The organism is Sphaerotilus microaerophilus (assembly GCF_023734135.1).
GTDB classification, from domain to species: domain Bacteria; phylum Pseudomonadota; class Gammaproteobacteria; order Burkholderiales; family Burkholderiaceae_C; genus Sphaerotilus; species Sphaerotilus microaerophilus.
In genome coordinates this window covers 4838119-4893923 of record NZ_AP025730.1, presented here as the reverse complement: position 1 = coordinate 4893923, position 55805 = coordinate 4838119, and the positions used below count along the sequence as shown (strand labels likewise).

Below are 55805 nucleotides of genomic sequence, written 5' to 3'. Positions count from 1 at the left end.
GCAGGTGGAGAAGATCCCCGGGCCGGAAGGGGAGGACCCGATCACCCTCTGGAACGCCAAGAGCATGTTCGACGTGGCTCGCGTGCTCGGCGCGGCGGTGAGGCGCGTTTACGCCCAGGACGGTCCGGCGCTCAAGCAGAACGGCATCGACTTCATCGCCAGCTTCATCCTCGGCGGGCAGATCGGTGGCGAGGGCATGCGCATGTTCCTGGTCTACTCGGCCGGCAACTTCATCGAGGCCACGCGCGAGACCTGCTTCTTCCAGGTGGGCGAGAGCAAGTACGGCAAGCCCATCCTGGACCGCATGCTCACGCCGACCACGCCGCTGGACGTGGCGGCCAAGGCGGCGCTGGTGTCGATGGACTCGACGCTCAAGTCCAACCTCTCGGTGGGCCTGCCGCTGGACCTGCTGGTCTACCGGGCCGGCGAACTGGCGGCCGACCAGGTGGTCTGCATCGACGAGCAGAACCCCTACTTCCAGATGATCCACAGCACCTGGGGGCAGCGCCTGCGCGAGGTGTTCGATGGCATCGACGACCCGCGCTGGGACGGCGGCGACGCCACCCACCCGCTGATCTCGCGCTCCGAGCGCTACGAGCCGATGAAGAAGATCGCCTCGCCCGGCGACCGGGTGATCTGAGCGCCACGGCGCCCGGGTTTCTCCCTCGGTTGTCACCACGTCGACAGGCAGCGGACAGGGCTGGCACCTAAGCTCCCGGCCAACTCTGCCTCGTGCGCCTGCGATGTCCCAGCCCACCCTCGTCTTCAGCCACGCCAACGGCTTCCCGGCCGGCACCTACCGCCTGCTGTTCGAGCAGTGGCGCGCCGCCGGCTGGCGCGTCGAGGCGGTGGAGAAGTTCGGCCACGACCCGCGCTGGCCGGTCAGCAGCAACTGGCCCAAGCTGCGCGAGCAGCTGATCCACTTCATCGAGGGCCTGCAGGCCGGCGGCCCGGTGGGCCCTGTGGTTTTGGTGGGCCACTCGCTGGGCGGCTTCCTGAGCCTGCTGGCGGCCAGCCACCGGCCCGAGCTGGTGCGCGCCATCGTGCTGCTGGACTCCCCGCTGATCACCGGCTGGCGGGCCCAGGGGCTGCGCTTCGCCAAGGCGAACCCGCTGCTGATGCGCCGCTTCTCGCCCGGGCGGGTGGCCGAGCGCCGCCGCCAGCACTGGCCCTCGCTGGAAGCCTGCCGCGCGCACTACGCGGCCAAGGCGGTGTTCGCCGCCTGGGACCCCCGCGTGCTGGACGACTACGTGGCCGCCGGCACCGAGCCCGATTTGGGTGATCCGCAGGGCGGTGTGCGCCTGGCCTTCGACCGCACGACCGAGAGCCACATCTACGACACCCTGCCGCACCACCTGGGCGAGGTGCTGCGGCTGCACCCGCTGCGCTGCCCGGTGGGCTTCATCGGCGGCAACCACTCGCGCGAACTGCGTGCAGTGGGCGTGGAGGCGACGCGTCGGCTCACCCACGGGCGCATCCGCATCCTGCAGGGGGGACACCTCTTCCCGATGGAGCGGCCCGAGGTGGCGGCGGGCGAGGTGCTGTCTCTGATCGCCGAACTGACGGGCTGAGCCCGGCCGGCCAGCCCTCCTATAATCCCGGTTTACCACCACGGCCCTCCTGTCCGCCTCGCCCGCATCCGTGTGGCGGCGCCCCAAGGGAGGGCCGCTGCACATGACCAAGTTCGTTTTCGTCACCGGCGGCGTGGTGTCCTCCCTCGGCAAGGGCATCGCTGCGGCCTCGCTGGCCGCGATCCTGGAATCGAGGGGCCTGAAGGTCACCCTGATCAAGCTCGACCCGTACCTGAATGTGGATCCGGGCACGATGTCGCCCTTCCAGCACGGCGAGGTCTTCGTCACCGACGACGGCGCCGAGACCGACCTGGACCTGGGCCACTACGAGCGCTTCATCACGACCAGGATGAAGCGTTCGAACAACTTCACCAGCGGCCAGATCTACAAGACGGTGCTGGAGAAGGAGCGCCGCGGCGACTACCTCGGCAAGACGGTGCAGGTGATCCCGCACGTCACCAACGAGATCCAGGCCTTCGTCAAGCGCGGCGCCGGCCTGCTGCCTGACAGCGTTCAGGAGCCGGTGGACGTGGCGATCTGCGAGATCGGCGGCACCGTGGGCGACATCGAGTCGCTGCCCTTCCTGGAGGCGGTGCGCCAGATGGCGCTCAAGCTGGGCCCCAACAACGCCGCCTTCGTGCACCTGACCTACGTGCCCTGGATCGCGGCGGCCGGCGAGCTCAAGACCAAGCCGACCCAGCACACGGTGCAGAAGATGCGCGAGATCGGCATCCAGCCCGACGCGCTGCTGTGCCGCGCCGACCGGCCGATCCCCGACGAGGAGCGCGACAAGATCAGCCTGTTCACCAACGTGGCGCGCCACGGCGTGATCTCGGTGTGGGACGCCGACTCGATCTACAAGGTGCCGCGCATGCTGCATGAGCAGGGCCTGGACGAGCTGATCTGCATGAAGCTGCAGCTGTTCACCAAGCCGGCCAACCTCAAGCGCTGGGACCGCCTGGTCAGCGAGGTGGAGCACCCGTTGGGCGAGGTGACGATTGCGATGGCCGGCAAGTACACCGAGCTGTCGGATTCGTACAAGTCGCTCAACGAGGCGCTGCGCCACGCCGGTATCCACCACCACGTCAAGGTCAACATTGAGTACGTCGATTCCGAGACGCTCACGCCCGAGACGGTTGGGCAGCTCGCGAAGTTCGACGCCATCCTGGTGCCCGGCGGTTTCGGCAAGCGCGGCATCGAGGGCAAGATCCTGGCGGCGCAGTACGCCCGCGAACAGCGCATCCCCTACCTCGGCATCTGCTTGGGCATGCAGGTGGCCACCATCGAGTACGCCCGCCACATGGCCGGGCTGGAAGGCGCCAATTCCACCGAGTTCGAGCCCCATGGCCCGCACCCGGTGATCGCCCTGATCGACGAGTGGCAGGATGCCGACGGCTCGATCCAGAAGCGCGACGCCAACTCCGACCTCGGCGGCACGATGCGCCTGGGCGCGCAGAGCTCGGACGTCAAGCCCGGCACGATTGCGCACACCATCTATGGCGACGTGGTCACCGAGCGCCACCGCCACCGCTACGAGGCCAACGAGAAGTACCTCGACCGCCTGCAGCGTGCCGGCCTGGTGATCTCGGCGATCACCCAGCGCGAGAAGCTCACCGAGATGATCGAGCTGCCACGCGAGGTGCACCCCTGGTTCGTCGGTGTGCAGTTCCACCCCGAGTTCAAGTCCACCCCCTGGGACGGCCACCCGCTGTTCATCGGGTACATCGACGCGGCGCTGAAGCATCAAGCCGAGGCCCAGGCCGCCGCCAAGGACAAGGGCGCCCAGCAGGGCCATCAGGAGAAGGCATGAAACTCTGCGGCTTCGAGGTCGGCCTGGACCGGCCCTTCTTCCTGATCGCCGGCACCTGCTCGATCGAGGGGCTGCAGATGTCCCTCGACGTGGCCGGGCAGCTCCAGGAAGCCTGCATGGCGCTGGGCATCCCGCTGATCTACAAGGGCTCCTTCGACAAGGCCAACCGCTCGTCGGGCAGCAGCCAGCGCGGCGTGGGCATCGACGCGGGCCTGAAGATCCTCGACGAGGTGCGCCGCCAGACCGGCCTGCCGGTGATCACCGACGTGCACGACGAGGCCCAGGTGGCCGAGGTCGCCAGCGTGGTGGACGTGCTGCAGACGCCGGCCTTCCTGTGCCGCCAGACCGATTTCATCCGCGCGGTGGCGATGTCCGGCCGTCCGGTGAACATCAAGAAGGGCCAGTTCCTCGCGCCCTGGGACATGAAGAACGTCATCGACAAGGCCCGCGCCGCCGCGCGAGAGGCCGGCCTGTCGGAAGACCGCTTCCTGGCCTGCGAGCGCGGCGTGAGCTTTGGCTACAACAACCTCGTGGCCGACATGACCAGCCTGGCCGAGATGCGCCAATCCGGCGCGCCGGTGGTGTTCGACGTCACCCACTCGGTGCAGAAGCCCGGCGGGCTGGGCAACGTGAGCGGCGGTGCGCGCGAGATGGTGCCGGTGCTGGCCCGCGCGGGTGTCGCCGCCGGCGTGGCGGGGCTGTTCATGGAAACGCACCCGGAGCCGGCCGAGGCCTGGTCCGATGGGCCGAACGCGGTGCCGCTCAAGCACATGCGCGCGCTGCTGGAGCAGCTGGTCGCGCTGGACCGTGTCGTCAAGCAGCAACCGCTGCTGGAGAATCACTTTTCATGCTGATCAAGCCGGCTGCAACTTTGCACGGCTGATCGGCACGCCGACGCAGCGGTCACGCGCACCCCGGCGTCTTTGCGGCACCATGCGCGCAGTGAATTTTTGACACAACAGGAGTCCCCCAAGATGAGCGCCATCGTCGACATCGTCGGCCGCGAAGTTCTCGACAGCCGCGGCAACCCCACCGTTGAATGCGACGTGCTGCTGGAAAGCGGCACCATGGGCCGCGCGGCCGTGCCCAGCGGCGCCTCCACCGGCAGCCGCGAGGCCATCGAGCTGCGCGACGGCGACAAGAGCCGCTACCTGGGCAAGGGCGTGCTCAAGGCGGTGCAGAACATCAACACCGAGATCAGCGAAGCCGTGCTGGGCCTGGACGCCAGCGAGCAGAGCTTCCTGGACAAGACCCTGATCGACCTGGACGGCACCGACAACAAGGGCCGCCTGGGCGCCAACGCGATGCTGGCCGTCTCGATGGCCGTGGCGCGCGCCGCCGCGGAAGAGTCCGGCCTGCCGCTGTACCGCTACTTCGGCGGCATGGGCGCGGTGCAGCTGCCCGTGCCGATGATGAACGTCATCAACGGCGGCGCGCACGCCAACAACAGCCTGGACCTGCAGGAGATGATGATCATCCCCGTGGGCGCGCCGAGCCTGCGCGAGGCCCTGCGCTGGGGTGCCGAGACCTTCCACGCGCTCAAGAAGATCCTGCACGACAAGCACATCAGCACCGCGGTCGGTGACGAAGGCGGCTTTGCCCCCAGCGTCGAGAGCCACGAAGCGGCGATCCAGATGATCCTGCAGGCCATCGACATGGCCGGCTACCGTGCCGGTGACCAGATCGCCCTGGGCCTGGACTGCGCGGCCAGCGAGTTCTACCACGGCGGCAAGTACGTGCTGGCCGGCGAAGGCAACCTGTCGCTGACCGCCGAGGCCTGGACCGACATGCTGGCCACCTGGGTGGACAAGTACCCCATCATCAGCATCGAAGATGGCATGCACGAGGGCGACTGGGCTGGCTGGGCGCACCTGACGCAGCGCCTGGGCAAGAAGGTCCAGCTGGTGGGGGACGACCTGTTCGTGACCAACACCCGCATCCTGAAGGAAGGCATCGAGAAGGGCATCGCCAACTCGATCCTCATCAAGATCAACCAGATCGGTACGCTCAGCGAGACCTTCGCCGCCGTCGAGATGGCCAAGCGCGCCAACTACACGGCCGTGATCAGCCACCGCTCGGGCGAGACGGAAGACAGCACCATCGCCGACATCGCTGTGGGCACCAACGCCGGCCAGATCAAGACCGGCTCGATGAGCCGCAGCGACCGCATGGCCAAGTACAACCAGCTGCTGCGCATCGAGGAAGACCTGGGCGACGTGGCGGTGTACCCGGGCCGCGCGGCCTTCTACAACCTGCGCTGATCGGGCGCTGCTGACCCATGCGCGGCGTCACCCTCGTCCTGGTTGCCCTGCTCGGCTACGTGCATGCCGAGCTGTGGTTCGGCCGCTCTGGGGTGCCGCGCGTGCTGGAGCTGCGCGCGCAGGTGGCCGAGCAGCAGGCGCTCAACGAGCAGGCCCGGGTGCGCAACGACCGCCTGCAGGCGGAAGTGACCGATCTGCAGACCGGGCGCGAGATCATCGAGGAAAAGGCCCGTGCCGAGCTCGGCATGGTCCGGCCGAACGAGCTGCTGGTGCAGTACACGCCCGCGCGCTGAGGTGCGGCCGCTGGCGGGTTCGGCTGGCGATGCAAAAAGGGGCCCGAGAGCCCCTTTTGTCTTTTGCTGAAACGCTTGCGTGGTTGCTCTGCCGGTCAGGCCGGCTCGTGCGACCTGTGCGCCAGCAGCGCGTCGAACTGTGTGGCCGGCACCGGGCGTGAGAAGAGGTAGCCCTGGCCGTAGTCGCAGCCCGCCGCCTGCAGCAGGGCGCGTTGCTCTTCGGTCTCGACGCCTTCGGCCACCACCTTCAGGCCGAGCTTGTGCGCCATCATCGCGATGCCCTCGCACAGCGCCAGGTCCGGCGATGCGGGCTTCAGGTTGCTCACGAAGGAGCGGTCGATCTTGATGTAGTCGATGTCCAGCCGGTTCAGGTACGCCAGTGACGAGTAGCCGGTGCCGAAATCGTCCAGTGCCACCTGCACCCCCGCATCCCGGAAGCGCAGCAGCTGCCGCGTCACCTCGGGGCCGGCCTCCATCAGCAGGCCCTCGGTGATCTCCACGACGACGCAGGAGCCGTCCACGTCCAGCGAGCGCAGGTGGTGCAGCCAGGCCGAGAGGGCCAGCCGGCCGTTCTCGAACTGCAGCGGCGAGACGTTCACGCTGACCTGAAAGTCCGGGCGCTCCCTGCGCCAGCGTGCCGCCTGGCGGGCCGCCTCGTGAAAGACCCAGTCGCCGATTTCGTGGATCATCCCGGTCGATTCGGCCACCGGGATGAACTCGGCCGGGCTGATGAACCCGCGTTCCGGGTGTTTCCAGCGCAGCAGGGCCTCGGCCTTGTGCACCTCGCCGCTGGCCAGGTCGACGATCGGCTGGTAGTGCAGCTGCAGCTGCTGGTGGGACAGGGCGGCCCGCAGGTCGGTGATCAGGCGCATGCGCTCCTGGGCCGCCACCTGCATGACCGGGGCGAAGTACTGACCGCAGTTGCGACCCTCGCGCTTGGCAGCGTACATCGCCTGGTCGACGTTGCGCAGCAGCTCCTCGGTCGACGAGGCGTCGTTTGGGTAGAAGGTGACGCCCACGCTGCCCGTCACGTAGACCAGGTCCGAGCCGAGGCGGAAGGGCTGCGACACGGTCTTGAGGATGTCGTGCACCACCCGGGTGACCGAGGTGGGGTCGGCCACGTCGCCCAGCAGGACCATGAACTCGTCGCCGCCCAGGCGCGCCACCGTGTCCACTTCACGCACGCACAGGCGCAGCCGCTGGGCCGCCTCCTGCAGCAGCACGTCGCCCCAGGCGTGGCCGAGCGAATCGTTGACCTCCTTGAACTGGTCGAGGTCGAGCATCAGCAGGGCGCAGGGGTGGCCGCTGCGGTCGCTGACCTGCATCTCGCGCTGCAGCCGGTCGAGGAACATGTGCCGGTTCGGCAGCCCGGTGAGGGCGTCGTAGTTGGCCTGCTGCCAGATCAGGTCCTGGGCGCTCTTCTTGTCGGTCACGTCGGCGACGCTGCCCACCATCCGGACCGGCCGGCCGTCGGCGTCACGCTCGACCACCCGGCCCCGGTCGAGCACCCAGATCACGCTGCCGTCCCTGCGGCGCATGCGGTGCTCGTGCTGGTAGTCGCCGCGACCCTCCAGGCATTCGCCCAGGGCCCGGTTGATGTCGTCGGCCTCTTCCTCCACCAGGCACTGCAGGAAGTCGGTGAGCGTGCCGCTCAGGTCTTCGGCCCGGTAGCCAAGGATCTCCTGCCAGCGCTGGCTGAGCGTGAGCCGGCCGCTGCCCAGGTGCCAGTCCCAGACGGCATCGCCGGTCGCCTCCAGCGCATGCCGAAGGCGTCGCTCACTCTCCTCCACACGCAGCTGCGCCTCGCGCAGGTCGGTGATGTCGTGGGCGATCACGAGGATGCGCGGGCGGCCGTCCGGTCCGGCGAAGGGCTTCTTGATCGACTTGAAGTAGCTCGTTCGCCCGGTCCTGGCGTCGCGCGACTCCTCATAGACGATCTCCGTCTCGCCGCGGGCCATGATGTCCTGCACGTTCTGGCGGAAGGCCTCGGCCATCTCGGGCGGGCAGCCGAAGTCGCCGTCGTGCTTGCCGACCATCGCCTCGGGCGTCGTGTTGTAGAAGCGGGCCACCGGCGCGTTGGTCAGCAGGAAGTTGCCTTCATGGTCCTTCAGGATGATGAAATCCGGGCTTTCGTCGAGCACGGTGCGCAGCAGCGAGGACTGCTCATGCAGGTCGGACTCCACCTGCAGCAGCCGCTCGGCGATGGCGTGCGCCATCGCGAGGGCCGATGCATCCGCGCCTCCGGACGATGCGGCTGCAGTGTCGATGCACTGGCGCAGGGCCTTCAGGCTGGGAGCGGTGACGGACGGATTCATGGTGGTGTTCATCGCTGGGAAAGGCAACCGCCCTTGCACTATCGGAGTGCATGGGTCGGAATCGAGAGCCTGGTGCGCGGCCGATGTGTGACCGAATCCCGGAGCCGTTGACAGCCTGAGGACACATGCGGTGCCGCCACGGATCGAACAGGTCCGAGCCAGGGAAGTTCTTCGGCGTTTTGAATTTCAGTCTGACAATAGGGCTGATGGGCTGAGATGAGACTCTTGTCTTCCCTATGCCCTGCCGCCCCCGCCGCCTGCCCTTGCTCCACCTGTCCCAGCAAGCCATCGTCAGCGCCCTGTTCGTGATGCTCTTCACCGGGCTGGCCTTCGCGCTGGTCGCGGCGGCAAGCACTTGGCCTGGATGCGCCGTGGTGCTGGTCACCGGGCGGGCGACTCGGCCGACGCAGCGCCTGGACGTGATGCCTGACCGCGCCGTGCTGGCGCGCGAGAGTGGGGACGGCGGCGCAGAAAACGTCTACCGCCTCCTGCTCATGAATGCCAGCACCCGCTCGCGTGAGATCCGGCTGAGCGGGGCTGGTGGTCCCGCCACCTTCCGCCTGGAGGGGGTTTCACACATCCGGCTGGAGCCCGGGCAGCCCGGCCATCAAACATCCCGCCGCGCCATCTTCAGCCGGAACGCCTGGTCGATGCGCACCTCGCGCGGCCCCGGCTGCAGCGTGAAGGCTTGGCCGGCCTCCAGCGTGCCTGGGCGGGCCACGCGCAGATAGAAGCCGCAGAAGCCGGATTCGGCCATGGCCTTGGCGGCGCGGGCGAAGCCCATCACGGCGACGAACTTGTAGCAGGGCTGGCGCGGTTCGCTGACGACCAGCTCGCAGTCGGGCAGCAGCAGCCTGTCGCCGACCCACACCTCGGATTCGCGCAGGCCCTCGAGGGTCAGGTTCTCGCCGAGTGCACCGCTCGGCAGGGCCGCCGCCAGCAGGCCGGCGTCGGCTTCAGCCGTCACCCCAGCATCACGGCGGGCCTGTTCCCAGAAGGGGTAGTGCTCCGCCGGGTAGGCGTAGAGCGCCTTGGCCAGGCCGCCGTGCACGGTCAGGTCGGCCTGCTCGTCACCCGCCAGGCCCAGCGGCCCGACGGCGATCGGGCCGGCCACGGCGCGTTTGCCGTAGGCGGACATGACCGTGCGACCGGCCACCGGCAGGCGGCGCACGGTGCCGAGGTTGACAGCGCACAGGCGGCCGGTGGGGGCCGCCGTGGATGCCGATGAAGTGGACGAGGCCATGTGTGGTGGCCCGGTCGGTGAGGGCGCTTACTCGCCCACGCCCAGCAGCGGGATGCCGCTGTCGCCGGAGACGCCCAGCAGGCCGGCCTTGCTGTAGATGCCCAGCTTCTCGCGCGTGTCGGCGATGTCCAGGTTGCGCATGGTCAGCTGGCCGATGCGGTCCAGCGGGGTGAACGCCGCGTCCTCGACCTTTTCCATCGACAGCCGCTCGGGCTTGTAGGTCAGGTTGGGGCTCTCGGTGTTCATGATCGAGTAGTCGTTGCCGCGGCGCAGCTCCAGCGTCACCTCGCCGGTGACGGCGCGGGCCACCCAGCGCTGGGCGGTCTCGCGCAGCATCATGGCCTGGGAGTCGAACCAGCGGCCGTGGTACAGCAGCTTGCCCAGCACGCGGCCGTTGGCGCGGTACTGGCCGAGGGTGTCCTCGTTGTGGATGCCGGTGACCAGGCGCTCGTAGGCGATGTGCAGCAGCGCCATCGCCGGGGCCTCGTAGATGCCGCGGCTCTTGGCCTCGATGATGCGGTTCTCGATCTGGTCGCACATGCCCAGGCCGTGGCGCCCGCCAATGCGGTTGGCCTCCTCGAACAGTGCCAGCAGGGTCGGGAAGGTCTGGCCGTTCAGCGCCACGGGCACGCCTTCCTCGAAGCGCACGCTCACCGTCTCGCGCTTGACGTCCACATCGTCGCGCCAGAAGGCCACGCCCATGATGGGCTTGACGATGCTGATGCCGGCGTTCAGGAACTCCAGGTCCTTGGCCTCGTGGGTGGCGCCCAGCAGGTTGCTGTCGGTCGAGTAGGCCTTCTCGACGCTCATCTTGTAGTCGAAGCCGTTGGCGATGAGGTACTCGCTCATCTCCTTGCGACCGCCCAGTTCGTCGATGAAGGTCTGGTCCAGCCAGGGCTTGTAGATCTTCAGCTGCGGGTTGACGAGCAGGCCGTAGCGGTAGAAACGCTCGATGTCGTTGCCCTTGTAGGTCGAGCCGTCGCCCCAGATGTTGACGCCGTCGTCCTTCATCGCCGCCACGAGCATCGTGCCGGTCACCGCGCGGCCCAGCGGCGTGGTGTTGAAGTAGGTGGCCCCGGCGGTGGTGATGTGGAAGGCGCCGGCCTGGATGGCGGCGATGCCCTCGGCCACCAGCGCGGCGCGGCAGTCGATCAGGCGGGCGATGTCCGCACCGTAGGCCAGCGCCTTGCGGGGGATGTCGTCGTAATCGCTCTCGTCGGGCTGGCCCAGGTTGGCGGTGTAGGCGCAGGGCGTGGCGCCCTTGGCGCGCATCCAGTGCACCGCGGCGCTGGTGTCCAGGCCACCGGAAAACGCGATGCCGACGCGCTGGCCGACGGGCAGATGCTGAAGGATGTTGGCGCTCAAGGGGTGTTCTCCGGAAAACCCGGCATTTTAGGCGAGCGGGCCCACCGCGGCGGTGACAATCCGGGCCATCGTCCCAGCCGGCGCGCGATTCACCATGGCCAAGAAGTTCCCCGTCAACCCCAGCCACCCGGAGCGGCTGTGCTGGGGCTGTGACCAGTACTGCGCCGCCGAGGACATGCGCTGCGGCAACGGCTCGGACCGCACCCAGCACCCGGTGGAGCTGTTCGGCGAGGACTGGGCTGAATGGGACCTCGGGCCGCCGGAGACGATGCAAGCCGCGGCAGCCGATGACCCTGCAGCGTCGAATCCGCCCGCCTGCCCGGTGGACGTGGCCGCCGGGCAGCGCCCCTGAGCGGTTGTCGTCGACCGCTGCGGGTCACCGGCACCTTCACTACACTGCGGCGCGTTCCGGGTGGCCTTCCGTCGCCCGACGCCTGCCGTTCCTCACCGTGTCCGATCCGACTGCCGTCTCGCACCCCGTCGCTCAGGCCCTGGCCCTGGCGCTCACTCCCGCCTTCACCGCCGGGGGCAGTCCCTTCACCTGGCTGGAGCTGGTCGCCTGCGTGATCTCGCTGACCATGGTGCTGGCCAACCTGCGTGTCTGGGCGGTGGCCTGGCCGCTGGCGATCGTGGCCTCGCTGCTGTACTTCCTGCTGTTCTGGGACGCGAAGCTCTATGGCGACGGCGCGCTGCAGATCGTCTTCGTCGTCGTCGCGTTCTGGGGCTGGTGGCAGTGGCTGCGTGGGCGGGGCGATGCCGGAACTGCGCTGCAGGTGCGCGAGCTGGGGGCGGCTGCGCGCTGGCGGGTCCTGCTCGTGGGTTTGGCGCTGTGGCCGCTGGTGGGGCTGTTCCTCTGGCGCTTCACGGACACCGACGTCCCTTGGTGGGACGCCTTCCCGACCGCCTTCAGCCTGGTCGGGCAGTGGCTGCTGGGGCGCAAGTACGTCGAGAACTGGCCCGTGTGGCTGGCGGTGAACGTGGTGGGCACGGCCCTGTTCGCCTACAAGGGCCTGTGGCTGACAGTGGGGCTGTACACGCTCTTTGGCCTGCTGTCGGTGGCCGGCTGGCGCGCCTGGCGGCGAGAGGCGGCCGCTGCGGTGGCGTCGTCCGGTCCGGCGGCATGACCGCCCGCGTGCTGGCCCTGCTGGGCGCGGAGAGCACCGGCAAATCGACCCTCGCCGGGCAGATAACCGCGGCGCTGGCGGAGCGCGGCCAGCGCGTCGCGCGGGTGGACGAGTACCTGCGCGAGTTCTGTGACCGCGCCGGCCGCACGCCGACCCAGGCCGAGCAGGCCGGCATCGCCGCCGAGCAGGCGCGCCGCATCGCCGCCGCCGCCCGGGCCGCGCCGGGCGGGCTGGCGCCGCATTGGGTGGTGGCCGACACCACGCCGCTGCTCACCGCGGTGTACAGCGAGATGGTCTTCGGCGACCGTTCACTCTATGCGGAGGCCGCAGCCGTGCACGCCCGCCAGGTCGACCTGACGCTACTGACCGCGCTGGACCTGCCCTGGCTGGCCGACGGCCTGCAGCGCGACGGCCCGCAGGTGCGCGTGCCGGTGGATGCGCTGCTGCGCGGCGCGTTGCAGGCCGGTGGCATCGGCTTCTCGGTGGTGGCGGGCCAGGGCGCGGCCCGGCTCGACGCCGCGCTGGCGGCCTGGGAGGCCGCGCAGCGCCCCGCGCCCGCGGCATCCGGCGGGGCCGGGCGCTGGAGGCACTGGTGCGCACGCTGCGGCGATCCGGACTGCGAGCGCCACCTCTTCGCCGCGCTGTCGACGGCAGACGCGGGCGCGCCCACGCCATCGCCCGGCTGAGGCTGAGGCCCCCCGGCTCAGGCCTCCAGCCCGCCCAGCCAGGCCATCTCCTCGGCGGTGAAGCCGGCCCGGCGACGCGCCTCGTGGTTGAAGGGCGGCCTCAGCTTCGGCGCGGCGTAGCGCGCGGCCAGCTGCGGGTAGGTGGCCAGCGGCGCCAGGCCGTCGCGCTCGCAGGCCCAGCGGTACCAGTGGTTGCCGATGGCCACGTGCCCCACCTCGTCGCGCAGGATCACGTCGAGGATGGCCACCGCGCGCGCATCGCCGGCCTTTTGCAGCTTGGCCTGGATGCCGGGTGTGACGTCCAGCCCGCGTGCCTCCAGCGTGCGCGGCACCAGCGCCATGCGGGCAAGGAAATCCCCGCGCGTCTTCACCGCCATGGCCCAGAGGCCGTCGTGCGCGTCGAAGTCGCCGTAGGCATGGCCCAGAGTGGCCAGGTGCTCGGCCACCAGCGCGTGGTGCGTGGCCTCCTCGTCGGCCACGCGCAGCCAGTCCAGGTAGAAATCCGCCGGCAGGCCGGCAAAACGCCAGACGGCGTCGAGCGCCAGGTTGATGGCATTGAACTCGATGTGGGCGATCGCGTGCAGCAGCGCGGCCCGCCCGGCGGGCGTGAAGGGCGAGCGCTGCGGCACCGTGCCCGGCGCCACCAGGCGGGGCAGGGCGGGGCGCCCGGGCACCCCCGGCGGCTCGGCCAGCAGGGCGGAGGGGTCCAGCGGGATCTGCTCCCGTTCGGCCCAGAGCCTATGCACCGCGGCGCACTTGGCGGATGGGTCGCTGATGCACAAAGCCTGCAGGGCCGCCGATCTGAGTTCCATCCCTACAATTCTGCCCCTCAGTGTTCGCCTCGCCTGCAGGGAGCCGCCGCGCCGGTCGCCGGAATCTGCACCAACTTGAGGCACGTCAGGAGTCGCCGTCATGGCCATCTACCAACTCGGCGACGACGTCCCCGAGATCCATCCCGAGGCCTTCGTGGCCGACAACGCCACCGTGATCGGCAAGGTGCAGCTGGCCGAGCGCGCCAGCGTCTGGTTCGGCACCGTCGTGCGGGGCGATACCGATCACATCCGCATCGGCCGCGGCAGCAACGTCCAGGACAACTCGGTGCTGCACACCGACGCGGGCATCGAGCTGGTGATCGGCGAGGACGTCACCGTGGGCCACCAGTGCGTGCTGCACGGCTGCACGATCGGCGACGGCTCGCTGATCGGCATCGGCGCGATCGTGCTCAACAACGCGAAGATCGGTCGCTATTGCCTGGTCGGTGCCGGCTCGCTGGTGACCGAGGGCAAGGAGTTCCCGGACTATTCGATGATCGTCGGCAGCCCAGCCAAGGTGCTCAAGACGCTCACGCCCGAGCAGGCCGAGCGCATGGCGCGTGGCTCGACGATCTATGCCGAACGTGGCGCGACCTACGCGCGCGACTTGAAGAAGGTGGGTTGAGATGGGCAGCGCCAATCCCAGTGCCAATGCCAATGGCAACGCCAACGAGGGCGATGAGTCGCTGGCCGATGGCGGCGAGCTGCACAAGTTCATCTTCGAGGGCCTGCCGGTGCGCGGCATGCTGGTGCGCCTGACCGGTGCCTGGACGCAGATCCTGCAGCGCCGCGAGGCGGCCGGCGGCTACCCGGAGCCGGTGCGCCGCCTGCTGGGCGAGATGAGCGCGGCGGCGGTGCTGATGCAGTCGAACATCAAGTTCAACGGTGCGCTGATCCTGCAGATGCAGGGCGACGGGCCGGTGAAGCTGGCCGTGGCCGAGGTGCAGCCCGACCTGAGCCTGCGCGCCACCGCCAAGGTGGTCGGCGAGGTGGCGGACGATGCCCGCATCGAGGCGCTGCTGAACGTGCATGGCCAGGGCCGCTGCGCGATCACGCTCGACCCCACGGACCGCCAGCCCGGCCAGCAGCCCTACCAGGGCGTGGTGCCGCTCAATGGGGAGGGCCATGAGCCGCTGCAGGACCTCGGCCGGGTGCTGGAGCACTACATGCTGCAGTCCGAGCAGCTCGACACCACGCTGGTGCTGGCTGCCAACGACCAGGTGGCGGCCGGCCTGCTGATCCAGCGCCTGCCGATGCAGGGCGAGTCCAACCTGGCCGGGCGCTCGCTGGCGCTCGACGAGGACGAGATCGGCCGCAACGAGGCCTACCTGCGCATCGCGATGCTGGCGGCCACGCTCAAGCGCGAGGAGCTGCTCAGCCTGGGGGCCGATGTCATCCTGCACCGCCTGTTCTGGGAGGAGGACCTGCGCCGCTTCCCGGCCCAGACCGGCATCACCGGCCCGCGCTTTGCCTGCACCTGCTCGCCCGAGCGGGTGGGGCGCATGCTGGTCGGCCTGGGCCGCGAGGAGGTCGATGGCATCGTCGCCGAACGCGGCGAGGTGGAGGTGGGCTGCGACTTCTGCGGCGCCCAGTACCGCTTCGACGCGGTGGACGTGGGCAAGCTGTTCGTGCCGCCGGCCGACCAGGGGCCGGGGTCGGGCACGGTGCAGTGAGCCGCGCTGCGTCTGGACGGCGCAGGCCCGGCGCCGCAGAATGACCGCATGGGCGCCATCGACACTCCGCTGCAGCTCGCTCGCCACCGGGTCACGGTGGACGAGTACTACCGCATGGCCGAGGCAGGCATCTTCTCGCCCGATGAGCGGGTGGAGCTCATCGAGGGGGAGGTGATCGACATGGCGCCACAGAAGAGCCGGCATGCGTCGGTGCTGACGGAGTTGCTGAACCGTCTGGCGCAGGCGGTCGGTCCAGCGGCTCGGGTGGCCTGCCAGGTGCCGCTGAATCTGTCCGATCGCAGCGAGCCCGAGCCGGATCTGATGCTGCTGCGGCCGCGCGAAGACCGCTATCGTGGCTCCCATCCCACGCCGGCCGACGTGCTGCTGCTGGTCGAGGTGGCTGACAGCAGCCTGCGCTACGACCGTGAGGTCAAGGTGCCGCTGTACGCGCGGCATGGCGTGGCGGAGGTCTGGCTGGTCGACCTGGAGTCGAACCGCCTGCGCTTCTTCCGCCAGCTGCAGGCGGCCGAATACGCCGAGATCAGCTCCACCGACACGCCGGGCCCGACGCCACTGCCGGGCCTGCCCGGGCTGCAGGTGGACCTCGGCGGTCTGCTCGGTTGAGCGGGCCCGGGCTCTTCAGCCCAAGTTGATCAGCCCAGCAGGGCGCGGCGCACGGCCCGCGCGCAGAGGTCCACCGCGGTGTTGGCCTCGTCGAGCAGGCGGCCCATCGTGATGAAGCCGTGGATCTGGCGCTCGAAGCAGACGAACTGCACCGCGTTGCCGGCGGCGCTGAGCAGGTCGGCGTACTCGCGGCCCTCGTCGCGCAGCGGGTCAAAGCCGGCGGTGAGCACGAAGGCCGGCGGCAGGTCCTGCAGGTCCTCGCGCAGCACCGGCGAGGCGCGCCAGTCGCTGTCCTGCGCGCGGTCCGGCACGTAGTGGCTGCGGAAGTACTCGATCGATTCGCGGGTCAGCAGGTAGCCCTGGCCGTTGCTGGTGTGCGAGGGCGCGACGGCACGCATGTCGGTGGCCGGGTAGATGAGCAACTGCAGGCGCAGCGGCAGGGGGACGCCACCGCGGGCGGCGTCGCGCAGCGTCAGCGCCACCACCGCGGCCAGGTTGCCGCCCGCGCTGTCGCCGCCCACGCCGATGCGCCGGGCGTCCAGCCCCAGGCTGGCGGCGTGCTGGTGCACCCAGCGGGTGGCGGCCACGGCGTCGTCCACGGCCGCCGGGAAGGCGTGCTCGGGCGCGAGCCGGTAGTCCACCGAGACGACGGCGCAGCCACTGCCGTTGGCCAACTGGCGGCACAGCGTGTCGTGGGTGTCGAGGTCGCCGATGGTCCAGCCGCCGCCATGGAAGTAGACCAGCACCGGCAGCTCGCCGGGCTGCTGGGCGGCCTGCAGCGGGCGGTACAGGCGTGCGGGGATCGGGCTGGCCGGCCCGGTCGGGCCCGGGATCAGCAGCTCGCGCAGCTCACCCACCGCGGGTGGATCGGGCTGGGAGAAGAAGCGGCGCTCGCGGTAGAACTTGCGGGCCTCGGCTGGCGTCAGCGTGTGCGTGGGCGGCACGCCGCGGGCTTCCATCAGGTCGAGCAGGGCACGGGCTTGGGGGTCGAGCATGGGCACCTCGGGCGGTGGGGAGTGCGTGACATTGTGCCGAGTCACCCCCATCCTGGTAATCCTCCTCGGTGCTCGCCCCTGCCCCGAATCGGGGGAGGGGAAACCGGGAGCGGCGCCAAATCAACCGCGCGGGTGGTGCCTGGCGTGCAGCAGCTTGAGCCGTTCGCGTGCCACGTGGGTGTAGATCTGGGTGGTGGAGATGTCGGCGTGGCCGAGCAGCAGCTGCACCACGCGCAGGTCGGCGCCGTGGTTGAGCAGGTGGGTCGCAAAGGCATGCCGCAGCGTGTGCGGCGACAGCGGCACGGTAATGGCCGCACTCCGGGCGTGCTGCTTGACGAGGTGCCAGGCCATCTGCCGCGTCATGGCGGCCCCGCGCACGGTGACGAAGAGCTCGTCGCAGACCCGCCCGGCCAGCAGCACGGGGCGGCCCTCGGCGAGGTAGCGTTCGATCCAGTCGCGCGCCACGTCGCCGAAGGGCAGCAGGCGCTCCTTGCTGCCCTTGCCGGTGACGCGCAGCACGCCATCGTTCAGGCTCAGGTGCAGCAGCTTGAGCGTGGTCAGCTCGCTCACGCGCAGGCCGGCGGCGTACATCAGTTCGAACATCGTGCGGTCGCGCAGGCCCAGCGGGGTGGATACGTCCGGTGCGGCCAGCAGCGCCTCGACCTGCGCTTCGCTCAGGCTGTGCGGCAGGCGCAGCGGGGTGCGTGCCGGGCTCAGGCGCAGGGTGGGGTCGGCGCTGCAGAGGTGCTCGCGCAGCGCCCAGCGGTAGAAGCGCTTGAAGACGGTGAGCCGGCGGTTGGCGCTGGTCGCCCGGGTGGCGGCGTGGCGCGCGGCGATGTAGCCCAGCAGGTGGTGCTCGCGCAGCTCATTGAGCCGCGGTGCAGCCTCACCCGGCAGGCCCGGGTCGGCCTGTGGTAGCCAGGCGGCCAGGCCGGTGAGGTCACGCCGGTAGGCGGCCAGGCTGTTGGGCGCCAAGCCGTCCTCCAGCCACAGGGCATCGAGGAAGCGGTCGATCAGCGCCTGGTCGGCCGCCCGGGCCACCAGCGCCTGCGCTCGCCCGCGCCGCTGGGTCGGCTGGGGGACGTCGCTCAATCCAGCTTGAGCTTCTGCTGCTCGACAACCTTCTTGTAGACCTCGAACTCGGCCCGGATCTGGGCGGCGAACTGCTCGGGCGTGTTGGCGACGATCACCGAGCCGGTGTCCTCAATGCGCTTCTTCACCGCCGGGTCTTCCAGGGTCTTCTTCACCGCCGCGCCGATCTTGTCGACCACGTCTTTCGGCAGGCCCTTGGGTCCGACGATGCCGTAGTAAGCCATGCGGTTGACGGGCTCCAGGCCGATCTCCTTGAAGGTCGGCACGTTGGGCAGCACGCTCAGCCGGGCGGGCGCGGCCACCACGATGGGCACCAGCCGGCCGTCCTTGATGAAGGGCAGGGCGGAGGGCAGGTTGTCGAAGATGATCGGCACCTGGCCGGCCACGGTGTCGTTGAGCGCCGGGCCCGCGCCACGGTAGGGGATGTGGGTGATGAAGGTGCCCGACAGGTTCTTGTACAGCTCCATCTGCAGGTGGCCGATGCCGCCGGTGCCGGAGCTGGAGAAGCTGTACTTGCCCGGGTTCTTCTTCACCTCGGCCAGGAAGCCCTTGTAGTCCTTGGCCGGGAAGCTCGGGTGCACCGCGATCACGTTGGGCGTCGCGGCGATGTTGATGATCGGCGTGAAGTCGGTCAGCGGGTTGTACGGCGTCTTGGGGTTGATCGCCGGGTTGGCTGCGGTGGTGGACACGGTGGCCATGCCCAGCACATGGCCGTCGGGCGGCGCCTTGGTGAGCTCGGCCGCGCCGACGATGCCGCCGCCGCCCGCCTTGTTCTCCACGACCAGGGTCTGCCCCAGCGCCGGGCCGATCTTCTCGGCCACGGTGCGCGCGACGATGTCGGTGGTGCCTCCAGGCGCGAAGGGCACGATCAGGCGCACCGGCTTGTTCGGGTAGCCCTGCGCCAGGGCGCTGCCTGGCAGGGCAGTCATTGCCGCGCCGAGCGCGGCCAGCGTGCTGGCGGCGGTCAACAGATCACGTCTTTGCATGGTTCGGTCTCCTGGATTGGGGCGGGGGTATGGCGCGCATCCTAGCCTGCGCACTCGGTGAGCGGGAGCGGGGGACCTCGGGTAGGCTCGCGGCCGATGTTGCTGACCCACGCCCTGCTGCTGCTGCCGGACTTCCTGCTGATCGTCTGCGGCTTCCTCGTCTGCCGTTTCACCGCGCTGGACCGCACGGTCTGGAACGCCACCGAGCGGCTGGTCTACTGGCTGCTGTTCCCGGTGCTGCTGTTCACCGCCATCGTGCGCACGCCGCTGGACCTGGGCGCGTCCCTCGGGCTGAGTCTGGCCGGCTGGGCGGTGGTGGGTGGCGGCTTCGTGCTGACGGTCGCGCTGCGTCACTGGCCCGGCGTGGATGCCCGGCTGCTGTCCAGCGGGGCGCAGGTGGCCTTCCGCTTCAACTCCTACGTGGCGCTGGCGCTCGCCGAGCGCATTGGCGGCTCGGCCGGGGTGGCCTGGATCGCGCTGCTGGTGGCGCTGTGCGTGCCGCTGTGCAACCTGGGCGCGGTGTGGTCACTGGCGCGCCACGGCGGGCAGAACACGCTGCGCGAGCTGGCGCACAACCCGCTGATCATCGCCACCGTGGCCGGCCTGCTGGCCAACCTGGCCGGGCTGCGCCTGCCGGCGACGGTGGACATGGTGCTGGGCCGCATCGGCGCGGCGGCGCTGCCGCTGGGCCTGATGGCGGTGGGCGCCGGGCTGGAGCTGGGCGGGCTGCAGAAGGCCCCGCGTCTGGCCGCGGCGCTGCTGTCGATCCGCCACGCGCTGCTGCCGGCGCTGGCGCTGGGGCTGGGTGCGCTGCTGGCGCTGCCCACCGGGCAGGCGCAGATCCTGCTGGCCTTCGCGGCGCTGCCCACGGCGTCGAGCTGCTACGTGCTGGCCGCGCGCATGGGCGGCGACGGGCCCTACGTGGCCGGGCTGGTCACCGCCTCGACCCTGCTGGGCATGCTCAGCGTGCCGGTGGCGCTGGCGGTGTTCAGCGCGCTGCACTAACGGGCGCGGCGGCGTCGCGCTGCGCCAGCGCCCAGGCGATGTGCTCGGCCAGCAGCGCCTGCGCGCCGGGCAGGCGCTGCTGCAGGGCGGTGGCGATGGCCGCATCGCCCGTCTCCCGCCAGGCGTTGCCCAGGGCCACGGCGAGGTTGCGCAGCCAGCGCGCATGGCCGATGCGGCGGATCGGCCCGCCCTCGGTGTGGCGCAGGAAGGCGGCCTCGTCCCAGGCCCAGAGTTCGAGCAGCGTGGCGTGGCCGAGCGGCGCACGCACGTCGAAGTCCGGCAACGCGCTGCGGCGGGCGAACTTGTTCCAGGGGCACACCAGCTGGCAGTCGTCGCAGCCGTAGATGCGGTTGCCCAGCGCGGCGCGCAGATCGAGGGGGATCGGCCCGTCGTGCTCGATGGTCAGGTAGCTGATGCAGCGCCGCGCGTCGAGCCGGTAGGGCGCCACGATCGCGCCGGTGGGGCAGGCGTCGATGCAGCGTGTGCAGGTGCCACAGTGGCCGCCCTGACTCGGTGCGGCCGCATCGTCGGTGGGCGGCAGCGGCAGGTCGATGTAGATCTCGCCGAGGAAGCTCATCGAGCCGCCCGTGCGGTCCAGCAGCAGGGTGTGCTTGCCGCGCCAGCCCAGCGTGCTGCGCGAGGCCAGCTCCACCTCCAGCACCGGGGCGGAGTCGCAGAACACGCGGTGTCCGTGCGGGCCGATCTCCGCCTGCAGTTGCTCGGCCAGGCGCTGCAGCCGCTGGCGCAGCACCTTGTGGTAGTCCCGGCCGCGGGCGTAGACCGACACCACCGCCGCGTGCGGATCGGCACTGCGCGCCAGTTCCTGCGCGCGCCAGTCCGGCGGCGGGCCCGCATCCCTGTGACGCGGCAGGTAGTCCATGCGTGCGGTGATCACCCGCACCGTGCCGGGTAGCAGCTCGGCCGGGCGGGCGCGCTTGAGCCCGTGGGCGGCCATGTAGGCCATGCTGCCGTGGAAGCCCGCCTCCAGCCAGCGCAGCAAGCCCGGCTCGGCATCGGCCAGGTTCACGTCGGCGATACCGATCTGGGAGAATCCCAGTGCTTCGGCCCATGTCCGCAACCGAGCCAGCAGGGCCTCCCCCCCCGCCGCGTCGAGCGGGGTGGTCTGTTCCTGCGAGCGGAGATCTGTCATCCGGTGATTCTAGAAACCCGCCTCCTGCATTGGCCCGACGAAGCGGCCTGCATCGCCTGCGCCCAGGCCCTGGCTGCCTGCCCGGCCGTGCGGCGCGCCTGCATCGAACTGGAAGGCACGCTGGGTGCCGGCAAGACCACCTTCGTGCGCCACCTGCTGCGCGCCCTGGGCGTGACCGGGCGCATCAAGAGCCCCAGCTACGCCATCGTCGAGCCCTACGAGCTGCCGCTGCCGCCCGGGCAGGAGGCGGATCCGGCGCCGCTGCCCCTGCTGCACTTCGACTTCTACCGATTCAGCGATCCGCAGGAGTGGGAGGACGCGGGCTTTCGCGAGCTCTTCGCCGCGCCGGGGCTCAAGCTGGTCGAGTGGCCCCGCCAGGCCGGCGGCCTGCTGCCCGAGCCCGACCTGCACTTGCTGATCGACCCGGCGGCCGACGAGAGCCGCCAGGTCACCCTGGCCGCCCGCAGCGAGCCGGGCCGCGTGCTGCTGCAGGCCGCCGCTGCGGCCCTGCCCGCGGATGACACCAGGACGCCGACATGAGCCGACGCCCCCTTCTCCCGACCTCGGACGTGCCCGCCGAGGCGCCTCGCCGCCGCTGGCTGCGCGAGGCCGGCGGCCTGACGCTGTTGCTGGCCGGTGCGGACCTGGCCCGCGGCGCCACCCTGGTGGCTGTGCGCGTGTGGCCGGCGGCCGACTACACCCGTGTGACGCTGGAGTCCGACGTCGCGCTGCAGGTCCGGCACTTCGCCGTGGCCGACCCGCCGCGGCTGGTGATCGACATCGACGGGCTGGAGCTGAATGCCGCGCTGCGCGAGCTGGTCGCCAAGGTGGGCAGCAACGACCCCAACATCGCCAGCGTGCGACTGGGTCAGGGACAGGGCCAAGGTCAAGGACAGGCCCAGGGGCAGGGCACCGGCACCGGCCAGTCGGCGACACCGCGCGTGCGCATGGTGCTGGACCTGAAGCGGCCGAGCACGCCGCAGGTCTTCGCGCTGGCGCCGATCGCGCCCTACCGGCACCGGCTGGTGTTCGACCTGCGCCCGGCGGTGGCGCCGGACCCGCTGATCGCCCTGGTCAAGGAGCGCGAGGTGGCGATCCAGGCTGCCGGCCCGGCCGCACAGCAGTGGCCCCGCTCCAGCCAGGAGGCCGCGCGCCAGGCGGCGGCGGACCTGAATGACGCGCTGGGCGACTTCATCGGCCAGCTCGACACCAGCGACGGCGAACCCGGCGAGGCCAACCGGCCGCGCCACCGCCGTGAGCTGAGCGGTGGGGGCGGTGGCGAGCATTCGGAGGCATCCCAGCGGCCGGCCACGTCAGCGGAGGCGCCAGCGGCATCGTCGCCGCCCGCCGCTCCGGGTGCGCTGCCATCATCGCCGCCGGTTGCCGCGCCCGCATCGTCGCGGCCGTCGGAGGCGCCTCCGGCGTCTGCGCCGGTGGCTCCGCCCCGCCCGCAACCCGCGGCGCAGGCCGAGGGTGAGCCGACCCGTGGGTCGAGCACGGCGCGCGCCAGTGTCAATCGGCTGCTGATCGTCGCGATCGACCCTGGTCACGGCGGTGAGGACCCCGGCGCCATCGGCCCCACCGGCCTGCGCGAGAAGGACGTGGTGCTGAAGGTCGGCCTGAAGCTGGCGGAGAAGATCAACGCCCGCCCCGGCATGCGCGCGGTGCTGACCCGCGACGCGGACTTCTTCGTGCCCCTGCAGGAGCGCGTGGCCAAGGCGCGGCGGGTGCAGGCGGACCTGTTCATGTCGATCCACGCGGATGCCTTCATCACCCCCGCGGCCCGTGGCGCCTCGGTGTTCGCGCTGTCGCCCTCCGGGGCCAGCAGCGCCGCGGCGCGCTGGATGGCCAAGCGCGAGAATGCCTCGGACGCCATCGGTGGCATCAACATCAAGGCGGCGGTGCGCGATGCGCAGATCCTGCGCACGCTGCTGGACATGAGCACCACCGCTCAGATCAAGGACAGCCTGCGTGTGGGCCGCGAGGTGCTGGGCCACATCGGGCGCGTCGGCAAGCTGCACAAGGCGCAGGTCGAGCAAGCCGGTTTCGCGGTGCTGAAGGCGCCGGACATCCCGTCCATCCTGGTCGAGACGGCCTTCATCTCCAACCCGGAAGAAGAAGACCGCCTGCGCAGCGAGCGCTACCAGGCGCAGCTGGTGCAGGCGCTGTATGCCGGCATCGTGCGCTACTTCGCGCGCAACCCACCGCTGGCGCGCAATCGCCTGGCCTGAGCCCCACCTGAACCACCCACCACACCTGGGAGATCCGCTTTGCCCCCCGCTGCCCGTGTTCTCCGCCGCAGCGCCGCGCTGCTCTCCTTGGGTCTGACGCTGGCGCTGCCCGCCACGGCCCAGTCGATCCAGCTGAAGCTCTCGGGCGAACTGCCCAGCGTGACGCCCTGCCCGGAGGGCCTGCCCGCGGACGCCGAGTGCCGGCGCGGGCGCGACCACCTCGGCGCCTGGATCTGGATGGCCCGTCCGACCGGGTGGAACGGCAAGCTCGTCGTGCATGCCCATGGTGGGCCGGAACTGGGCGACCCCTCGGCCGAGCGCACCGCCCGCGACCTGCAACGCTGGAGCGTCTGGCTGCGTGCCGGCTGGGGCTGGGTGGGATCGAGCTTCCGCCAGGGCGGGGTCGAGCTGCGCGCCGCGGCCGACGACACCGAGCGCGCCCGCCAGGCCTTTGTCGGCGAATACGGCGAGCCGGCCTTCACCCTGCTGCACGGGCAGAGCTGGGGCGCAGGCGTCGCCGCCTCGGTGGCCGAGCGCTTCACCACGCCGGACTTCCACCCCCGCCGCGCGATGAGTGGCCGCCCGCCCTACAGCGCCGTGCTGCTGAGTAGTGGCGTGCTCGGCGGCGGCACGCGCGCCTACGACGTGCGACTGGACCTGCGCGTGGTCTACCAGGCGCTGTGCAACAACCACCCCCGCCCGGATGAACCCGGCTACCCGCTGTGGATGGGCTACCCGCTGATCGCCGGCAAGGTGCAGCCGATGACGCGCGCCCAGCTGGCCGAGCGCGTGGACGAGTGCACCGGCCTGAGCCGCCCGGCGGCGCAGCGCAGTCCGGCGCAGCAGCGCGCGCTGGAGACGATCACCCGCATCACGACGATCCCCGAATCCGCCCTGCTCGGCCACCTGGCCTGGGCGACCTGGCACTTCCACGACATCGTCTGGCGCAAGCTCAAGGGCGCCAACCCTTTCGGCAACGAGGGCGTGGTCTACCGCGGCAGCGGCGATGCCCGCATCGACCAGGCGCTCAATGCCCGCGTCGACCGCTACCGGGCCGATCCGGCCGCGCTGGAGGCGCTGGCGGCGGACACCAACCCCGGCGGGCGCATCCACCGCCCGGTGCTGACCGTGCATGCGGTGCGCGACACCGTGGCCTTCGTGGAGCTGGAATCGCAATGGCGCCAGACGATGGAGGAGGCCGGCACCGCCGCCAACCTGCTGCAGGTCTACTCCGACCACGGCGAGCACAGCTACCTCAGCGACGCCACCTACCTGGCCGCCGCTGCGGCGCTGGAGGGCTGGGTCAAGAGCAACACCCGGCCCAGCGCTGCCGACGTGGCTGTAGCCTGCCGCGCGCTGGACACGCCGTGGCAGCCACGCACGGGCTGCCGCTTCCTGCCCGACTACCAGCCCAAGCGGCTGGATGAGCGCGTGCCGCCACGCCGGCGCGGCCAGTTGGCGGACCTGCCCGCGCCGGCTGCTGCACCCAGGCCCGCGGTGCCGTCGGCCGCGCCGAACGCCGACCCGCAGGAGCCGCGCCTGCCACCGGCGCCGCAGCCGATCTCGCCGCTCACCCAGCCGCCCGCGGCGTTGACGCCTGGGCGTTAGACGGATCTAGATGGTCAGCGCGGGCCGCCGCGGCCACCGCCGCTGCTGCCACCACCACCGCCGCTGCGCTTGGCGGGCGGCTTGCCTCCGCCAAAACCGCCGCGTGGGCCGCTGCCACCACCGCCGCCCGCGGAGGGGCGCTTGGCCGCGAAGCCGCCGCTGCTCTTGCCAGCCGGGCCGCGCGGGCCATCGCTGCGGAAACCATCGCCCCGCGGCGGGCGATCGCCTCGGTCACCCCGATCACCGCGGTCTGCGCCCCGCTCCGGGCGCGGGCCGCGGTCGCCAAAGCCACCGGCTCCCGCGGGGCCGCGTGCCGGCCGAGCCGGGCGGTCATCGCGGGGGCGCTCGTCGCGCGGCGCGCGTGCGGCGGCGGCCGGTTCGGCCTCCTCGGCGGGCGGCAGGTCCGCCTTGCGGATGCGCACCGTCTTGCGCACCACCACCACGGGAGCGGGCGCTTCCTCGGGGGGCGGCGTCGGATCGAAGGCCGCTGCCAGCGCCTGGGCCGGGCTGAGCGGGATCTCGCGGGCCGCCCAGGGCGCCGGGTCACCTTCATCGCTGGCGGCCGCCGCAGCGGGGGCTGGGGCGGGGCTCGCCACGGGGGCGGCCACCGCTTCGGCATCGGCACGGCGGATGCGCACGGCCTTCTTGGCCGCCGGGGCCGGGGCTGTGGCTGTGGCTGCTGCGTCGTCGGCCAGGGCGCCGGCCAGCGCCGCCACGGCATCGGCCGGGGCACCTGCGGCCTGGGCACCCGCAGCCTTGGCGCCGGCAGCGCCGGCTTCCAGCTCGTCCGGGTCGATCACGCGGCTGTATGGCGACAGCATCTGCACCAGCTGGGCGTAGATCTTCGGGTTGCCGGCCAGCACCTCGCGCTGGTGCAGGAAGTCGGCCTCGCCGGTGAAGTTGCCCACCAGGCCGCCCGCCTCGGTGACGATCAGCGAGCCGGCGGCGACGTCCCAGGGGGCCAGGCCGGTCTCGAAGAAGCCGTCGTACCAGCCGGCCGCCACGTAGCACAGGTCCAGCGCGGCGGAGCCCGGGCGGCGCAGGCCGGCGCAGGCCTGCATGACCTCCTCGAACATCTTCATGTAGCGCTTGAAGTTGTCGCCCTTGCGGAACGGGAAGCCCGTGCCGATGAGGGCCTCCAGCATGCGGGTGCGCTTGGACACGCGCAGGCGGCGGTCGTTCAGGAAGGCGCCCTTGCCCTTGGTGGCGTAGAACAGGTCGTTGTGTGCCGGGTCGTACACCACCGCCTGCTCGACCCGGCCCTTGTGGGCCAGCGCGATGGACACCGCGTACTGCGGCAGCCCGTGGATGAAGTTGGTGGTGCCGTCCAGCGGATCGATGATCCAGACGTAGTCGCTGTGCTGCGCGCCATGCTCGCGGCCCGACTCCTCGGCCAGGATGCCGTGGCCCGGGTAGGCCTGGAGAAGCGTCTCGATGATGATCTGCTCGGCGGCCTGGTCGACCTCGGTGACAAAGTCGTTGCTGCCCTTGCTGGTGACCGTGAGCCGGTCCACGTCCATGCTGGCCCGGCTGATGATGGACCCCGCTGCACGAGCCGCCTTGACGGCAATGTTGAGCATGGGATGCAGGTTGGTTTGCGACATGACGAAGGCTCGGTCGGCGTGGGGTGGGTGCAGGCCGACTCGACGGAGGAGCGCGGTGGCCTGGGGCAGCTGGCAGGAAGAAAGAGCGGCAGGAGATGCGACTTCGGGCACGAATTGGTCACGTCAGCCCGGGCAAACCCCTAAGATCCGGCGATTCTAGCCTGCGACCCGGGCGCCGTGCAGTGGGAGCGAGCGCGTTTTCAGCGGCTCTGCACCGAACTGAAAAACACCTCGAAGAGACCCTGACCCTGAGCCTGACCATGCCCCCCGCCAACGCCGATCCGTCCGTTCCGTCTGTTGCGCCCGCCCCGCCTGGCCAGGCTGCCGCGCTGCCGCGCGACCCGACCCGCTTCGTGCTCGTGCGCACCAGCCACCCGGGCAACGTCGGCGCGACGGCGCGGGCCATGAAGGTGATGGGCTTCTCCGACCTCGTGCTGGTGCAGCCGCGCTTTGCCGATGTGCTCAGCCGGGAGGAAACCGTGGCGATGGCCAGCGGCGCGGCCGACATCCTCACCCGGGCGCGCATCGTCGAGACGCTGGACGAGGCGCTGGTGGGCATGCAGCACCTCTGCGCCACCGCGATGACCCCGCGCGACTTCGGCCCGCCCACGCTCGCCCCCCGGCCCTGCTTCGACGCGCTGGCACCCCAGGCGCTGAACGACGGCCTGCGCGTGGCCTTCGTCTTCGGCAGCGAGCGCTTCGGCCTGTCCAACGAGGACGTCTACCGCTGCCACACCTGCCTGTCGATCCCGACCCGGGCCGAGTACGGCTCGCTCAACCTCGCCCAGGCGGTGCAGCTCATCGCCTACGACTGGCGCCAGGCGCTCGGCGGCTTCGACGTGACCCCCCGCACCGCCCCCGCCAACCGCGCCAGCGCCGACGCGGTGCAGGGCGCGCTCACCCACTGGCAGCAGACGCTGGTGCAGATCGGCTTCCTCGACCCCGCGGCGCCGAAAAAGCTGCTGCCGCGGCTGAACCATCTGCTCAACCGGGCCGAACTGACGACCGAGGAGATCCACATCCTGCGGGGGATCGCCCGCTCGGTGCTGCAGCGCTCCGGATCAACCCCTACACTCTGAACCGGTTGCAACCTGCAACAAGGCCCTCGGGCCTCCCTGCTCACGCCGCCCCTGCCATCCGTCCATGTTCTCCCACCTGCGTGAAGACATCGCCTGCATCCTGGAACGCGACCCCGCGGCGCGGTCGCGCTTCGAGGTGCTCACCTGTTACCCCGGCCTGCACGCGCTGCTGCTGCATCGCTTGGCGCATGCCTGTTGGCTGCGGGGCTGGCGCTGGCTGGGGCGGTTCATCTCGCACACGGCGCGCTGGCTGACGGGCATCGAGATCCACCCGGGTGCGACCTTCGGTCGGAGGGTGTTCATCGACCACGGCATGGGCGTGGTGATCGGTGAGATGGCCGAGGTGGGCGACGACTGCACCATCTACCAGGGCGTGACGCTGGGCGGCACCTCGCTGGTGAAGGGTGCCAAGCGGCACCCGACGCTGGAGCCGGGCGTGATCGTGGGCGCCAACGCCTGCGTGCTGGGCGGTTTCACGGTCGGTGCTGGCGCGCGGGTGGGCTCGGGTGCGGTGGTGACCAAGCCGGTGCCGCCGGGGGCGACCGCGGTGGGCAACCCGGCGCGCATCATCGCGGCCGAAGAGGACGCCAAGCGCGAGAGCGCGGCGGCGCGCATGGGCTTCTCGGCCTACGGCGTGACGCAGGGCGACGACCCGGTGGCGCAGGCGATGAAGGGGCTGATCGACAACGCCGCTGGCCACGAGCACCAGATCGCGATGCTCTGGCAGGCGATCGAGACGCTCTCCGGCCAGGCGCGCGAGCTGCCGGCGCAGGCCTGCGTGCCGCAGGACGCGCACACCACCGAGCAGTTCGATGCCGAGAGGCTGAACCGGCTGGTGCGCTGACGGGCCGGCCATGTCGGGCACACCCGCGCTTCCTGCCGCCGAGGTCCTGTTCGGGCGGATGGCCGATGCGGTCTACCTGCTGGAGCCGCTGACGTCGCGCATCGTGTGGGCGAACCGGGCCGGCTGGACCATGCTGGGGCTGTCGCCCGAGGAGGTGCTGGACCACTCGGTGCTGAGCCTGCAGAAGGACGTGGTGGGGGCGCCGCAGTGGGGCGACATCGCCGCGGTGATCCGCACGCAGTCGCCCTATGTCTTCGTTGGCCGGCACCGCCACCGCGACGGGCACGAGGTGCCGGTGGAGGTGGTGACCACCTGCTTCCTGCTGGGCGAGCAGGAGTATTTCCTGTCGGTGGCGCGCGATGTGACGCGCCGCCTGGCCATCGAGCACGCCCTGCATGAGCGCGAGCAGCAGCTGTGGTTCGCGCTCAACGAAGCTGCCGACGGGCTGTGGGACTGGGACCTGAGCGATGACAGCGTCTTCTTCAGCCCGCAGCTCCAGCGCATGCTGGGCTACGGCCCGGAGGAGATGCGCCCGTTGCTGGGCACCTGGACCGGCAATCTGCACCCCGAGGACGCCCCCCGCGTGCAGCGGCTGCTGCGCGAACACCTGGACGGCCGGCGCGTGCGCTATGAGGCCGAGTACCGCCTGCGCAACCGCAACGGCCACTACCTGTGGGTGCACGACCACGGCCGCGTCAGCGACCGGGACGGCGCCGGCAAGCCGACCCGCATGGTGGGCATGCTGCAGGACATCACCGACCGCAAGATGGTGCAGCTGTCGCTGGAGAGCCTGGCGGCCAGCGATGGCCTCACTGGCCTGCCCAACCGCCGCCATGGCGAGGACTTTCTGGCCGCGCAGCTCGACCGCTGCCGCCGGCAGGGCGGTTCACTGGGGCTGTGCCTGGTCGACCTGGACCACTTCAAGCGCATCAACGACCTGCATGGCCACCTCACGGGTGACGAGGTGCTGCGCTGGGTGGCGCGCACCTTCGGCCGCGCGCTGCGGCGCTCGGACCTGGCGTTCCGCTGGGGCGGCGAGGAGTTCGTGGTGATCTGCCCGGAGGCCGACCTGGACCAAGCCTGGCAGGTGGCGCAGCGCGTGCGCGAGGCCCTGGCCATGCAGCCCAGGGAAAACCGGCTGCAGGTCGGGCCGGTGACCGCCAGCATCGGCGTGGCGGTGTACCCGCAGCACGGCCAGGACGCGCTGGCCCTGTTTGCCGCGGCCGATGCGGCGCTGTACCGCGCCAAGGTGGCCGGGCGCGACCGCTGCGAACTGGCGCGGGCCGAGGACGCCGCCGCAGGCTGAAGCGGCGCTGCACGCCCCAGCGGTATCGGGGTATCGCGCTATCGGGGTATCGCGGTGGGGCCCCGGTGCGGTCAGCCGCGCGACGGGCGCTGCGCCGTCTTGGGCCGGAAGGCCTTGATGACGCCCTCGCGCGTCTCGATGTACGGGCCACCGATCAGGTCGACGCAGTAGGGCACCGCGGCGAAGATGCCGGGCGCCGGCGGCGTGGCCTGGGGCAGGCCTTCGAGCGTCTCGGCGATCGACTTGGGCTGGCCGGGCAGGTTGATGACCAGGCTCTGGCCGCGGATCACCGCCACCTGGCGGCTCAGGATCGCGGTGGGCACGAAGCGCAGGCTGATCTGGCGCATCTGCTCGCCAAAGCCCGGCATCTCCCGGTCGGCCACCGCCAGTGTGGCCTCGGGCGTGACGTCGCGTTTGGCCGGGCCGGTGCCGCCGGTGGTCAGCACGAGGTGGCAGCGCTGCCCGTCGACCAACTCGCGCAGGCAGTCGCTGATGCCGGCCTGCTCGTCCGGGATCAGCCGGGTGACGAACTCGATCGGGTTCCACAGTGCGCGCTCCAGCCAGTCGCGCAGGGCCGGGATGCCCTTGTCCTCGTAGACGCCGCTGCTGGCCCGGTCGCTGACCGAGACCAGGCCGATGCGGATCGGCTCGGGCGGGGGCAGGGCGGTCGAGGAGGAGGTCAAGGTCGGGTCAGTCATCGGTGTCATCTCCAGCATCGTCGTGATCGTCGGGGGGCGCTGCGGCGTTGCCGGCCAGGCCGGCCTTGACGAGCTGGAACAGCTCGCGCCAGGCGCGGCTCTTGCGCGGCTCGCTGCCTGCGGCGGCGGCCTGGGCCTCGGCGCGGTCCTTGCGGGCGGCGCGGATCAGGCTGCGCAGCGTCTGGGCGTCGGTCTCGGGGTGCTCGCGCAGCCAGGTGGTGAGCGCACCGTCGTCGCTGACGAGCTGCAGGCGCCAGCGCTCGGCCTCGTGCAGGGCGAGCGTTTCCTTGGCCGACGGCAGGCGGTTGGCCGCCACGGCCTCGCGCAGTGGCTCGGGGTCGACGTGGCGCATGAGCTTGCCGATGTACTGCAGGTGTCGGCGCCGGCCCTCGTGCGAGCGCACGCGGCGCAGCTCGTCGATGGCGTCGCGCAGCGTGTCGGACAGGTCCAGCTTGGCCAGTCGGCTGGCGGGCAGCTCCATCAGCGCTTCGCCCAGCTCCTGCAGGTCGTGCGAGGCCTGCTTGCGGCGCGTCTTGCTGGGTTTGCCGGGGTCGAGGAACGGCGTCTGGTCGTCGTCCGCGTCGGTGTCTTCGGGAGGGAGGGGGGTGCGGGATTTCATGAGGTTCGGCGGCCGCGCCGCGGGGAAGTCCGCGGCCGGCCGGTCGAAAAGGCGGCGGCTATCATACGAGCGAGCCTTGCCGATGCCGGCCCGGGCCCCCGTGCCTGCCCTCCTTTTCCATCCCGACGCCCTCCATGAACACACCCGATTCGACCGCCACGTGCGGCTTCGCCTACAGCCGTGCGCAGTTCGCCGAACTGGTCGAGGACGTGCTGCGGCAGGCCCGCGAGCTCGGCGCCAGCGACGCGGGGGTGGAGGTGTCGGAGGGCAGTGGCCTGTCGGTGTCGGTGCGCAAGGGCGAGATCGAGAACGTCGAGCGCAACCGCGACAAGTCGATCGGCGTGACGGTCTACCTCGGCCAGCGCCGCGGCAACGCCAGCACCTCGGACTTCTCCCCGGCAGCGCTGCGCCAGACGGTGCAGGCCGCCTACGACATCGCCCGCTTCACCGCCGAGGACAGCGCCGCCGGCCTGCCCGAGCCGGCCGACCTGGCGCTGGGCGCGGTGTCCGGCATGGACCTGGATCTCTTTCACCCCTGGGACATCGACGCCGAGCGCGCCACCGAGATCGCGCTGCGCTGCGAGGCGGCTGCGCTGGGCACCGACCGGCGCATCACCAACTCCGAGGGCGCAGGCGTCTCGGCGCAGCAGTCGCACTTCTACGCCGGCAACAGCCGGGGCTTCCGCGGCGGCTACGCCAGCTCGCGGCACTCGCTGTCGGTGGCGCCGATCGCCGGGCGGGGGCGCGACATGCAGCGCGATGCCTGGTACAGCTCGATGCGCGATGCTGCCGACCTCGCCGCCCCCGAGGCGGTGGGCCGCTACGCCGCCGAGCGCGCGCTGGCGCGCCTGAAGCCGCGCCGGCTGCCCACGGGCGAGCTGCCGGTGCTGTTCGAGAACACCGTGGCCGCCGGGCTGCTGGGGTCCTATGTGCAGGCCACCAGCGGCGGCTCGCTCTACCGCCGGACCACCTTCCTGACCGACAGCCTGGGCCAGCAGACCTTTGCCGACCACATCGACCTGCGCGAGGACCCGCACATCCGCAAGGGCAAGGGCAGTGCGCCCTTTGACGACGAGGGCGTGCGCACCCGTGCGCGCAGCGTGGTCGAGGCCGGCGTCACGCAGGGCTACTTCCTCTCCAGCTACTCGGCCCGAAAGCTGGGCATGCGCACCACCGGCCACGCGGGCGGCTCGCAGAACCTCACGCTGACCAGCCGGCTGACCGACCCCGGGGACAATCTCGACGCGATGCTGAAGAAGCTGCACCGCGGCCTGTTCGTGGTCGAGCTGATGGGCCAGGGCGTCAATGCCGTCACGGGTGACTACTCGCGCGGCGCGGCCGGCTACTGGGTCGAGGACGGGCGCATCGCCTACCCGGTCGACGAGATCACCATCGCCGGCAACCTGCGCGAGATGTTCCAGCGGATCGTCGCCGTGGGGGCCGACACCTATACCTCGGGCAGCAAGACGATCGGCTCGGTGCTGGTCGAGAAGATGATGGTCGCGGGCGAGTGAGGCCCCGGCGCCTCGCCTCGCGGTGACCTCGGCCGGCGCTCTACGCAATCTTGCGCAGGGGTAAGCACCGGCCTTTCCCCCCGGGGGCTGCTCCTAGAATCGGCCTGCCCGTGTTGAGCCGCTGTCCGGCTTTCGTTCGATCAGATTCACTGAGGAGTCCAACGCATGGAACGTCGTTCCTTTGTCCGTCAGGCCGGTCTGGCCGGTGTGCTGGCCGCCGGTGCGGCCCCGGCCGTGGTGCAGGCCCAGACCAACATCCGCTGGCGCCTGGCCTCGAGCTTCCCGAAGTCGCTCGACACCATCTACGGCGGGGCTGAAGTCTTCTCCAAGAAGGTCAGTGACATGACCGGCGGCAAGTTCCAGATCTCGGTGCATGCCGCCGGCGAACTGATGCCCGCGCTGCAGGTGGACAACGGCGTGCAGAACGGCACCGTCGAAATGGCCCACACCGTGCCGTACTACTTCTTCGGCAAGGATCCGACCTTCGCACTGGGCGCGGCCATTCCCTTCGGCATGAACAGCCGCCAGATGACGGCTTGGATGTACGAAGGCAACGGCATGAAGCTGATGCGCGAGTTCTATCGCCAGTACAACTTCATCAACCTGCCGGGCGGCAACACCGGCACCCAGATGGCGGGCTGGTACCGCAAGCCGATCCAGTCCGCCGCGGACATGAAGGGCCTGAAGTTCCGCATCGGCGGCTTCGCCGGCCGCGTGCTGGAGCGCATGGGCGGCGTGCCGCAGAACATCCCCGGTGGCGAGATCTACCAGGCGCTGGAAAAGGGCACCATCGACGCGGCCGAGTGGATCGGCCCGTACGACGACCAGAAGCTGGGCTTCAACAAGGTGGCGCCGAACTACGGCTACCCGGCCTGGTGGGAAGGCGGTCCTGAGATCGACTTCTTCATCAACAGCAAGGCCTATGACGGCCTGAGCGCCGAGTACAAGGCCATCCTGGAAGCCGCGTCGGCCTACGCCCACACCGACATGCAGGCCAAGTACGACGCCAAGAACCCGGCCGCACTGCGCCAGCTGATCGCCAGCGGCACCAAGCTCTTCCGTCTGCCCAAGGACGTGATGGACCTGGCCTTCAAGGAATCGATGGCGCTGTACAGCGAGCTGTCGGCCAGCAACCCGAACTGGAAGAAGGTCTACGAGGACTTCTCCAAGTTCCGTGGCGAGCAGGTGCGCTGGTTCTCCATCGCCGAAGACGGCTACGACAACTACATGATCGAGCAGGCCCGCGCCGGCAAGCTCTGATCGGCACGGCCGACGCCCGCGTCGGCCCCCGCCACCTCCCTCGAACCCCGCAGTGCGCCCGCGCACTGCGGGGTTTTTGTTGTGCCCTTCGTAGAATCGGCCGCGATGACCTCCCGTGCCGCCGACCTCGCGGGCTCCGCGCCGCCGCTTCCGAGCCCCCCGGCGCAGGCGCCGCGGCGCTGGACGGGCCTGGCCCTGGCGCTGGCCGGCTCGATCGCCTTCTCGGGCAAGGCCATCATCGTCAAGCTGGCCTACCGCCACGGCGTCGATGCGGTGACGCTGATCATGCTGCGCATGCTGCTGGCGCTTCCCCTGTTCCTCGGCCTGGCCTGGTGGGCCGGGCGGGGCAAGGCGCCCCTGGTGCGGCGTGATTGGCTGGCGCTGGCCAGCCTGGGCTTTTGCGGCTACTACCTTGCCAGCCTGCTGGACTTTGCCGGGCTGGCCTACATCAGCGCCAGCCTGGAGAGGCTGATCCTCTACCTCAACCCCAGCCTGGTGCTGCTGCTGGGCCTGCTGTTCTACCGCCGGCGCGTCTGCCGGCAGCAGCTGGTCGCGCTGGCGGTGGGCTACGCGGGGGTGGGGCTGGCCTTCGGCCACGAGCTGAGGCTGACCGGCGAGCACGTGGCGCTTGGCGCCGCACTGGTGTTCGGCTCGGCGCTCAGCTACGCGGTCTACCTGCTGCAGTGCGGCGAGGAGATCAAGCGCATCGGCTCGCTGCGGCTGACGGGCTGGGCCACCAGCATCGCCTGCGGGCTGTGCATCGGCCAGTTCCTGCTGTTGCGCCCGCTGGGCAGCCTCGCCGCCGTGGCGCCCGAGGTGTGGTGGCTGTCGCTGCTGAACGCGACGCTGTGCACGTTTGCCCCGGTGATCCTGGTGATGCTGGCGATCGAGCGGCTGGGCGCGGGCGTGGCCGCGCAGACCGGGCTGATCGGGCCGATCAGCACCATCCTGATGGGGGTGTGGATCCTCGGCGAGCCCTTCACCCCGTGGATGGCGGCTGGCACCGTGCTGGTGCTGCTGGGCGTCGGCCTGTTGGCCGCCCGCCGTTGATGGTGCCACCCCCGTTGCGGCTGACGCCGCTCCCCCTCAGGGGGCGCCACCAGTGGCCCGGCGGAGCCGGTTCCACGGTGGCCGCTTTGTGGATATGTAACTTGCCGACGAGGAGTGAAACGCGATGGATCTGGGTTTGAACGGCCGCTGGGCGCTGGTGTGCGGCGCCAGCAAGGGCTTGGGCTTTGCCTGTGCCGAGGCGTTGGCGGGTGAGGGGGCGAACGTGGTCATCGTCGCGCGGGGAGCCGAGGCGCTGCAGGCCGCGGTGCAGCGCCTGCGCGCGGCGCACCCGGCTGTCGAGGTGCGCGCTGTCGCGGCCGACATCACCACGCCCGAGGGCCGGGCGGCTGCGCTGGACAGCGCGCCGCAGGTGGACGTGCTGGTCACCAACGCCGGCGGGCCGCCGCCGGGGGACTTCCGCGCCTGGGACCGCGACACCTGGATCCGCGCGCTGGACGCCAACATGCTCACGCCCATCGAGCTGATCAAGGCGACGGTGGATGCCATGGCCGAGCGCGGCTTTGGGCGCATCGTCAACATCACCTCGGGTGCGGTGAAGGCGCCCATCGACATCCTCGGCCTGTCCAACGGCGCGCGCAGTGGGCTGACGGGCTTCATCGCCGGGCTGGCGCGCCAGCCGAAGATCGCCTCGCGCGGCGTGACCATCAACAACCTGCTGCCCGGGCCCTTCGAGACCGACCGGCTGCGCGTGACCTTCGAGGGCAGTGCCGCCAAGACTGGCCGGCCGATCGACGAGTTGATGGACGAGCGCCGTGCCACCGTGCCGTCACGGCGCTTCGGCGACCCGCGCGAGTTCGGCGGGGTCTGCGCCTTCCTGTGCAGCCGCCAGGCCGGCTACCTGAACGGCCAGAACATCCTGCTCGACGGCGGCACCTTCCCCGGCACCTTCTGACCGGGCTGGGCCTGGGGCCACTGCTCGGTGGCCTGTGCCCGGTGGTCAGCGCTTCGTGTTCACCACGATGCCCGCGACGATCAGCGCAAACGCCACCGCGTGGTAGGGCTGGGGTGGCTCGCCGATCAGCGCGGTGGACATCAGCGCGGCGAACAGCGGCGTCAGGTTGCTGAACATGCCTGCGGTGGTGGGGCCGGCCAGGGCCACGGCACGGCCCCAGAACCAGTAGGCCAGCAGCGACGGCCCGAGCACGATGTAGGCCAGCAGCAGCCCCACCAGGGGCGTCCACTGCGGTGCGCGCGGGGCCACCACCGCCTCGATGCCGGCGGCGCCCCCGGCCCAGACGATGCCGAACAGCGCCTGCACCAGCAGGAACTCGGCCCAGTTCCAGGGCCGCTGGCTGCCGTCAGGCGAGCCGATGGTGGGGCGCTGCGCGGCCTGCATCGAGGCGGGCGGGCGCACGAGCAGCCAGCTGTAGCCGGCCCAGCTGGCGGCGGCGGCGAGCATGAACAGGTCGCCCTGGACAAACTGCACCTGCGCCAGGGCGGCAGGGTGGCCGCGGCTCATCACGGTGGCGACACCGGCCAGCGACAGGGCCGCACCCAGCAGCTGCTGCGTGCGCGGCCGCTCGTGGAAGAAGAGGGCGCCCACGCTGAGCATCCACAGCGGCATGCTGGCGGCGATCAGCGTGACGTTGATCGGCGTCGAGGTGGTCAGCGCCAGGTACTGCAGCGCGTTGTAGGCGCCCACGCCGAGCGCCCCGAGCACCGCGAAATAGCGCCAGCGCGCCAGGATGGCGGCACGCCGCTCGGCCGTGCCCAGCACCGCGTGGCCCAGCACGAGCAGCAGCAGCAGGGCGCCGCCCCAGCGCAGTGCATTGAGCAGCAGCGGCGGCACCAGTGGCACCAGCATGCGGCCCGCGACGGCGTTGCCAGCCCAGAGGAAGGGCGGCAGGGTCAGGAAGGCGAGCAGGCGGGGGGAGAGCTGCATGGGCGGCGCGCAGGCGGGACGGGGGGGCCGGGCATGGTAGCCGCCGGGCACGGGGTCTGCGCAAATGGCGCGAGAAGCCCGCGCGTGACACGGCGGCCCGGGCCTGGGCTAAGCTGCCGCATCCCTTTCTGACCCGACCACCAAGAGGAGCGATTCGATGTCCCGTGCCATCCAGATCCAGCAGTTCGGCGGACCCGAGGTGCTGCAACTCGTCGACCTGCCGGTGGGCGAGCCCGGCCCCGGTGAAATCCGTGTGCGCCACCATGCGGTGGGCCTGAACTTCATCGACGTCTACCAGCGCACCGGCCTGTACCCCAACGCGCTGCCGCTCTCGCTGGGCATGGAGGGCGCCGGCATGGTCGAGGCGGTCGGCCCCGAGGTGACGCACCTGCAGCCGGGCGACCGCGTGGCCTACGCCAGCGCGCCCCCCGGGTCCTATTGCGAACTGCGCGTGATGCCGGCGAAGTGCGTGGTGCAGTTGCCCGACGCCATCGACTTCGAGACCGGCGCGGCGATGATGCTCAAGGGCCTGACGGTGCAGTACCTGCTGCGCCGCACCCAGCCGCAGGGCGGGTTGCAGGCGGGGGACTTCATCCTCTTCCACGCCGCGGCTGGCGGCGTCGGCCTGATCGCCTGCCAATGGGCCAAGGCCATGGGCCTGCAGCTCATCGGTACGGCGGGCAGCGATGCCAAGTGCGAGCTGGCCAAGGCCCACGGCGCGGCGCACGTCATCAACTACCAGACTGAGGACTTCGTTGCCCGCGTCAAGGAGATCACAGGCGGTGCGGGCGTGAAGGCGGTGTACGACTCGATCGGCAAGGACACCTTCGAGCGTTCGCTGGACTGCCTGGCGCCCTTCGGCCTGCTGGCCAACTTCGGCAATGCCTCCGGGCCGGTGGCCGCCTTCAACCTCGGCCTGCTGGGCGCCAAGGGCTCGCTGTACGTGACGCGGCCGACGCTGTTCACCCACATCGCCACGCGCGAGCGCACCCAGGCGATGGCCGACGACCTGTTCGGCATGGTCACCAGCGGCGCGGTGTCGATCCCCATCGACCAGCGCTATCGGCTGGAGGACGTGGCCCAGGCGCACCGCGACCTGGAGGGGCGGCGCACCACCGGCTGCACCGTGCTGACGCTGTGAGCGCAGACAGCGCGACGCCGCTCAATCGGCGTCCCTGGCCACTGCGGTCCGGTAGGCGTGCCAGCTGGCATGCCCCACCACCGGCCCGACGATCAGCAGGCCGAAGAACCAGGGCAGCAGCGCCAGGCCGATCAGGACGGTGATGAGCGCGCCCCAGGTCAGCATCACCAGCGGCTGGCCCAGCACCAGGCGCAGGCTGCTCAGGCCGGCGGTGATGGCGTCCACCTGACGGTCCAGCATCATCGGGATGCTGATGACGCTGATCGAGAAGATCAGCCCGGCGAAGATCGCGCCCACGCCGACATAAGCGACGATGAACTCGATGTTGTCCGGGTTCAGCAGCGCCAGCAGCGAGCCCTTGAAGTCGGGCATGCCGTCGAAGCTCACTGCGAAGATGACCAGCGAGGCGCGGCCCCAGAGCATCTCCAGCACCAGCAGCACGAAGCCGAAGATGGCCATCTGGCCGCCATGGTGGCGCCAGGCGGTGAGCGAGTCCACGAAGCCGACCGGCTCGCCGCGCTCCATGCGCCGGCTGGCCTGGTACAGCCCCATGCAGACGAAGGGGCCCATGAGCAGGAAGCCGGCGGACAGCGCCAGCGTCCAGGCCGGCGCCTGCTCGAAGACCTTCAGCAGCAGCCAGCCCATCACCATGAAGCACAGACCGTAGAAGGCGCCGATGCCCGGGTGGCGGGTGAAGTCGCGCCAGCCGGCCGCCAGCCAGCGCAGCGGGTCGGCCACGGTGAGTGGGCGCAAGACGATCGGTCGGCCCTGTTCGGCCGGCTGGACAGCATCCATCCGAGGCAACCCCTTCGAGGTGAGGCCGGCCCGTCGTGGCCGGTGGTGGCAGAGCGTTCTACCCTAGGGCAGAACACCGCCGTCGGCATCAGGGCTTACCGGGGGAGGGCGGCCGGTGGTTCGAGCGGGGCGTCACCCGCGCTCGGCTGCATCGACAGCGCGCCGAACGGGCAGCGCGGCACACACAGGCGGCAGCCCGGGCAGGCAGCGGGGTCGGACAGCACCGAGGTCTTCTTCCAGGGCTCACCCGACGGCCCCTGCACCTGCAGCGACAGCAGCTGGTAGGGGCAGGCTGGCACGCACCAGCCGCATCCGGTGCAGCGCCGCGCATCGACGACGGCAACCGGCCGCTGGCGGCCTGATGCCATGTCAGTCGAGGTGCCGGCGCGCGCGCGCGATCGAGCGCAGCAGCCAGACCGCGCCCGCGGCCGCGCCGAGGTAGCCCAGCAGGCCGAAGGCGGGCAGGCCGAACAGCTGCGGGCCGCCGGACACCGTCATCACGATCGACGAGCCGATGATCAGTGCGGCGATCACCAGCGACACCGCCAGCCGGCTGGCGGCGCGGTCCACCTGGTCACCCACGTGCTGGAGGTGGCTGACCTCGATGCCCACCTGGATCTGCCCGCGCCGCGCGGTGCGCAGCAGGCGCGAGAGGTCGTGCGGCAGCTGCTCGGTCACCTGCAGCAGCCGCTGCAGCGTGTGCCAGCCGCGCTGCGCCAGGGCGCGCGGCCGGTAGCGCGCGCGCAGCACCTGCTCCAGGATCGGCAGCGCCTCGGTGGCCATGTGGAAGGTCGGGTCCAGCCCGCGCCCCATGCTCTCCAGCGAGATGAAGGCCTTGATCAGCAGCGCCAGCTCGCTGGGCAGGGCGAGCCGGTGCTCGCGCATGATGGCGGTGACGTCAGTCAACATGCCGCCCAGGCTCAGGTCGGCCAGCGGCGTGCCGTGGTACTGGTCGACGAAGTCCTCGATCTCGGCCTCCAGCTGGCCCTGGTTGATCGACTCGGTGCCGCGGCCGGCGCCCACGGCCCAGTCGAGCAGCACGTCGGCCACCTGCTGCGGGCGGCGCTGCACCAGGCCGAGCAGCAGGTTCAGCAGGTCCTCGCGGCGGCGTGTGGACAGCCGCCCGACCATGCCGAAGTCGATGAACGCGATGCGGTTGTCCGGCAGGTAGAAGACGTTGCCCGGGTGCGGGTCGGCATGGAAGAAGCCGTCCTCGACGATCATCTTCAGCACCGCGCGGGCGCCGCGCTGGGCCAGCAGCCGGCGGTCGAAGCCGGCGCTGTCCAGCGCATCGAGCTGCTCGCCGGGGATGCCGTCGATGCGCGTCTGCACGTTGATGCGCGTCTTGGTCAGTGGCCAGTGCACCGCCGGCACGCTCATGAAGCCCAGCGGCGCCAGGTTGGCCGCGATGCGCTCGGCGTTGCGGCATTCGGTGGCCAGGTCCAGCTCGCGCTGCAGCGAGCGGCCGAATTCGCGCACCAGCTGCTGTGGTCGGTAGGGCGTCAGCGCAGGCACCTCGGCCTCGGCCACCGCGGCAAAGCGAAGCAGCAGCCGCAGGTCGGCGTCGATCACCGCGGTGATGCCAGGGCGACGGATCTTCACGATCACCTCGGTGCCGTCCTGCAGCCGGGCGGTGTGCACCTGGGCGATCGAGGCCGCGGCCAGCGGCTCGGTGTCGAAGCGTGCGAACACCTGCGCCGGCTCACCGCCCAGGTCCTCGCGCAGCTGTGGCAGCAGCGCCTCCAGGGGCAGCGCGGGCACGCGGCTGTGCAGGTGCGACAGCTCGGCGATCCACTCCGGCCCGAGCAGGTCGCTGCGCCCGGCCAGGATCTGGCCCAGCTTGACGAAGGTGGGCCCCAGCTCCTCCAGCGCGCGGCGCAGCTGCACCGGTGGGGGCAGGCGGGCCAGGTCGGCGGCGTGCTCCCAGTGCAGGCGGTGCCCGGCTTTCTCCAGCGCATCGGCCAGCCCGAAGCGGCGCACCCCGTCGCCCAGGCCGTGGCGGATCAGGACGGCGGCGATCTCGGCCAGCCGACCGAAGTCACGCACCGTGCCCAGGGTTTCGACCAGCATGGGGCGTGACCTGCCGTGTCAGCCGCGCCGCACGCGCAGCAGCTCGTCGAGGATCAGGCAGACCGCGCCCAGCGTGATGGCGCTGTCGGCCAGGTTGAAGGCCGGGAAGTAGCCGCCCGAGAACAGCGGCGCCAGGAAGCCCCAGTGGAACTGCAGGAAGTCCACCACGTAGCCATGCCAGAGCCGGTCGATCACGTTGCCAATCGCGCCGCCCAGCAGCATCGCCACCGCGAAGCTGAACAGCTTCTGTCCGGCGTGGCTGCGCAGCATCCAGATGAACATCGCCGAGGCGCCCACGCCCAGCACGACGAAGAACCAGCGCTGCCAGCCTGCAGCCTGCGCCAGGAAGCTGAAGGCGGCGCCGGTGTTGTGCACCCGCACGAGGTTGAACCAGTCGGTCACGAGCACGCTGTCGCCGTAGGCGAAGCGCCCCACGATCAGCACCTTGGTCAGCTGGTCCAGCAGGATGACCAGCAGCGCCAGCGAGAGCCAGGTGGTCAGGCTGGGGCGGTTCGGGGCAGAGGGGGAGCGGGACTTCTTGGTGGCCATCGTGGAGCGGGAGCGGCGGCGGCACGCGGCCGGCCAAGCAGGGGAGGCCAGTACTGTAGCCGCCCGCCGCCGTTGCCCGTGGGTGGCGTGCAGGCCCGCCGGGTTGCATCCAGCCATGTCCGATACCGGCTGCAGATGTCTGAGTACTTTGCTTGCATTGAAATGGGAAGAAATCACATTTTCAAGGGATGCGCCCGCGCACAGGGGATGCGGAGCGCCTAAATTGACCGCCAGCCGATCTGGCGCCCTCCTGTATGACTGGGCGCCGCCGATGACACCCGAGGCTGTGGCCTCGCCTCCCTGGCGAAGCCAGCCCACGAATCAGGAGTTCCTTGATGTCCCCACTGCGCGCCCTCCCTGCTGCCCTGCTTGTCGCCTTCGGTCTCACCGCCTGTGGTGGCGGGGGCTCTGCCTCGTCCGACGGCCCGGCGCCGACGACCTCCAGCAGCGGCGTGCTGGTCGATGACCGCGTGGCCGATGCCACCGTCTTCTGCGACAGCAATGGCAACGGCAACCTCGACGAGGGCGAGGCCAGCGTCAGCACCGACGCCAACGGTGCCTTCACCTTCAGCCCGGCCTGCACCGCGGCGGTGGTGTCGGTGGCCGGCACCGGCTACGACCTCACGCTGATGAAGGCGCCCAAGGCAAAGTTCCGCGCCCACGCCGGCTCCGCGGTGGTGTCGCCCTTCACGACGATGTGGCTCGACAGCGGCCTGACCCTGGACGACTTCAAGGCGGTGCTCGCCAAGCTGGGCTTGTCCGGCATCGACCCCGCGACCTTCGATCCCACCCTGGACGGCAGCCGCGCTGGCAGCGCCGCCGCGGTGATGAAGATCCTGAACGACATCGCCGACATCGTCGAATCCACCGGCGGCGATCCGCAGGCCGCCTTCCAGGCCGCGGTGGCGGGGCTGGTCGCCAAGGCCCAGGCCACTTCGGTGAGCAATGTCTTCGACGACACCGGTACCGCGCTGGACGACCTCGTGGAGGAGGCGTCCAAGCAGGCCTTTGCGACCGTGGACAGCAGCGTGTGGTCCGATGCCGCCAAGGCCAATGCCGCCAAGATCGCCCGCGACGGCATCTCCACGCTGGCGCGCACCGTGCATGGCCGCGGCAGCTATGACGCGGCGCACGATGACCTGAACAACGGGTCGGTCAAGGGCATCATTTCCGAGACCGACCTGGAAGACGCCGATCGCGTCACCGAGGCGCGTGGCCGCTGCCGCGGCGGCGAGGCGCGCCAGCCGCAGTACGTCTACGCCAAGGACGACCAGTTCACGATCGTCGGTGGCGATTCGGTGGCCACCAGCTACTCGCTGGCGCAGTTCGGCACCGGCATCGACCTGAGCAGCACCACGCTGGGCGCGCTCAAGCAGCTCATCCTGCCGGTGCAGGCCAAGCCGCTGGCACTGCCACGCCACGGTGACCGCATCGCGCTGGCCCTTCAGGTGGAGCAGGACGACGGCAGCCGCCTGCTGCAGGTGGCGCTCGACCGCGTGACGCTCAGGCGCGACAGCAGCACCGGCGTCGTCAGCGCCAGCATCGGCAGCAATGCCAAGCTCTACTTCTACGCCCGCTCGGCCAGCGGGATCGAGATCGGCACCGGGCGCAACGGCTTCACCGACCTCGATGCCTCGCTGCTGACCAGCACCTCCAGTGGCATTGGCCTGGACCTGCAGGCGCTGGCCACCAAGATGAAGGGCAAGTTCCCCGCTGATACCGAACTGCTCGACAAGCTGCTCACCGCCAAGGGCACCTTCAAGGTGCGCCTGGTGGTCGGCGAGCTCGACCTGCGCCATGCGGACGCCACCCGCTTCTCGGTCGGCCGCGTGGCGGTGAAGATCCCTGGTGAAACCAGCAGCCACCGTGGCGCCTACCGCGTCAACGGCACGGCGGTGACGGGCACGCTCACCTTCTGATGGGGCGGCCTGATCTTGCATGTTGATCGTGTGGCGCCATGGCGGCGCCGGGCCACGGCCTCCATCGCCGTGGCCAGCCTGGGGTTGGTGGGCCTTCCGGCGCAATCCGCGCCCGGCGATGCCCTGCTCAGTGCCCTGCCTGCCGCTCGAACGGGCAGCGCCTTCGCCCTGCCCTCCGTGGGGGGCGAGGTGCCAGGCCTGGACCTGGAGCTGGATCGCGACATCGCCAACGACCGCGTCGATGTGCTGGGCCTGCGTGACCGCTCGCCCTACGCCGGCACGGCCGTGGGGGACTACCACGGCAACCACTGGCGCGCGCGGCTGGGCTGGGGGGCCTGGCAGGGCGAGTTCACTGGATGGCGGCGCGCGCTGCAGGACCGCGGTGACACCCACCCGCTGCGCAGCTGGCAGGGGGCGGTGCAGGTGCGCCTCGGTGCTAGCGATGCAGGTTCGAGCGCGCAGGGTGCCTGGGCGCTGCGCGCTTCTGCCTGGGGCAACAGCGCACCCCTGCTGACGCGCCGCACCGCCGGCAGCCTGAACGTGGATGGGCTGTCGGCCGAACTTACCGACCTGCAGATCCGTCGTGCGCGCGACCGGCAGTGGCAACTGGACCTGATCGGCAGCCGCCAGGCGCTGGGCTTGCGTTGGTCCGGCTTTGCCGGGGCCGGCACGAGCCGGGTGCGCAACGACGGCGTGGCGGCGCGCTCGACCGTGGCCGGCTGCAGCTTTCAACTCGACTTCGGGCGTGAGCGGCTGGTCGCCACCCCGGACGCGGGTTGCCAGGACGCCCTGATCTTCGTCATCCCGAACCGGGTGCTGCCCTACGACGCCCAGGCCGAGACTACCTACCGAGCCCGCTTTGCGCACCTGGGCGGCTCGGTGCGCCTGAGCGAGGGGGACTGGACCCTGGCCCTGGGCTACGAGTACCAGCGCTGGCGGCGCGAGGGCATCGACGCTCTCGTGACCAGCCGCGGCGGGGTGGTGTACGACCTCAACCACACGCTGATCGGCGAGTTGGGCTGGTCTCCACTGGCCGGCATGCAGTGGCTGTTGCGGGGGCAATACATGCAGCATCAGTGGCTGGGTGAGCTGCCGCTGGCCTACAACACGCTCACGGCCAGCCGCTTCTCGCAGCGCTATGGCTTCGTCAGCGCCGGCCTGCGCGTCTCGTTCTGATCTGACGCCAGAAAAAAATCGGCCCACCCGGGAGGGTGGGCCAATGGACGTTCAGTGATGAACGTTGCTGGGATCCGGACGTCCCCCCGACCGTTGCCACAGTTTGATACTGGTTCTTGTTCCTCGCGGCGGCGGGTCGGGCTCGCGTCACATGATCGGGTTCCGCGTGACAGCTCTCAACCACGACTTTATGGTTGTTTACACAAAACGCCCATCCCCAAGAAGGTGGAGGCCGAGTGTGCATTCCGTCATGAATTTGGGCTGATGCACCCCTCCCGGGGATCCTGCTGAGCCAGGGTGATGGCTCCTATGATCCGCGCCCGATGTCGTTGAATCGTCGTTCCTGGCTCGCGGGCCTATCCAGCATGGCGGTTGCATTGGCCGCCCGGCGCGTGTTTGCGGCTGTACCTGATGCGGCAGCGGCCGCGGGTGCGACGCGGCCACGCTTCACCTCTAACCCCTTCACCCTGGGCGTGGCCAGCGGGCAGCCGCGTCCGCACAGTGTCGTGCTCTGGACGCGCCTGGCGCCACAGCCGCTCCAGCCAGGAGGGGGCCTGGATCCCGTGCCGGTGGAGGTGCGCTGGCAACTGGCCGAGGATCGGCTCTTCAGCCGTGGCCTGCGCGAGGGAACCGTGCTGGCGCAGGCGGCGTTGGCCCACAGCGAGCGTGTGCCGGTCGGCAGCCTGGACAGCGCCCGGGCGTACCACTACCGCTTCATGGTGGGGGATGCCGTGAGTGCGACCGGCCGCACGCGCACCGCGCCGGCCGAGGATGCCCAGCCCGCCCGGCTGCGCCTGGCCCTGGCGTCCTGCCAGCACTACGAACAGGGCCACTATGCGGCCCACCGCGAACTGGCCGGGCTGGACCTGGACGTGGTGCTGTTCGTCGGTGACTACATCTACGATTCGAGCAACCCGCGTTACCTGATCCGGCCCCATGAGGTGGCAGAGAAGCCCCGCACGCTGGACGCCTTCCGTGCCCGCCACGCCACCTACAAGCTCGACCTGGATCTGCAGGCCTGCCATGCGGCTCACCCGTGGATCGTCACCTGGGACGACCACGAGGTGCGCAACGACTACGCGGCGGCGCTGGGGACCGGCGACCTGCCTGCCCATGAGTTCGTCGCGATGCGTGCTGCGGCCTACCAAGCGTACTTTGAACACCTGCCGTTGTTGCCGGCGCAGCAGCCCGCTGGGGCAGCGATGCGCCTGCACGACCGCTTCACCTGGGGCCAACTGGCCGAGCTGTGGACGGTTGACGCGCGCCAGTACCGCAGCGGCCAGGCCTGCAACGAGCCAGGGACCGCCGGGGGACACCTGCAGTGGCACTGTGCCGAGCTGCGCCAGCCGCAGCGCAGCATGCTGGGGCTGGCCCAGGAGCGTTGGCTGGGGCAGGGGTTGGCCACCAGCACAAGGGCGTGGAAGCTGGTCGGCCAGGCCACGCAGATGAGCCCCTGCGGCATCGACACGCCGGCAGGCCGCGTGGTGTATTCGGACGGTTGGGACGGCTACGCGCCGGCTCGGCAGCGGCTGCTGCAGGGCATCGCCGATGCGGGGCTGCGCGATGTCGTGATGCTGGGCGGCGATGTGCACCGGCACGTTGCCGCGAACCTGCGTGTGCAGCCCAATGAGGCTCGCTCGCCGGTGGTGGCCAGCGAACTGGTCACCAGCTCGATCAGCTCACGCGGGGTGTCGGAGGCCGCGATGGCGCTGATCCGCCGCAGCAACCCCGACATCCTCCACGCTCGCAGTGACGAGCGTGGTTACATGTTGTGCGAACTCGACAAACACTCGCTACACTGTATCGCCAGAGCAACGGCATTTCCGGTGACTGCGCGGGCCAGCCTGCATACCCAGGCGGTGTTCGCGATCGAATCCGGGCGCGCCGGCCCGCAGCCAGGCTGACCTGTCCCGGCTGCCTGCCGACGAGCTGCCGCTGAATCCGGGCACCGGTGAACCGGTCCGCTGGACTCACCAGCCGGGCCTGCCCACCGGGGATGAGGTGGGCCACCCGAGCGCGGGTTGGGAGCAAACGCGATGACGACGCAGCAGCAGCACTGGACCCATTGGCTGGGCCGCCTCAAGCCGGGCGCGCGAGTGCGCCAGAACGCTCGGCGCGTACCGGACTTTGCCGACTACGGCACCGCTTTCGGCCTTGACCTGAGCCTCTCGGCGTCGGCCGCCGCCAGTGCGCTTGCGCGTGGGGCAGCGGCGTCAACCGCCGAAGGGCCCGGCACCGACGCCCACCGAGGCGAGCCGGCCGACGCTGCCAAGCTGCCGCGCTGACGCGCCCCGCGTCAGCGGACGATCAGGGCGGGTGTCTTGCACGAGGCCAGCACCCGCGTGGCCACCGAACCCATCACCAGCGTGCCCAGTTCGGAGTGGCCGTGTGAGCCCATCATGATCAGGTCGAATCCGCCCTCGGTGGCCGTGCGGGCGATCACATCGGCCACCGGGCCGGTCTTGCTCAGGAACGTGGCCTCGATGCCCTGCCGGTCCAGGAAGGTCCGGATCGGCTTGAAGGTCTTGTCCCCCTCGTCGGCGTAGTACCCGTTCAACAGCTCACGGTCCAGCACTGCAGCGGCGCGCGGCGGCAGGGCCTGCACGACGGTGAGCACGGTGAAATCGTGCCCGGACAGCCATTCGTCATGGGCAGCCCAGTACGCCACCATGCGCTTGGTGTACTCGCTGCCATCCACACACACCAGGATCTTCATGCAGGGCCCCGCGGGTTCGGTCTGTGACCTTGAAGGAACAAGGCCGCCAGTCTCGCAGCAGCGTCGGGCATTCACTTGAGTCACGTCAAGGTGTCACCCTGTGCGTGGCGCCTCACCGGCCGTTGATGTCGCCCCGCTGAGGACGGGTGGGCTTCAGCCCTCCTGATTGCCATGGCAATGCTTGAACTTCTTGCCGCTGCCGCAGGGGCAGGGTTCGTTGCGGCCGACCTTGGGCCCGTCGCGGCGCACCGTGGCCACCTTGACCATGTCGGCGCGGGCCAGGTCGGCCAGCTCGATGACGTTGCCGACCAGGTCCTCGATCGCGGCGTCGAGCGACTTCAGCGGATGTTCCTGGTCCAGCGCCTTGGTGAAGGCCTGCTCGTCCTCGCTCTGCTCGGGCAGGTGGCGGCGCACGCAGGCGAGCAGGTCGGGCACCTCGGGGGCACTCAGATCTTCCAGTGCGTTGAAGTGGTTCAACGCGTGCTCGAAGCCGATCGCCCAGGGCGCCAGGGCCGCCTGGATGGCGTCCTTGCCGGAGAGCGGCTGGCCGGCTTCGTCGTCGGGTTCCATCACCAGCGGGTCGAACCAGCCCTGCTCGATAAAGGTGTGCTGCAGCGCGTCGAAGCGCTTTTGCACCAGCGTGCACAGGCGCTCGTGCTTGGCTTCATGCCAGCCGGCAGTGTCGGGCGTCAGCACCTGGCCGAGGTCACGGCCATCGTCATCTTGTGAGCCCAGGTTCCAGTCGCAGGCGGGCGGCAACCAGGTGTCGCGCTCGATGCGCAGGGGCTGGCAGAGCACGCCGCAGAGGTAGCCGTCGAGCATGACGACGTCGAGCGACTCCAGCGGCTCGGGCACCGCGGCCAGCAGGTCGTCGAGCTCGCGGATCTCCGCGTCGTTCAGGTCGGTGGGAATGGAGGACATCGTGGCGGCTCGTCTGTGTGGCGATTCGGGTAGCGGTAACCCTTGCAGGACCCGTGATTGTGCCGGCGCTAGGATGGCGGCATGGGAAACCGACTCACTCAAATCAGCACCCGCACCGGCGACGATGGCAGCACCGGCCTCGGTGACGGCAGCCGCGTGCCCAAGAACCACCTGCGCATCCAGGCCATCGGCGACGTCGATGAGCTCAATTCCAACCTCGGCGTGCTGCTGGCCGAGCCCCTGCCGGCCGACGTGCGCGAGTTGCTGGTCACCATCCAGCACGAGCTGTTCAACCTGGGCGGCGAGCTGTCGGTGCCCGGCTTCGAGCTGCTCAAGGCGGACGCTGTCGGCGCGCTCGATGAAGCGTTGGAGCGCTACAACAGTACGCTGCCCCGGCTGCAGGAATTCATCCTGCCGGCGGGTACGCGCAGCGCGGCGATTGCGCACGTCTGCCGCACCGTGGCGCGGCGGGCCGAGCGGGCGGTCGTCACCCTGGGCGCTGCCGAAGCGGTCAACGATGCCCCCCGGCTGTACCTGAACCGGCTGTCGGACCTGCTCTTCGTGCTGGCTCGCGTGCTCAACCGCGCCAACCTGGACGGGCTGGGCGGCGACGACGTCTACTGGCGCAGCGAGCGTCTGGCCCGCGGCGCCGAGTGAGCACCGGCCCGCCGCGGCGTCAGTAGTTGACGCTGCGGTTGGTCAGGTCGATGCGCACCAGGCTGCGCTGCGTGGCGGCGATCACCGCCTCCGCGAACTGCCGGCCCCAATCGGCGTCGGCAAAGCGATCGTCGCCGGCCGCGTCCACGATCGCCAGCAGCTTGTCGGCGATCAGCACCTTGCCGGAGGCGCGCAGCGGCTCGCACTCGAGTTCGAGGAACTGCGCGTCCAGCCAGGCGCGGGCCGCCCAGTTGTCGAGGGCGGTTTCCACCGACCATTGCCGACCCTGTTCGGGTCCGAAACTGACCAACACCTCGCCTCGCATAGCGGCACTCTCCGGATTCTGTTGCTGAATGGGGCGATGCTAACGCCTCAGCCGCGGCGCGCCTTCACGGCCTGATGCAGGATTTCCAGCAGTTGCTCGGAATCCTCCCAGCCGATACAGGCGTCGGTGATGCTCTGGCCGTAGGTCAGCTTGGCGACGTCGTTCTTGCCGGGCGTGAACTTCTGGGCGCCGTCGACGAGGTGGCTTTCCACCATCACACCGAAGACCTGGCGGCTTCCGCCCGAGATCTGGTCGGCGATGTCGCGCGCGACCACCAGCTGGCGCTCGTGTTGCTTGCTGCTGTTGGCGTGGCTGAAATCGACCATCACGTTCGGGGCCAGCTTGGCGCCCTCCAGTTCCTTGACCGCAGCGGCAACGCTGGCGGCGTCGTAGTTGGTGGTCTTGCCGCCGCGCAGGATGACGTGGGTGTCCTGGTTGCCCTTGGTGGTGACGATGGCCACCTGGCCGTTCTTGTGCACCGACAGGAAGTGGTGCGGACGCGACGCCGCCTGGATCGCGTCGATGGCGATCTTCAGGTTGCCGTCGGTGCCGTTCTTGAAACCCACCGGCGCCGACAGGCCCGAGGACAGCTCGCGGTGCACCTGGCTCTCGGTGGTGCGCGCACCGATCGCGCCCCAGCTGATCAGGTCGCCGATGTACTGCGGCGAGATCACGTCGAGGAACTCGCTGCCCGCGGGCATGCCCAGCCGGTTGATGTCCAGCAGCAGCTGGCGGGCGATGCGCAGGCCCTCGTCGATGCGGTAGCTCTCGTCGAGGTAAGGGTCGTTGATCAGGCCCTTCCAGCCCACGGTGGTGCGCGGCTTCTCGAAGTACACCCGCATCACGATCTCCAGGGTGCCGGCGTACTTCTGGCGCAGCGGCAGCAGGCGGCGCGCGTACTCCAGCGCGGCGGCCGGGTCGTGGATCGAGCAGGGGCCGATGACGACCAGCAGGCGGTCGTCCTTGCCGTGCATGATGTGGCGGATGTGGCGGCGCGTGTCGGCCACCAGGGATTCGACCGCGGTGCCGCGGATCGGGAAGAAGCGGATGAGGTGCTCTGGCGGCGGCAGCGGGGTCACGTCGTGGATCCTTTCGTCATCGGTCTGCGAGGTCTTGTCCACGGGGGCCGGCCAGCTGTCGGCGGCGAGATGGGTGGCTTTGGCGTTCATGACGAAGGTCTCCGAAGTCGATGAGGAAGGTGAGGGGGGATGCGGGTCGTGCGGATCGTGAGGATCGCAAGGGGCAAAAAAAAACCGCCGGGGGTTCCGGCGGTTTTCTGGATCTGCGAGCGCCCTGCTAGGGCTGTACGCTGGCCTCTCCTCCGCCGGTGCGGTGCGAGAACCAAAAGTAAAAGCCGAAGAAGAAGGCCGGGCGATGCATAGCGGCGAAATGTAGCACGTCGAACTTGGCGCGAGTCTGACGGCGATCGTGGGGGCGGTGCGGCAGACGTCGGATCCGGGCGCGCCTCAGGCGGTGCCGCCCACCGTCAGGCCGTCGATGCGCAGTGTCGGCTGGCCCACGCCCACCGGCACGCTCTGGCCCTCCTTGCCGCACACGCCCACGCCGGAGTCGAGCTCCAGATCGCGGCCGATCATCGTGACGCGCTGCATCGCCTCCGGCCCGTTGCCGATCAGCGTGGCGCCCTTGACGGGGTAGAGGATCTGGCCCTTCTCGACCCAGAAGGCCTCGCTGGCCGAGAAGACGAACTTGCCGCTGGTGATGTCCACCTGCCCGCCGCCGAAGTTGGTGGCGTACAGGCCGCGGTCGATCGAGGCGATGATCTCCTGCGGGTCCCGGTCGCCGGCGAGCATGTAGGTGTTGGTCATGCGCGGCATCGGCACGTGCGCGTAGCTCTCGCGCCGGGCGTTGCCGGTGGGGGCCACCTTCATCAGCCGGGCGTTGAGCGAGTCCTGCAGGTAGCCCTTGAGGATGCCGTCCTCGATCAGCACGTTGCGCTGGCTGGGGCAGCCCTCGTCGTCGATGTTGAGCGAGCCGCGCCGGTCGGCGATGGTGCCATCGTCCAGCACCGTCACGCCCTTGGCAGCGACGCGCTCGCCGATGCGCCCGGCGAAGGTGCTGGAGCCCTTGCGGTTGAAGTCACCCTCCAGGCCGTGGCCCACGGCCTCGTGCAGCAGCACGCCCGGCCAGCCAGGGCCCACCACCACCGTCATCTCGCCGGCCGGTGCCGGGCGGCTTTCCAGGTTGGTGAGCGCCGACTTGACCGCCCGGTCGACGTAGCCCTCCAGCATCGCGTCATCGAAGTAGGCAAAGCCGAAGCGCCCGCCGCCGCCCGAGGAGCCCACCTCGCGGCGGCCGTCCTGCTCGGCGATCACGGTCACCGACACGCGCACCAGCGGGCGCACGTCGGCGGCCAGCGTGCCGTCGGCGCGGGCGATCAGCACGACGTCGTACTCGCCGGCCAGGCCGGCCATCACCTGCACGACGCGCGGGTCCTTGGCGCGGGCCAGCTTCTCGACCTTCTCCAGCAGCGCCACCTTCTGCGTGCTGTCGAGCGTGGCGATCGGGTCCAGGCTGCCGTACAGCGCCCTGCTGGGCGCCACCTGGCGGGGCGTGTCGATCTTCACGCGCCGGCTCTGCCCGGCCGCAGCGATGCTGCGCACCGTGCGGGCGGCGTCGAACAGTGCGGCCTCGGAGATGTCGTCCGAGTAGGCGAAGGCAGTCTTCTCGCCGGCCACCGCGCGCACGCCCACGCCCTGGTCGATGCTGAAGCTGCCGCTCTTGACGATGCCTTCCTCCAGGCTCCAGCCCTCGCTGCGGGTGTACTGGAAGTACAGGTCGGCATCGTGCACGCGGTGCGCCGCCATCAGGTTGAGCGCCTGGGTCAGGGTGGACTCCTGCAGGCCGTAGGGCTCCAGCAGCAGTTGGCGGGCCGTGGCCAGGCGTTCGAGGGTGGGTTCGCGGGCAATCATGGACTGATTCTAGGCAGGCCGGGCGCCGGCTGCGGCCGAGGTGGTTTCCATCTGTTGGGCAGGGAGCGGCGGGTCGACAATCCGGGCATGGCCGACCCCGACCGTCCGATGGGCTGTTCGCCAGGCCGTTCGCCGCAGCGCCTGATCGCCCACCTCGACATGGATGCGTTCTACGCCTCCGTGGAGTTGCTGCGCCGCCCGGAGTTGCGCGGCCTGCCCGTGGTGGTGGGCGGGCGGCGCGCCGCCGGCCAGGCCACACCCGAGGGCGACTGGCCGCGCCTGCGCGACTACACCGGCCGCGGCGTGATCACCACCGCCACCTACGAGGCCCGCGCGATGGGGGTGCACTCCGGCATGGGGTTGATGAAGGCCGCCGCGCTGGCGCCCAACGCCATCCTGCTGCCGGCCGACTTCGACGAGTACCGCCGCCTGTCGCGCCGCTTCAAGGCGGCGGTGGCCGAGCTCGCGCCGGTGATCGAGGACCGCGGCATCGACGAGATCTACATCGACCTGAGCGAGGTGCCCGGGGCGCGCGATGCGGTCGGCTTCGACCCCCTGGGGGGCGCCCGGGCGCTGGCGCAGGAGCTCAAGAACAACGTGCGCCGCGCCACCGGGCTGAGCTGCTCGGTCGGCCTGGCGCCCAACAAGCTGCTGGCCAAGATCTGCAGCGACCTGGACAAGCCCGACGGCCTGACCGTGGTGATGGCCGAGGACGTGCCCAGCCGCATCTGGCCTCTGCCCGTGCGACGCATCAACGGCGTCGGCCCCAAGGCGGCGGCGCGGCTGGAGGCGCTGGGCGTGCACACCGTGGGCGAGCTGGCCACCTGGCCGCAGGCTGACCTGGTGGCGGAATTCGGCGCCGCCCACGGCCACTGGCTGCACGAGGCCGCGCAGGGCCACGATGAGCGCCCGGTGGTGACCGAGAGTGAGCCGGTGTCGATCAGCCGTGAGACGACCTTCGAGCGCGACCTGCATCCGCGCAGCGATCGGCCGGAGCTGGGCCGGATCTTCACCTGGCTGTGCGAGAGGGTGGCCGAGGACCTGCAGCGCAAGGGCTACGCCGGGCGCACCATCGGCATCAAGCTGCGTTTCGACGATTTCCGCACCGTCACGCGTGACCACACCGTCGAGCAGCCGACCCAGGATGGCGCGGCCATCCGCGAGGCGGCGGGGCAGTGCCTCAAGCGGGTCAACCTGAGCCGGCGGCTGCGCCTGCTGGGGGCGCGCGTGGGCAGCCTGGTGCGGCTGGGGCGCGATGGCCTCCCGTTGGCAGCGCCCCGGGCACCTCAAGCACCCGCACGCCCTCCGACCCTGGCGAGCTCGGAACGCGTGGTCTCGCCGACCGGCTCGGTGGCCACCGCGGCCCGGCGGGCGGCTGTCATGGACGAGCAGACCCTGCCGCTGTTCCCGGAGGCGGAGGACGCGGCCTGATCCGTGGGGCCTCAGAAGGTGTGAACGAACGTTGGGTCTGAATCGTTAAGCGGGGCATGAGCGCAGCGACGACAAGACCGGAAGAAGAACAACAGGCCCAAACGGGGCTGTTCGGCGAAGGGGAGCTGCTCGAGGTGGCTGCGCAGCAGCCCAGGCAAGAGGCACCGCGCGCCGCGCGGGTGATGTCGGCACAGCGCGATCAGGTCGAATTGCGAGCGTGCGATCTGGATTCGGTACTGGCAGATGACCATGCGGCGCGCACCGTGTGGGCCTTCGTGCAGTCGCTGGACCTGGCGCCGCTGTATGCGCGCATCAAGTCGGTGGACGGGCGCGGGGGCGCGCCGGCCATCGATCCGGCGATCCTGGTGGCACTGTGGCTATGGGCCACCATCGACGGGGTGGGCTCGGCGCGCGAAGTCGACCGGCTGTGCGAGCGCGACGATGCCTACCGCTGGATCTGCGGCGGCGTGGGGGTGAACTACCACTCGCTGGCGGACTTTCGGACCCAGCACGAGGCGTGGCTGGATGCGCAGCTCACGCGCTCGATTGCCGCACTGCTCGATCGCCGGCTGGTCACGCTCAACGTGGTGGCGCAGGACGGACTGCGCGTGCGTGCCTCGGCCAAGGCGTCGAGCTTTCGTCGGCGCGACAAGCTCGCGCAACTGCATGCCCAGGCCCAGGCGCAGGTCCAGGCCCTCAAGCGCGAACTGGCCGAGGACGCCGGGGCCAGTTCGCGGCGCAAGCAGGCCGCCCAGGAACGCGCGGCACGTGAGCGCGAGCAGCGCCTGGCTGCCGCGCTGGCGACGATGGAGCGGATCAAGCCGGCGGCCGAGCCCAAGAAGGCCAAGCCCTCCAAACGACGCGGGCGCGACCACGACGGCGATCCTCCCGCGCCGCCCGCCCCCGAACCCAAGGTGCCGCCCGAGCCGCGCGTGAGCAGCACCGACGCCGATGCGCGCGTCATGAAGATGGCCGACGGGGGCTTCCGCCCGGCCTTCAACGCCCAACTGGCTGTCGATGCGGCAACGCAGCTCATTGCCGCCGTGGACTTGGTCAACAGCGGCTCGGACATGGGGCAGATGGACCCCCTGCATCAGGCCGTGCAGCAGCGCTACGGCCTCACGCCCGACCATTGGCTGGCCGATGGCGGCTACACCAAGCTGGCCGCCATTGATGCGCTCACCGAGCGCGGCACGCAGCCCGTGCTGCCCGCTGCGCGCAGCCGCAACCCCGATATCAATGCACTGGCGCCCAAGCCCTCGGATTCCCCGGCGCAAGCCCAGTGGCGCAGCCTCATGGCCAGCCACTGGGGCAAGGACCTGTACGTCTGGCGCGGTGCCAGCGTGGAGTGCGCCAACGCGCAGCTGCGACGGCGCGGCTTCACGCGCCTGAACGTGTGCGGCCTGGTCAAGGCGCGTGCGGTGCTGCTCTGGCACGCCCTGGCGCACAACCTGATGCGCATGCGAAGCCTGAATTTCGCCTTCATGGCCTGATCTGGCCGCCCAGCAGCACCTGCGCGGCGCGCCAGCCCTGGCTGCCGCGCGCACCCACACGCCCAGCGCGCGCTGCCCACCGCCGTCCGCGCCGCACCGCCCATCTCGCGAAGGCCACGTCTTGCCTGCGTCGGGCTTGCCTCTCTGTGGTTCGTTCACGGCTTCTCAGTCGACGATGCGCCGAGGCTCGGCGGCCGACGATGCAGCCGGTGCGGCATCCAGCCCGGTCCGGCTGGTGGGCAGGCGCCACATCCAGATCGCCACCATCGTGCAGCACAGCGCTGGCAGCCAGTGAAGCCGCGGCAGCGACAGCCAGGCGGAGACCGAGCCGAACGTCATCATCCCGATGGCGAACTGCTTGGCCCGCAGCGGCACCGCGTGGTGGGCGCGCCACTCGCGCACCATCGGGCCAAAGCGCGGGTGCGAGACCAGCCAGCGTTCGCAGCGGCTGCTGCCGCGCGAGAAGCAGGCCGCCGCCAGCAGCACGAAGGGCGTGGTGGGCAGCAGCGGCACGAAGATGCCGACGATGCCCAGCACCAGGCTGATCAGGCCGGCGATCAGCCAGGGCAGGCGGCGCCAACGGGCGGGATGTCGCATCGCAGGGCAATGTGGTCAGGGGGAGGACTCTGGGTGGTGAGCGCAGGGGCTGGGGCGAGTCGCTCCCAGCGCGGACCGAGCGGGTATTCTCGCCCGCCCATGCTGAACATCTTTGAAGTCACTTTCCCGTTCTTCGCCCTCGTGCTCTGCGGTTACCTGGTGACGCGGCGTGGCTGGCTGGCGATGGAGGCGATCCCGGCACTGAACGTCTTCGTGCTGTATTTCGCGCTGCCGTGCATGCTGTACCGCTTCGGCGCTGCCACGCCGATCGCCAAGCTGCTCGACGCGACGGTCTTCGGCATCTGGCTGCTGTGTGCGCTGCTGCTGATCGTCTTCACCATGGCCAGCACCCGGCGCGCAGGCT

The 55805-nt window shown here is 70.5% G+C and carries 53 protein-coding genes and 2 pseudogenes (2 of these 55 only partly in view); 33 read left to right on the top strand and 22 right to left on the bottom strand.

The features are described from left to right. From NGK70_RS20960 to ftsB, 6 genes are all read left to right on the top strand, one after another. Positions 1-640, top strand: the 3' portion of a protein-coding gene (locus tag NGK70_RS20960; protein WP_251970409.1) for a proteasome-type protease. Its footprint begins 188 nt before the window's first position; the window shows 640 of its 828 coding nt (coding positions 189-828); the start codon falls outside the window, past its left edge; the stop codon is at positions 638-640. Positions 641-743: 103 nt separating this feature from the next. Further along, on the top strand, positions 744-1571 hold the full coding sequence (locus tag NGK70_RS20955; RefSeq protein WP_251970408.1) for an alpha/beta hydrolase: 828 nt from the start codon (positions 744-746) through the stop codon (positions 1569-1571). 103 nt (positions 1572-1674) lie between these two features. Then, the gene (pyrG, locus tag NGK70_RS20950) at positions 1675-3381 is read left to right on the top strand and encodes a CTP synthase (RefSeq protein ID WP_251970407.1); all 1707 of its coding nucleotides are present in this window, start codon (positions 1675-1677) and stop codon (positions 3379-3381) included. Further along, complete coding sequence (gene kdsA / locus NGK70_RS20945; RefSeq protein WP_251970406.1) at positions 3378-4235, top strand: 3-deoxy-8-phosphooctulonate synthase; 858 nt, start codon at positions 3378-3380, stop codon at positions 4233-4235. Before pyrG ends, kdsA begins: the two co-directional genes overlap by 4 nt. A gap of 120 nt (positions 4236-4355) precedes the next feature. Next, positions 4356-5642 carry a phosphopyruvate hydratase gene (gene eno, locus NGK70_RS20940; RefSeq protein ID WP_251970405.1) on the top strand — a complete coding sequence of 429 codons (1287 nt, stop codon included), beginning with the start codon at positions 4356-4358 and terminating at the stop codon, positions 5640-5642. Between the two features lie 17 nt (positions 5643-5659). After that, complete coding sequence (gene ftsB / locus NGK70_RS20935; RefSeq protein WP_251970404.1) at positions 5660-5935, top strand: cell division protein FtsB; 276 nt, start codon at positions 5660-5662, stop codon at positions 5933-5935. Positions 5936-6030: 95 nt separating this feature from the next. Here ftsB and NGK70_RS20930 read toward each other — a convergent pair whose 3' ends face one another. Continuing rightward, entirely contained in the window at positions 6031-8250 is a 2220-nt protein-coding gene (locus tag NGK70_RS20930; RefSeq protein ID WP_251970403.1) for a GGDEF and EAL domain-containing protein, read from the bottom strand. 236 nt (positions 8251-8486) lie between these two features. On the opposite strand from NGK70_RS20930, the pseudogene NGK70_RS26400 reads away from it, so the two are divergent. Further along, a pseudogene (locus NGK70_RS26400) lies at positions 8487-8837 on the top strand (FixG Ig-like domain-containing protein); the annotation flags it as partial. A 20-nt stretch (positions 8838-8857) separates the two neighbouring features. Here the strand turns inward: NGK70_RS26400 and NGK70_RS20920 are convergent. Further along, positions 8858-9493 (bottom strand): MOSC domain-containing protein, encoded by a 636-nt coding sequence (locus NGK70_RS20920; protein WP_251970402.1) that lies wholly within the window; start codon positions 9491-9493, stop codon positions 8858-8860. Positions 9494-9520: 27 nt separating this feature from the next. Beyond that, positions 9521-10858, bottom strand: coding sequence for an argininosuccinate synthase (argG, locus tag NGK70_RS20915; protein ID WP_251970401.1), 1338 nt, complete (start codon positions 10856-10858; stop codon positions 9521-9523). A gap of 94 nt (positions 10859-10952) precedes the next feature. Here argG and NGK70_RS20910 point away from each other — a divergent pair, with 94 nt between their 5' ends. From NGK70_RS20910 to NGK70_RS20900, 3 genes are all read left to right on the top strand, one after another. Then, positions 10953-11210, top strand: a complete 258-nt coding sequence (locus NGK70_RS20910) for a DUF3079 domain-containing protein (protein ID WP_251970400.1) — start codon at positions 10953-10955, stop codon at positions 11208-11210. A gap of 97 nt (positions 11211-11307) precedes the next feature. Then, positions 11308-11982, top strand: coding sequence for a nicotinamide riboside transporter PnuC (gene pnuC, locus NGK70_RS20905; protein WP_251970399.1), 675 nt, complete (start codon positions 11308-11310; stop codon positions 11980-11982). Continuing rightward, positions 11979-12668 carry an AAA family ATPase gene (locus NGK70_RS20900; protein WP_251970398.1) on the top strand — a complete coding sequence of 230 codons (690 nt, stop codon included), beginning with the start codon at positions 11979-11981 and terminating at the stop codon, positions 12666-12668. The genes pnuC and NGK70_RS20900 overlap by 4 nt, the downstream gene beginning before the upstream one ends. 17 nt (positions 12669-12685) lie before the next feature. Here the strand turns inward: NGK70_RS20900 and NGK70_RS20895 are convergent, their stop codons facing one another. Continuing rightward, positions 12686-13480 carry a ferritin-like domain-containing protein gene (locus NGK70_RS20895; RefSeq protein WP_251970397.1) on the bottom strand — a complete coding sequence of 265 codons (795 nt, stop codon included), beginning with the start codon at positions 13478-13480 and terminating at the stop codon, positions 12686-12688. Positions 13481-13580: 100 nt separating this feature from the next. On the opposite strand from NGK70_RS20895, the gene NGK70_RS20890 reads away from it, so the two are divergent. The 3 genes from NGK70_RS20890 to NGK70_RS20880 are packed head-to-tail and all read left to right on the top strand — an operon-like array spanning position 13581 to position 15777. Next, entirely contained in the window at positions 13581-14105 is a 525-nt protein-coding gene (locus NGK70_RS20890; protein ID WP_251970396.1) for a gamma carbonic anhydrase family protein, read from the top strand. Between the two features lies 1 nt (position 14106). After that, entirely contained in the window at positions 14107-15153 is a 1047-nt protein-coding gene (gene hslO / locus NGK70_RS20885) for an Hsp33 family molecular chaperone HslO (protein WP_256490698.1), read from the top strand. Between the two features lie 48 nt (positions 15154-15201). Further along, a complete protein-coding gene (locus NGK70_RS20880) occupies positions 15202-15777 on the top strand; it encodes a Uma2 family endonuclease (protein WP_251970395.1) in 576 nt (191 codons plus the stop codon). A gap of 29 nt (positions 15778-15806) precedes the next feature. Here the strand turns inward: NGK70_RS20880 and NGK70_RS20875 are convergent, their stop codons facing one another. The 3 genes from NGK70_RS20875 to NGK70_RS20865 all read right to left on the bottom strand — a co-directional run bounded on the left by NGK70_RS20875 (position 15807) and on the right by NGK70_RS20865 (position 18850). Beyond that, on the bottom strand, positions 15807-16772 hold the full coding sequence (locus NGK70_RS20875) for an alpha/beta hydrolase (protein ID WP_251970394.1): 966 nt from the start codon (positions 16770-16772) through the stop codon (positions 15807-15809). 120 nt (positions 16773-16892) lie between these two features. Beyond that, positions 16893-17816, bottom strand: a complete 924-nt coding sequence (gene xerD / locus NGK70_RS20870) for a site-specific tyrosine recombinase XerD (RefSeq protein ID WP_251973851.1) — start codon at positions 17814-17816, stop codon at positions 16893-16895. Positions 17817-17860: 44 nt separating this feature from the next. Then, positions 17861-18850 (bottom strand): tripartite tricarboxylate transporter substrate binding protein BugE, encoded by a 990-nt coding sequence (locus tag NGK70_RS20865; protein ID WP_251970393.1) that lies wholly within the window; start codon positions 18848-18850, stop codon positions 17861-17863. A gap of 102 nt (positions 18851-18952) precedes the next feature. Between NGK70_RS20865 and NGK70_RS20860 the strand changes: the two genes are divergently transcribed. Then, positions 18953-19855, top strand: a complete 903-nt coding sequence (locus NGK70_RS20860; RefSeq protein ID WP_251973850.1) for an AEC family transporter — start codon at positions 18953-18955, stop codon at positions 19853-19855. Here the strand turns inward: NGK70_RS20860 and queG are convergent. Then, entirely contained in the window at positions 19839-21005 is a 1167-nt protein-coding gene (gene queG / locus NGK70_RS20855) for a tRNA epoxyqueuosine(34) reductase QueG (RefSeq protein WP_428985541.1), read from the bottom strand. The two genes, NGK70_RS20860 and queG, sit on opposite strands and share 17 nt — an antisense overlap. A gap of 3 nt (positions 21006-21008) precedes the next feature. On the opposite strand from queG, the gene tsaE reads away from it, so the two are divergent. From tsaE to NGK70_RS20840, 3 genes are read left to right on the top strand one after another with little or no spacing between them, the layout of a single operon-like run. Then, positions 21009-21545, top strand: a complete 537-nt coding sequence (tsaE, locus tag NGK70_RS20850) for a tRNA (adenosine(37)-N6)-threonylcarbamoyltransferase complex ATPase subunit type 1 TsaE (RefSeq protein ID WP_251970392.1) — start codon at positions 21009-21011, stop codon at positions 21543-21545. Next, positions 21542-23236 (top strand): N-acetylmuramoyl-L-alanine amidase, encoded by a 1695-nt coding sequence (locus NGK70_RS20845; protein ID WP_251970391.1) that lies wholly within the window; start codon positions 21542-21544, stop codon positions 23234-23236. The genes tsaE and NGK70_RS20845 overlap by 4 nt, the downstream gene beginning before the upstream one ends. A 39-nt stretch (positions 23237-23275) precedes the next feature. Next, on the top strand, positions 23276-24844 hold the full coding sequence (locus NGK70_RS20840) for a hypothetical protein (protein ID WP_251970390.1): 1569 nt from the start codon (positions 23276-23278) through the stop codon (positions 24842-24844). A gap of 572 nt (positions 24845-25416) precedes the next feature. Here NGK70_RS20840 and NGK70_RS20835 read toward each other — a convergent pair. Next, positions 25417-26448, bottom strand: a pseudogene (locus NGK70_RS20835) (inositol monophosphatase family protein); the annotation flags it as partial. Positions 26449-26708: 260 nt separating this feature from the next. Between NGK70_RS20835 and NGK70_RS20830 the strand changes: the two are divergent. The 3 genes from NGK70_RS20830 to NGK70_RS20820 all read left to right on the top strand — a co-directional run bounded on the left by NGK70_RS20830 (position 26709) and on the right by NGK70_RS20820 (position 29677). Further along, positions 26709-27527 carry an RNA methyltransferase gene (locus NGK70_RS20830; RefSeq protein WP_251970389.1) on the top strand — a complete coding sequence of 273 codons (819 nt, stop codon included), beginning with the start codon at positions 26709-26711 and terminating at the stop codon, positions 27525-27527. Between the two features lie 64 nt (positions 27528-27591). Beyond that, positions 27592-28371 (top strand): serine O-acetyltransferase, encoded by a 780-nt coding sequence (cysE, locus tag NGK70_RS20825; RefSeq protein WP_251970388.1) that lies wholly within the window; start codon positions 27592-27594, stop codon positions 28369-28371. A gap of 10 nt (positions 28372-28381) precedes the next feature. Further along, positions 28382-29677, top strand: a complete 1296-nt coding sequence (locus NGK70_RS20820) for a sensor domain-containing diguanylate cyclase (RefSeq protein ID WP_251970387.1) — start codon at positions 28382-28384, stop codon at positions 29675-29677. A gap of 71 nt (positions 29678-29748) precedes the next feature. Here NGK70_RS20820 and mog read toward each other — a convergent pair whose 3' ends face one another. Both mog and yjgA read right to left on the bottom strand, forming a co-directional pair. Then, on the bottom strand, positions 29749-30375 hold the full coding sequence (gene mog / locus NGK70_RS20815) for a molybdopterin adenylyltransferase (protein ID WP_251970386.1): 627 nt from the start codon (positions 30373-30375) through the stop codon (positions 29749-29751). Then, the gene (yjgA, locus tag NGK70_RS20810; protein ID WP_251970385.1) at positions 30368-30994 is read right to left on the bottom strand and encodes a ribosome biogenesis factor YjgA; all 627 of its coding nucleotides are present in this window, start codon (positions 30992-30994) and stop codon (positions 30368-30370) included. Before yjgA ends, mog begins: the two co-directional genes overlap by 8 nt. Before the next feature lie 134 nt (positions 30995-31128). Between yjgA and pmbA the strand changes: the two genes are divergently transcribed. From pmbA to NGK70_RS20790, 4 genes are all read left to right on the top strand, one after another. Further along, a complete protein-coding gene (gene pmbA, locus NGK70_RS20805; protein WP_251970384.1) occupies positions 31129-32508 on the top strand; it encodes a metalloprotease PmbA in 1380 nt (459 codons plus the stop codon). Between the two features lie 165 nt (positions 32509-32673). Beyond that, entirely contained in the window at positions 32674-33768 is a 1095-nt protein-coding gene (locus NGK70_RS20800; protein ID WP_251970383.1) for a TRAP transporter substrate-binding protein, read from the top strand. 105 nt (positions 33769-33873) lie between these two features. Then, positions 33874-34818, top strand: a complete 945-nt coding sequence (locus NGK70_RS20795) for a DMT family transporter (RefSeq protein ID WP_251970382.1) — start codon at positions 33874-33876, stop codon at positions 34816-34818. A 124-nt stretch (positions 34819-34942) separates the two neighbouring features. Beyond that, positions 34943-35731 carry an SDR family oxidoreductase gene (locus tag NGK70_RS20790; protein WP_251970381.1) on the top strand — a complete coding sequence of 263 codons (789 nt, stop codon included), beginning with the start codon at positions 34943-34945 and terminating at the stop codon, positions 35729-35731. Between the two features lie 45 nt (positions 35732-35776). Here the strand turns inward: NGK70_RS20790 and NGK70_RS20785 are convergent, their stop codons facing one another. Continuing rightward, positions 35777-36721 (bottom strand): DMT family transporter, encoded by a 945-nt coding sequence (locus tag NGK70_RS20785; protein WP_251970380.1) that lies wholly within the window; start codon positions 36719-36721, stop codon positions 35777-35779. A gap of 157 nt (positions 36722-36878) precedes the next feature. On the opposite strand from NGK70_RS20785, the gene NGK70_RS20780 reads away from it, so the two are divergent. After that, a complete protein-coding gene (locus NGK70_RS20780) occupies positions 36879-37862 on the top strand; it encodes a quinone oxidoreductase family protein (RefSeq protein ID WP_251970379.1) in 984 nt (327 codons plus the stop codon). 21 nt (positions 37863-37883) lie between these two features. On the opposite strand, the gene NGK70_RS20775 is transcribed toward NGK70_RS20780, so the two are convergent. From NGK70_RS20775 to lspA, 4 genes are all read right to left on the bottom strand, one after another. Continuing rightward, a complete protein-coding gene (locus NGK70_RS20775) occupies positions 37884-38657 on the bottom strand; it encodes a DUF2189 domain-containing protein (RefSeq protein ID WP_251970378.1) in 774 nt (257 codons plus the stop codon). A gap of 95 nt (positions 38658-38752) precedes the next feature. Next, complete coding sequence (locus tag NGK70_RS20770; protein ID WP_251970377.1) at positions 38753-39025, bottom strand: 4Fe-4S binding protein; 273 nt, start codon at positions 39023-39025, stop codon at positions 38753-38755. Between the two features lies 1 nt (position 39026). Then, complete coding sequence (locus tag NGK70_RS20765; RefSeq protein ID WP_251970376.1) at positions 39027-40727, bottom strand: ABC1 kinase family protein; 1701 nt, start codon at positions 40725-40727, stop codon at positions 39027-39029. An 18-nt stretch (positions 40728-40745) separates the two neighbouring features. Continuing rightward, the gene (lspA, locus tag NGK70_RS20760) at positions 40746-41276 is read right to left on the bottom strand and encodes a signal peptidase II (RefSeq protein ID WP_251970375.1); all 531 of its coding nucleotides are present in this window, start codon (positions 41274-41276) and stop codon (positions 40746-40748) included. 335 nt (positions 41277-41611) lie between these two features. Here lspA and NGK70_RS20755 point away from each other — a divergent pair, with 335 nt between their 5' ends. The 4 genes from NGK70_RS20755 to NGK70_RS20740 all read left to right on the top strand — a co-directional run bounded on the left by NGK70_RS20755 (position 41612) and on the right by NGK70_RS20740 (position 46656). Continuing rightward, on the top strand, positions 41612-43195 hold the full coding sequence (locus tag NGK70_RS20755) for a hypothetical protein (protein WP_251970374.1): 1584 nt from the start codon (positions 41612-41614) through the stop codon (positions 43193-43195). 15 nt (positions 43196-43210) lie between these two features. After that, positions 43211-44371, top strand: coding sequence for a hypothetical protein (locus NGK70_RS20750; protein WP_251970373.1), 1161 nt, complete (start codon positions 43211-43213; stop codon positions 44369-44371). Between the two features lie 365 nt (positions 44372-44736). After that, entirely contained in the window at positions 44737-46275 is a 1539-nt protein-coding gene (locus NGK70_RS20745) for an alkaline phosphatase D family protein (protein ID WP_251970372.1), read from the top strand. A 132-nt stretch (positions 46276-46407) separates the two neighbouring features. Continuing rightward, positions 46408-46656: a hypothetical protein gene (locus NGK70_RS20740; RefSeq protein ID WP_251970371.1), complete on the top strand. Its 249-nt coding sequence runs from the start codon at positions 46408-46410 to the stop codon at positions 46654-46656. Between the two features lie 11 nt (positions 46657-46667). Here NGK70_RS20740 and NGK70_RS20735 read toward each other — a convergent pair whose 3' ends face one another. Both NGK70_RS20735 and NGK70_RS20730 read right to left on the bottom strand, forming a co-directional pair. After that, the gene (locus NGK70_RS20735) at positions 46668-47087 is read right to left on the bottom strand and encodes a universal stress protein (RefSeq protein WP_251970370.1); all 420 of its coding nucleotides are present in this window, start codon (positions 47085-47087) and stop codon (positions 46668-46670) included. A 153-nt stretch (positions 47088-47240) separates the two neighbouring features. Then, a complete protein-coding gene (locus NGK70_RS20730) occupies positions 47241-48008 on the bottom strand; it encodes a UPF0149 family protein (RefSeq protein ID WP_251970369.1) in 768 nt (255 codons plus the stop codon). An 81-nt stretch (positions 48009-48089) separates the two neighbouring features. Between NGK70_RS20730 and NGK70_RS20725 the strand changes: the two genes are divergently transcribed. Further along, entirely contained in the window at positions 48090-48665 is a 576-nt protein-coding gene (locus NGK70_RS20725) for a cob(I)yrinic acid a,c-diamide adenosyltransferase (protein ID WP_251970368.1), read from the top strand. Between the two features lie 19 nt (positions 48666-48684). On the opposite strand, the gene NGK70_RS20720 is transcribed toward NGK70_RS20725, so the two are convergent. The 3 genes from NGK70_RS20720 to tldD form a co-directional block, all read right to left on the bottom strand. Then, positions 48685-48936 (bottom strand): hypothetical protein, encoded by a 252-nt coding sequence (locus NGK70_RS20720; protein WP_251970367.1) that lies wholly within the window; start codon positions 48934-48936, stop codon positions 48685-48687. 101 nt (positions 48937-49037) lie between these two features. Beyond that, complete coding sequence (locus tag NGK70_RS20715; RefSeq protein WP_251970366.1) at positions 49038-50159, bottom strand: 3-deoxy-7-phosphoheptulonate synthase; 1122 nt, start codon at positions 50157-50159, stop codon at positions 49038-49040. Positions 50160-50456: 297 nt separating this feature from the next. Next, a complete protein-coding gene (tldD, locus tag NGK70_RS20710) occupies positions 50457-51920 on the bottom strand; it encodes a metalloprotease TldD (protein WP_251970365.1) in 1464 nt (487 codons plus the stop codon). 87 nt (positions 51921-52007) lie between these two features. On the opposite strand from tldD, the gene dinB reads away from it, so the two are divergent. Both dinB and NGK70_RS20700 read left to right on the top strand, forming a co-directional pair. Continuing rightward, positions 52008-53351 (top strand): DNA polymerase IV, encoded by a 1344-nt coding sequence (dinB, locus tag NGK70_RS20705; protein WP_251970364.1) that lies wholly within the window; start codon positions 52008-52010, stop codon positions 53349-53351. Between the two features lie 179 nt (positions 53352-53530). After that, a complete protein-coding gene (locus tag NGK70_RS20700; protein ID WP_251973671.1) occupies positions 53531-54844 on the top strand; it encodes an IS1182 family transposase in 1314 nt (437 codons plus the stop codon). A 165-nt stretch (positions 54845-55009) separates the two neighbouring features. On the opposite strand, the gene NGK70_RS20695 is transcribed toward NGK70_RS20700, so the two are convergent. Further along, positions 55010-55441: a YbaN family protein gene (locus tag NGK70_RS20695; RefSeq protein WP_251970363.1), complete on the bottom strand. Its 432-nt coding sequence runs from the start codon at positions 55439-55441 to the stop codon at positions 55010-55012. A 99-nt stretch (positions 55442-55540) separates the two neighbouring features. Here NGK70_RS20695 and NGK70_RS20690 point away from each other — a divergent pair, with 99 nt between their 5' ends. Next, positions 55541-55805, top strand: partial view of an AEC family transporter gene (locus tag NGK70_RS20690; RefSeq protein ID WP_251970362.1) — the start only. It continues 734 nt past the right edge of the window; only the first 265 of its 999 coding nucleotides appear in the window; its start codon is at positions 55541-55543; its stop codon lies beyond the right edge, outside the window.

Bases quoted from the DNA above. Each gene is read 5' to 3' on its own strand.
- NGK70_RS20780 (WP_251970379.1), top strand. From the start codon at position 36,879: ATGTCCCGTGCCATCCAGATCCAGCAGTTCGGCGGACCCGAGGTGCTG.
- lspA (WP_251970375.1), bottom strand. From the start codon at position 41,276: ATGGCCACCAAGAAGTCCCGCTCCCCCTCTGCCCCGAACCGCCCCAGC.
- NGK70_RS20775 (WP_251970378.1), bottom strand. From the start codon at position 38,657: ATGGATGCTGTCCAGCCGGCCGAACAGGGCCGACCGATCGTCTTGCGC.
- NGK70_RS20865 (WP_251970393.1), bottom strand. From the start codon at position 18,850: ATGCAAAGACGTGATCTGTTGACCGCCGCCAGCACGCTGGCCGCGCTC.
- NGK70_RS20830 (WP_251970389.1), top strand. From the start codon at position 26,709: ATGCCCCCCGCCAACGCCGATCCGTCCGTTCCGTCTGTTGCGCCCGCC.
- NGK70_RS20765 (WP_251970376.1), bottom strand. From the start codon at position 40,727: ATGCTGGTCGAAACCCTGGGCACGGTGCGTGACTTCGGTCGGCTGGCC.
- NGK70_RS20755 (WP_251970374.1), top strand. From the start codon at position 41,612: ATGTCCCCACTGCGCGCCCTCCCTGCTGCCCTGCTTGTCGCCTTCGGT.
- NGK70_RS20770 (WP_251970377.1), bottom strand. From the start codon at position 39,025: ATGGCATCAGGCCGCCAGCGGCCGGTTGCCGTCGTCGATGCGCGGCGC.
- dinB (WP_251970364.1), top strand. From the start codon at position 52,008: ATGGCCGACCCCGACCGTCCGATGGGCTGTTCGCCAGGCCGTTCGCCG.
- NGK70_RS20955 (WP_251970408.1), top strand. From the start codon at position 744: ATGTCCCAGCCCACCCTCGTCTTCAGCCACGCCAACGGCTTCCCGGCC.
- pmbA (WP_251970384.1), top strand. From the start codon at position 31,129: ATGAACACACCCGATTCGACCGCCACGTGCGGCTTCGCCTACAGCCGT.
- eno (WP_251970405.1), top strand. From the start codon at position 4,356: ATGAGCGCCATCGTCGACATCGTCGGCCGCGAAGTTCTCGACAGCCGC.
- queG (WP_428985541.1), bottom strand. From the start codon at position 21,005: ATGACAGATCTCCGCTCGCAGGAACAGACCACCCCGCTCGACGCGGCG.
- kdsA (WP_251970406.1), top strand. From the start codon at position 3,378: ATGAAACTCTGCGGCTTCGAGGTCGGCCTGGACCGGCCCTTCTTCCTG.
- NGK70_RS20785 (WP_251970380.1), bottom strand. From the start codon at position 36,721: ATGCAGCTCTCCCCCCGCCTGCTCGCCTTCCTGACCCTGCCGCCCTTC.
- NGK70_RS20910 (WP_251970400.1), top strand. From the start codon at position 10,953: ATGGCCAAGAAGTTCCCCGTCAACCCCAGCCACCCGGAGCGGCTGTGC.
- NGK70_RS20845 (WP_251970391.1), top strand. From the start codon at position 21,542: ATGAGCCGACGCCCCCTTCTCCCGACCTCGGACGTGCCCGCCGAGGCG.
- NGK70_RS20800 (WP_251970383.1), top strand. From the start codon at position 32,674: ATGGAACGTCGTTCCTTTGTCCGTCAGGCCGGTCTGGCCGGTGTGCTG.
- NGK70_RS20735 (WP_251970370.1), bottom strand. From the start codon at position 47,087: ATGAAGATCCTGGTGTGTGTGGATGGCAGCGAGTACACCAAGCGCATG.
- NGK70_RS20715 (WP_251970366.1), bottom strand. From the start codon at position 50,159: ATGAACGCCAAAGCCACCCATCTCGCCGCCGACAGCTGGCCGGCCCCC.
- NGK70_RS20790 (WP_251970381.1), top strand. From the start codon at position 34,943: ATGGATCTGGGTTTGAACGGCCGCTGGGCGCTGGTGTGCGGCGCCAGC.
- cysE (WP_251970388.1), top strand. From the start codon at position 27,592: ATGTTCTCCCACCTGCGTGAAGACATCGCCTGCATCCTGGAACGCGAC.
- NGK70_RS20795 (WP_251970382.1), top strand. From the start codon at position 33,874: ATGACCTCCCGTGCCGCCGACCTCGCGGGCTCCGCGCCGCCGCTTCCG.
- NGK70_RS20725 (WP_251970368.1), top strand. From the start codon at position 48,090: ATGGGAAACCGACTCACTCAAATCAGCACCCGCACCGGCGACGATGGC.
- NGK70_RS20900 (WP_251970398.1), top strand. From the start codon at position 11,979: ATGACCGCCCGCGTGCTGGCCCTGCTGGGCGCGGAGAGCACCGGCAAA.
- NGK70_RS20740 (WP_251970371.1), top strand. From the start codon at position 46,408: ATGACGACGCAGCAGCAGCACTGGACCCATTGGCTGGGCCGCCTCAAG.
- NGK70_RS20895 (WP_251970397.1), bottom strand. From the start codon at position 13,480: ATGGAACTCAGATCGGCGGCCCTGCAGGCTTTGTGCATCAGCGACCCA.
- NGK70_RS20730 (WP_251970369.1), bottom strand. From the start codon at position 48,008: ATGTCCTCCATTCCCACCGACCTGAACGACGCGGAGATCCGCGAGCTC.
- tldD (WP_251970365.1), bottom strand. From the start codon at position 51,920: ATGATTGCCCGCGAACCCACCCTCGAACGCCTGGCCACGGCCCGCCAA.
- NGK70_RS20695 (WP_251970363.1), bottom strand. From the start codon at position 55,441: ATGCGACATCCCGCCCGTTGGCGCCGCCTGCCCTGGCTGATCGCCGGC.
- pyrG (WP_251970407.1), top strand. From the start codon at position 1,675: ATGACCAAGTTCGTTTTCGTCACCGGCGGCGTGGTGTCCTCCCTCGGC.
- NGK70_RS20875 (WP_251970394.1), bottom strand. From the start codon at position 16,772: ATGCTCGACCCCCAAGCCCGTGCCCTGCTCGACCTGATGGAAGCCCGC.
- NGK70_RS20820 (WP_251970387.1), top strand. From the start codon at position 28,382: ATGTCGGGCACACCCGCGCTTCCTGCCGCCGAGGTCCTGTTCGGGCGG.
- mog (WP_251970386.1), bottom strand. From the start codon at position 30,375: ATGACTGACCCGACCTTGACCTCCTCCTCGACCGCCCTGCCCCCGCCC.
- yjgA (WP_251970385.1), bottom strand. From the start codon at position 30,994: ATGAAATCCCGCACCCCCCTCCCTCCCGAAGACACCGACGCGGACGAC.
- NGK70_RS20745 (WP_251970372.1), top strand. From the start codon at position 44,737: ATGGCGGTTGCATTGGCCGCCCGGCGCGTGTTTGCGGCTGTACCTGAT.
- NGK70_RS20890 (WP_251970396.1), top strand. From the start codon at position 13,581: ATGGCCATCTACCAACTCGGCGACGACGTCCCCGAGATCCATCCCGAG.
- NGK70_RS20920 (WP_251970402.1), bottom strand. From the start codon at position 9,493: ATGGCCTCGTCCACTTCATCGGCATCCACGGCGGCCCCCACCGGCCGC.
- ftsB (WP_251970404.1), top strand. From the start codon at position 5,660: ATGCGCGGCGTCACCCTCGTCCTGGTTGCCCTGCTCGGCTACGTGCAT.
- NGK70_RS20930 (WP_251970403.1), bottom strand. From the start codon at position 8,250: ATGAATCCGTCCGTCACCGCTCCCAGCCTGAAGGCCCTGCGCCAGTGC.
- hslO (WP_256490698.1), top strand. From the start codon at position 14,107: ATGGGCAGCGCCAATCCCAGTGCCAATGCCAATGGCAACGCCAACGAG.
- NGK70_RS20880 (WP_251970395.1), top strand. From the start codon at position 15,202: ATGGGCGCCATCGACACTCCGCTGCAGCTCGCTCGCCACCGGGTCACG.